This window comes from Paraburkholderia sp. (assembly GCF_050742655.1).
Lineage (GTDB): Bacteria > Pseudomonadota > Gammaproteobacteria > Burkholderiales > Burkholderiaceae > Paraburkholderia.
Window position 1 is genome coordinate 170,988 of record NZ_JBOIGG010000003.1, and the last position, 57,671, is coordinate 228,658.

Consider the following 57,671-nt stretch of genomic DNA (forward strand, 5'->3'; position numbering starts at 1 on the left):
ATCTGCGCGCCGGGTGCGGCGATCCGGTAGTGCGCGCCGAGCGCGAGTTCGAGGCCACCGCCCATCGCGACGCTGTGAATCGCGGCGACGACCGGCTTCGCGCTGCCTTCGACTGCCTTGATGACGGTCGCGAGCGTCGGCTCCTGGGTGGCCTTCGGGGTGTTGAATTCGGTGATGTCGGCGCCGCCGGAGAACGCCTTGCCGGCGCCCGTCAGCACGATGGCCTTGATGGCCGGATCGGCCTGGGCTCGCGTCAATCCGTCGACGATGCCGGCCCGGGTAGACAGACCGAGGCCGTTGACCGGCGGATTGTTGAGCGTAATGACGGCGACGCCGTCATGAGTCGTGTAGTCCACTGCCATCTGTCTGCCTCCATGCCTCGATGCTGCGCTCCGGAGAGGACGCGGCGCTGCGCCGCACCCGTTCCGGCTCATTGTCCATCATCCTGTCCGTCATTCGCGGGCCAGCAAGCAGGATACACAGAAAAGCACGCTCGTTCAATTCGAGATTGAATCAATGAGTCTCTGACTTTTTCAACCGCGCCGCCTGCTCAACCCAGGAAAAGGTCCGGGAGAAACAAAAGACCGCTGTCCGTGAGGGCAGCGGTCTTTCTTACGACGGGTGGCGAATGAGGGACTCGAACGCCAGATTTGCAGATTTCGCGAGGTGTCGTCCTTGATTGCTGTTATTGGGCAGCCGGCGACGCTACGCTCGGGGTCGCCAGCGTGTTGTGACTCCCCGGAAGGTTGGTGAGGGACGTCGAGCTATTGCTCGTGCTATTCGGCAGGCCCGAGTTCGGCGACCCGGCGCCCGTGCCGCTGTCCGACTTGGTGGCGCCAGGCGTGCCATAGCCGCTCGTTGCGTTGGCGGCCGGCGACACTACGCTCGGAGTCGCCAGCGTGTTGTTCTGTGCATAAGCGCCGCCCGACAGCGTGAGTGCGGCGACTGCCGCGATTAATGTGCTGGTTGCCTTGTTCATGACCTGCGCCTCCTTGACCGGATTGGAATTTCGACGCAAACGATCCATTCGTATTTCTGCATAGATGTCGTTATACGTACGCGATACCCAGTTTAGGAAAGCGGTCGCTGATAATTAAGCGCCTTCTTCGCAACGGTGAATTTCGATTTTCGGAATTACCCCCAAATGGGTCCTGGTCCCCATCCGAGGCCGGCGTGATTCGGAATTGCGCCGTGCATAGCAGACGTCGAGAACAAGATCGACATTTCAACGCCGTACACTCCGGGGCAGGAGCAAGGCTCACCCCCTACTTCCATTTCGGTGGACGGATGATGACCTGGATATTTATAGCGTTGCTGGCCGCCGGCTTCATCGTCTGGGGCGCTACGCGGTATCGCCCTGTCTTCGCCGACAGACATTTCGTAGAGGTGGCTCGAAATGTCGCGCAAATAAAGGCTGCTGCGCTAGAGCAGCATGGCGACGACGGATATCGCCCGGCAGACGACCCCAGAGCACAGGTCACGACCGCGGGATTGGCATTGGTGTACACGATCGTCCAGCGGGACGATCGATTTATCCACCACTATTCGGTGAGCATCCCTGGCGGGGTGACTCCCCATGCCGTCGGCGAGCGGTTCATCCTCTTCGTCGCAAGGCTACTGGGCGTCCCCTTCGACACGCTTGCCCTCAGTAGTTCCGAGTCGTCCACTGTCCATCATGCGCAGTTTCAGTTATCGCAATCCGGGCAGGAAGTGTTCGCGACTCGTCCGGTTCCCGAGGTGACGAAAATCGAGATCGCGGCATTTCGCACGGAGTTCAACGAAGCCCGCAAAGACCTTCGCTGGACCAGGGTGGCGTGATTTCAGGCGCCCTCGCCTGGGCCTTTCGCAGCAGCGGTTTCGTCCAGCGGACAATTGTCGTCGGCGAGCGCCGATGGCAGCGCGTAATCGCGAAACGCCTCGCGCAGCTTCAGCTTCTGCAGCTTGCCGGTCGCGGTGTGCGGCAGTTCGTCGACGAACGCGACGTCGTCGGGGATCCACCACTTCGCGACCTTACCTTCGTAAAACGCGATCAGTTCGTCGCGCGTCACGTCGGAATCGGGCCGCCGCACGATGACCAGCAACGGCCGTTCGGTCCACTTCGGATGCGAGCACGCGATGCACGCGGCCTCCGCGACGCCCGGATGCGCGATCGCGATGTTCTCGAGATCGATCGAACTGATCCATTCGCCGCCTGACTTGATCACGTCCTTGCTGCGATCGGTGATGTGCAGGAAGCTGTCCGGATCGATCGTCGCGACGTCGCCGGTCGGAAACCAGCCGTCGACGAGCGGCGAATCGTCCTTGCGGAAATACTGATCGATGACCCAGGGCCCGCGCACGTGCAGATCCCCGAACGCGACGCCGTCCCACGGCAGCTCGCGACCGTCCTCGCCGACGATCTTCATGTCGACGCCGAATACCACGTGGCCCTGCTTCTCGCGCAGCGCGCGCTGCGCGTCGGGCGGCCGCTGCGACTGCTCCCACGTGAGCTGCGCGAGCGTGCCGAGCGGCGACATCTCGGTCATCCCCCACGCGTGAACCACGCGGACACCATACACGTCCTCGAACGTGCGCAGCATCGCGGGCGGACACGCGGAGCCACCGATCAAGGTCCGCTCCAGCGTCGAGAAGCGCACGCCCGCCTCCTTCAAGTAATTGAGCAACCCGAGCCAGACCGTCGGCACGCCGGCCGAATACGTGACGCGCTCGGCCTCCATCAGTTCGTGCAGCGACTTGCCGTCGAGATCCTTGCCCGGAAACACCAGCTTCGCGCCGGCGAGCGCGGCCGCGTGCGGAATGCCCCACGCGTTGACGTGAAACATCGGCACGACGGGCAGCACGGCATCGCGCGCGGACAGTCCCATCGCGTCGGGCAACGCCGCGCCGAACGCGTGCAGCACGGTCGAACGGTGCGAGTACAGCGCGCCCTTCGGATTGCCGGTCGTGCCCGACGTGTAGCAGAGATAGGACGCGGTGCGCTCGTCGAACGACGGCCAGTCGAACGCGCCGTCCTGCGCGGCGAGCAGCGTCTCGTAGCTGATCGCGGGCGTCTGCATCGACGGCAGATGCGCTTCGTCGCACATCGCGATCCAGCCGCGCACCTTCGGACAATGCGGCGCGAGCCCATCGACGAGCGGCGCGAACGTGGTATCGAACAGCACATAGCTGTCGTCGGCATGATTGACGATGAACGCGATCTGCTCGGGGAAGAGCCGCGGATTGATCGTGTGGCACACGGCGCCAAAGCCGGTCGTGCCGTAGTACGCCTCGAGATGGCGGTAGCCGTTCCATGCGAGCGTCGCGACGCGCTCACCGGGCTCGACGCCGAGCGCGATGAGCGCCTGCGCGAGCTGTTTGGCGCGCCGCTCGCAGTCGCGCCACGTGTAGCGGTGAATGTCGCCTTCGATGCGCCGCGACACGATCTCCGTCTTGCCGAAATGCCGCGCGGCGTGCGCGATCAGCGACGACACGTTGAGCGGCACATCCATCATCTGTCCCAGCAGCGGCGGCGTCATATCAGGGTGTTTCCTTGCGATGCTTTTTGTTGGAAGGCCGGATGGGTCCCGGCCGGGACGGTGCGCCCGCATGGGCCTTGCATGTGTTGCCCGCATGCGCCGTATGCGCGGCGGATCGGTGTCCAGCGGGGCGGCGAGCGCCGTCTTACAATATCGGCTAACCCAGAGGCGCTCAACATGTCGTTTTCCCCAAGCAGTTCCGGGCTGTCCGCATCGATACCGGCGCTGGCCCATGCGCTCGGCGATCCGCGCGAAGGCGCGTTCGCGCAGCTCGGAACAACGTTCCTGACCCGCCTGCCCGCCGCGCCGCTGCCCGCACCCTACGTCGTCGGCTTCTCCGAGGACACCGCGGCGCTGCTCGGCCTCGACCCGTCGATTGCCCGCGATCCGGGCTTCGCCGAATTCTTCTCCGGCAACACCACGCGCGACTGGCCCGCCGACGCGATGCCATACGCATCGGTGTACTCGGGCCACCAGTTCGGCGTGTGGGCCGGCCAGCTCGGCGACGGCCGCGCGCTCGGACTCGGCGAGATCGAACATGCGGGCACGCGCTACGAACTGCAGCTGAAAGGCGGCGGACGCACGCCCTATTCGCGGATGGGCGACGGCCGCGCGGTGCTGCGCTCGTCGATCCGCGAGTATCTGTGTTCCGAGGCGATGCATCATCTCGGTATTCCGACGACGCGCGCGCTCTGCGTGACAGGTTCCGACCAGCCGGTGCGGCGCGAAGAGATCGAAACGGCCGCGGTCGTCACGCGGGTCGCGCCGAGCTTCGTGCGCTTCGGCCATTTCGAGCACTTCTATTCGAACGACCGTGTCGATGCGCTGCGCACGCTCGCCGATCATGTGATCGACCGCTTCTATCCACACTGCAGGTCAGCCGACGATCCCTACGTCGCGCTGCTCGGCGAAGCCGTACACTCGACCGCCGATCTGCTCGCGCAATGGCAGGCTGTCGGCTTCTGCCACGGCGTGATGAACACCGACAACATGTCGATCCTCGGACTGACGATCGACTACGGCCCATTCGGTTTCCTCGACGCATTCGACGCGAACTTCATCTGCAATCATTCTGATACGCAGGGCCGCTACGCTTACCGGATGCAACCGCAGATCGCGTACTGGAACCTGTTCTGCCTCGCGCAGGGACTGCTGCCGCTGCTCGGCGGCCAGTACGACGAGAGCACGCGCAACGCGCGCGCGATTGAAGACGCACAGCGCGTGCTCGAAGGCTTCAAGACCCGCTTCGCGCCCGCGCTCGAGAGCCGGATGCTTGCGAAGCTCGGCCTCGAACACGAGCGCCCCGGCGACGACGCGCTCGTGAACCGGCTGTTCGACGTGATGCAGGCGAACCGCGCCGACTTCACGCTGACGTTCCGCCATCTCGCGCAGGTGTCGAAGCACGATGCGAGCGGCGATGCGCCGGTGCGCGACCTGTTCATCGATCGCGCGGCGTTCGACGCGTGGGTGAACGACTATCGCGCGCGGCTGTCCGAAGAAGCACGCGACGATGCGTCGCGTGCGGTCGCGATGAACCGCGTGAATCCGCGCTTCGTGTTGCGTAACCATCTTGCTGAAATCGCAATCCGGCACGCGAAGGAAAAGGACTTCTCGGAAGTCGAGCGGCTCGCCGCGGTGCTGCGCCGCCCGTTCGACGAGCAGCCCGAACACGCCGCATACGCCGCGTTGCCGCCCGACTGGGCGGGCTCGCTCGAAGTCAGTTGCTCATCGTGATGCATTCGTGATGTACCTCACCCGATCCTGGCGCGACGCCACCCGCCGACAACCGGCACGGCGCTCGCTCCCCCACACCGACGTCCCCAGAGACAGGACCCGACCATGAACTCCGACGATCAGAAAACCGCTTCACATCCCGCTTCACATCCCGATGCCCACACCGATGCGCCCGATACGTATCCCGTGCAGAACGACGATGCCGAATGGCGCGAGCAGCTATCCGACATCGAATACGAAGTGACCCGCCACGCGGCGACCGAGCGACCGTTCACCGGCCGCTACTGGGACACCTGGGACCGCGGCATCTACGACTGCGTGGCCTGCGGCACGCCGCTATTCGAATCCGACACGAAGTTCGACGCGGGCTGCGGCTGGCCGAGCTATTTCAAGCCGATCAACGGCGAAGTGATTGAAGAGAAGACCGACCGCGCGCACGGCATGCTGCGCATCGAGGTGCGCTGCAAGAACTGCGGCTCGCATCTCGGTCACGTGTTCGAAGATGGCCCGGCGCCGACCGGGCTGCGTTACTGCATCAACTCGGCTGCGCTACAATTCGAGCCCAAGTGACGGGGCGGGTCCGCTTCGACGGCCGCCTGCCGGTGCAAGGCAAGGTTTGTGCAGCGTGTCTGGTTGTGCCGCCCGTGCGGGTCGTGCCTGTCGAAACGGCTCGGCAGCCGCAGCGCACGCAGACATGCTCCACCGCTTCCGACCCTCCAGCGGCCCTCACCGATGCGACGCACGGCGATGCCGCGTGCCGCGCCCGCATTCGACGCCCTTCATTCTTCGACTCCCGGCCCGATAATGAAATTTCTGTTCGATCTGTTCCCGATTATCCTGTTCTTCGTCGCATTCAAGATATGGGGCATTTTCACTGCGACGGCAGTTGCGATCGTCGCGACGCTCGTGCAGATCGCATGGGTCGCGCTCCGCCATCGCAAGGTGGACACGATGCTGTGGGTGAGCCTCGGAGTCGTCACGGTAACCGGCGGCGCGACGCTCGTGCTGCACAACGATACGTTCATCAAGTGGAAGCCGACCGTCCTGTACTGGGCGTTCTCCGTCGCGCTGGTCGTGTCGCAACTGGCGTTCGGCAAGAACCTGATCGAAGCGATGATGGGCAAGCAGATCACGCTGCCGCACCGCGTGTGGGGCCAGCTGAGCATCGTGTGGGCGGTGTTCTTCGTGCTGCTCGGCATCGTCAACCTGTTCGTCGCATACAACTTCTCCACCGACGCATGGGTCAACTTCAAGCTGTTCGGCGCGACCGGCTGCCTCGTGGTGTTCATCCTCTGCCAGAGCCTGTGGCTCGCGAAATACATGAAGGAAGAGTGACATGAGCGACGTGTTCCTGAACGCCGCGGCCGCGGAGCGCATTGCGCTGATCGATGGACGGTTGCGCGCGGCGCTCGCGCCGGTCGTTTCGCTCGACGTGCGCGACGACAGCGCGCAGCACGCGGGCCATGCCGGCGCGTCTGCCGGCGGCCATTACAGCGTAACGATCGTCGCTGCGGCATTTGCCGGCAAGCCACGCGTGGCGCGCCATCGCATGGTGTATGATGCGCTGGCCGACGCCATGCAGCGCGGCATTCACGCTCTCGCCATCACGGCCTATACGCCAGAAGAATTCAATTTGCTGTCCCGTTAGGAAACCTCCGATGATCTCGAACAAAACCCGCCTCTGGGTCTTGCTGGCTGCGTTCGCGGCCGCGCCTGCCTTTGCACAGAACATCGCCGTCGTGAACGGCACACCGATTCCGAAGTCGCGCGTCGACGCGCTTGTCACGCAGCTCGTGAAGCAGGGGCAGCAGGACACGCCGCAGTTGCAGGCCGCGGTGCGCGAAGAACTGATCAACCGTGAAATCCTGATGCAGGAAGCGGCCCGCCGCGGCCTGCCGACGCGTGCCGACGTCAAGGCACAGATTGCGGTCGCACAGCAGACGGTTGTGTTGCGCGCGCTGATCGAAGACGTGATGAAGGTCAACCAGCCCACCGACGCCGAAGTGACCGCGCGTTATAACTCGCTGGTGAAGAGTGCGGGCGGACAGGAGTATCACCTGCATCACATCCTCGTCGACAACGAGCAGCAGGCGAAGGATCTGATCGCGAAGATCAAGGCCGGCGCGAGCTTCGAGGATCTGGCGAAGCAATATTCGAAGGACCCGGGATCGGGCAAGAACGGCGGCGACCTGGACTGGTCGGACCCGAAGGCTTACGTGCCGGAGTTCGCGGCCGCGGCGACGAAGCTGCATAAAGGCCAGATGACGGACACGCCGGTGCATACGCAATATGGTTGGCACATTATCCGGCTGGATGACACGCGGCCGATTACGCCACCGCCGCTGGAGCAGGTGCGGCCGCAGATCGTGCAGCAGTTGCAGCAGGAAAAGCTGCAGGCGTTTGAAGAAGGATTGAAGAAGAACGCCAAGATCCAGTAACTAAGTGGCCGCTCGCAGAGCGGCTTTTTTTGGGTTTGAATTTGGGTTTGGTTTTTTTCCGCTGTGCGGTGCTGATTTGGCGCCTCGCGGCGCAGACGTTGCCCCTGTGCGGGGCGGCACCTACTTTTCTTTGCAGCGGCAAAGAAAAGTAGGCAAAAGAAAGCCGCCGAAACGAAGCTTCTCCTTTCCGGGGGCTCGCCCAGGTGGCACTCGCCTAAGTGTCGTCCTCGCTCACCTTGGACAGTGGTCCGAGACGAGACCGTCCCCCATATAACAAACCGAAGTGACAAAGGGCCCGCCCACCCCGCGGCGCACTGGTGTGCGCGCGGACGGGTTTGCGTGGGAAACCGTCGGGGAATGAGAGGGGCGGGGCAGAACAGCGATCGCTTTACGTGGCCGCATCAGTGACCACACTGAGCGAGTGCATTGAGAAGAGGCATTGACCGAGGTTGTTATGCCCGTCGGCGGCGAAGCCCGCCGGAACGGATGACGGCCTTGTCACTAAAGTGGCTGGCGCGAGGGCTGGTCTCGTCTCGGACCACTACGCTGTGTGAACGAGGTGCCCACTTAGGCGAGTGCCACCGCGGCAAGCCTCCGGAAAAGAGAAGCTTCGTCTCAGCGGCTTTCTTTTGCCTACTTTTCTTTGCCGCTGCAAAGAAAAGTAGGTGCCGCCCCGCACAGGGGCAACGCCTGCGCCGCGAGGCGCGAAATCGTAGCCGCCTGCCAGGGCAAACAGCAAAAGGCAACGCCCGCCCCGCGAAGGCGCCAAATCATAGCCGCCCGCACGGGCAAGAAGAACCACAAAACCTGAACAGAGAAAACCTTAACTAATCCACTTCCTGGCATTCTGAAACACCCTCATCCAAGGGCTACCGTCGTCGCCAGAACGTTTCCACTCATCCGGCGCCCAACTCAACAGCACCGTCCGATGCACCCGCTCCGTATGCGGCATTAACACCGTGAACCGCCCATCCGCCGTCGTCACCGACGTGATCCCCTCCGGCGAACCATTCGGATTGAACGGATAACGTTCACTAGCCTCACCTCGATGGTCCACGAAACGCATCGAGACCGCCACACGGTTCGCGTCCCCCTGCTGCGAGAAGTCCGCATAGCCCTCGCCGTGCGCAACGGCCACCGGGATCCGCGAGCCTTCCATGCCGGCGAAGAAAATCGACGGCGACGATTGCACTTCGACCAGCGACGTCCGTGCCTCGAATTTCTCCGACTTGTTGCGCGTGAACTTCGGCCATGCGTCGGCGCCCGGAATCATCGATGCCAGGCTGCTCATCATCTGGCAACCATTGCAGATACCCAGCGCGAACGTATCGCTGCGCCCGAAGAACGCCGCGAACATGTCCGCGAGCTGCGCATTGAAGCGGATCGTCTTCGCCCAACCCTCGCCCGCACCCAGCACGTCGCCATACGAAAAACCACCGCAGGCAACCGCGCCCGCGAAATCGGCCAGCGTCGCGCGACCCGCAAGCAGGTCGCTCATGTGCACGTCGTACGCATCGAAGCCCGCGCGATCGAATGCATACGCGGTCTCGAGGTGCGAGTTCACACCCTGCTCACGCAGGATCGCGACACGCGGCCGTGCGCCCGTCGAAATGAACGGCGCGGCCACGTCATCAGCCGGATCGAACGACAGATGCGGCGTCATGCCCGGATCCGACGCGTCGAGCAACGTGTCGTATTCGGCGTCCGCGCAAGCGGGGTTGTCGCGCAACTGCGAGATGCGCCAGCTCACTTCGCTCCACGCACGCTGCAGTTCGGCGCGCGGTGCGTCGTAGATTTTCTTCGCGTCGCGGTAGATTTCGATCGTGTCGCGATCGTTCAGCTTGCCGATCACGTGCGAGCATGCGGACAACCCATGCTCGCGCAGCGCGGCCAGCACGGCGTCGCGGTCGGTGGCACGCACCTGGACCACGGCGCCCAGTTCTTCGGTGAACAGCGCGCGGATCGTGCGGTCTTCGCGGCGCCCGCTCGTCTGCTTCGTCCAGTCTTTCGCGTCGCCATAGTCGGACTCGTGATCCGGATCGAGCGTCAGCATGTCGACGTTCAGCGATACGCCGACGTGTCCCGCAAACGCCATTTCGCAAACCGTCGCCCACAGGCCGCCATCGGAACGGTCGTGATACGCGAGCAGCTTCCCGTCGCGATTCAGCGCCTGGATCGCGGCGAAGAAGCGCTTCAGGTCTTCCGGATCGTCGACGTCAGGCACTGTGTCGCCGACCTGCTGCGTGACCTGCGCGAGAATACTGCCGCCCATCCGCAGCTTGCCGCGGCCGAGATCGATCGCGATCAGCACGCTGTCGCCCGCGTCATCGGTGCGGCGCAGTTGCGGCGTCAGATGCCCGCGCACGTCGTCGACCGGCGCGAACGCCGAGATGATCAGCGACACCGGCGCAACAACTTCCTTCGCGACGCCGCGGTCGTCCCACTTCGTGCGCATCGACAGCGAATCCTTGCCGACCGGAATGCTGATGCCGAGCGCCGGACACAGTTCCATGCCGATCGCCTTCACGGTGTCGTACAGCGCGGCGTCTTCGCCGGGGCTGCCGCACGCGGCCATCCAGTTCGCCGACAGCTTCAGCTTGCCAAGCGACTCGATCGGCGCCGCGGCGATGTTCGTCACGGCCTCGCCGACTGCCATCCGGCCCGACGCGGGCGCGTCGATCACCGCGAGCGGCGTGCGTTCGGCCATCGTCATCGCTTCGCCGCGGAAGCCGGCGTAATCCATCGTCGTGATCGCGCAGTCGGCGACCGGCACCTGCCACGGACCGACCATCTGGTCGCGTGCGGTCGTGCCGCCCACCGAGCGATCGCCGATCGTGATCAGAAACGACTTGCTCGCCACCGTCGGATGGCGCAGCACGCTGACCGCGACTTCCGACAGCGTGATGCCGGTGACGTCGACCGGCAGCAGCGTCGCCGCAACGCGCGTGACGTCGCGATGCATGCGCGGCGCCTTGCCGAGCAGCACTTCCATCGGCATGTCGACGGGCTCGTGCGCGGCGCCGTCGTTCTTGTTCTGGTTCTTCAGGTCGGTGTCGATCAGCTTCAGCTGACGCTCCGCCGTCGCGACGCCGATCACCGCGAACGGGCAACGCTCGCGCTCGCACATCACTTCGAATGCGGGGAGATCGGCCGGCGCGATCGCGAGGACATAACGCTCCTGCGCTTCGTTCGACCAGATCTCGCGCGGCGACAGTCCGCTTTCTTCAAGCTGGATCTTGCGCAGCTCGAAGCGCGCACCCTTGTCCGCTCCGTCGACGAGTTCGGGGAACGCGTTCGACAGACCGCCCGCGCCGACGTCGTGAATGCTGAGGATCGGATTGTGTTCGCCGAGTTGCCAGCACGCGTTGATCACTTCCTGTGCGCGCCGCTCGATTTCCGGGTTGCCGCGCTGCACGGAATCGAAGTCGAGTTCGGCGGTGTTGGTGCCGGTCGCCATCGAGCTCGCGGCGCCACCGCCCATGCCGATCCGCATGCCGGGACCACCGATCTGGATCAGCAGCGTGCCCTCCGGCAGATCGTGCTTGTGCGTGTGCTGATCGGAGATGTTGCCGATGCCACCCGCGATCATGATCGGCTTGTGATAGCCGCGCACGAGACCCGCGACATTCTGCTCGTAAGCGCGGAAATAGCCGCCCAGGTTCGGCCGGCCAAATTCGTTGTTGAAAGCGGCTCCGCCGAGCGGCCCGTCGATCATGATCTGCAGCGGCGACGCGATGCGATCGGGCCGGCCGTACGCGTCTCCCAATGCATCGGGCTTGCGGTGCGCAAGCGGCTCGGCCGCGTCGCGGGCGTTTTCCCATGCTTCGCGCGCGTCGGGCAGTTCGAGATTCGACACGGTGAAGCCCGCGAGGCCGGCCTTCGGGCGCGCACCGCGGCCGGTCGCGCCTTCGTCGCGGATTTCGCCGCCCGCGCCGGTCGCGGCGCCCGGGAACGGCGAGATCGCGGTCGGATGGTTGTGCGTCTCGACCTTCATCAGCGTGTGCGTCAGCTCGACGTGGCGGCCGTAGTGCTCGGCCAGCGCGTTCGAACCATCAACGCCGGGCTTGCGCGGGAACCAGCGCTCGGCGGTGCCGCCCGCCATGATCGCCGAGTTGTCCGAGTACGCGACGATCGTCCCTTCCGGATGCAGCTTCTCGGTGTTGCGGATCATGTTGAACAACGAGATGTCCTGCGGCTCGCCGTCGATCGTCCACTGCGCGTTGAAAATCTTGTGGCGGCAGTGCTCGCTGTTCGCCTGCGCGAACATCATCAGTTCGACGTCGGTCGGGTTGCGGCCGAGCGTCGTGAATGCGTCGATCAGGTAGTCGATTTCGTCGTCGGCGAGCGCGAGGCCCAGTTCCGCGTTCGCCGTTTCGAGCGCGGTGCGGCCACGCGCGAGGATGTCGACGGTTTGCAGCGGCCGCGCGGGCAGTTCGTCGAACAGATGCATCGCGTGATCGCGCGACGGCGCGACACTCTCTGTCATCCGGTCGTGTAGCGCGGCCACGACGGCGTCGCGCGCTTCATCGGACAGTGCTTTCTTGCCGCCGAGCAGCCCCGACTTCAGCGTCACCGTGTACTCGATGCCGCGCTCGATGCGCCGCACCTGCGTGAGGCCGCAGTGATGCGCGATGTCGGTGGCCTTGCTCGCCCATGGCGACACCGTGCCGAAGCGCGGCACCACGAGGAAGGTTTCGACCGCGCCCCGTTCCTTCGCCGGCTCGAACGGATCGCCGTAATGCATCAGCGCATCGATCTTCGCGCTGTCCTCAGCCGTAAGCGGCGTCTGCGCATTGACGAAATGCAGATACTGTCCACGGACACCGACGATGTTCGCGTCGATGCGGGTCAGGGTGTCGAGCAGGCGGGTTTGACGGAAATCGGAAAGGGCCGAAGCACCGGGGAAACACGAGAAGTGGGCCATGGACTTGACGTTGCGTCGTTCAGTTGCGTCGCGGGGTCGCGCGGGAGTCGCGCGCGAGGCGACGTGAGGCGGAAAGGAAGTCCGGGATTATACCCCGGGACGGGCCGCCCAAAGCCGCCGCAGACGCATCGTGACGTGGCGCAACGCCCTCTCTCCATCGCGCCATGCAGCCTGCGTTCGAGCCGCCGGGCACCGCGTTTGGCTGCTATCATTCGGCCTTTCACCGTCCGGTGTATCGGCAGACAGCGCCGCACGCAGCGTAGCGGCCTGCCGTATGCCCGGCAAGCCACGCAATACGGGGAGCGCCGGACGTCTCGCGTCGTGCCGGTCACTTGCACAATCTCATGGATGTCATCGTCATTGGCGGCGGGATCGTCGGCGTCGCCACCGCCTATCAGCTGCGCGCAGCCGGTCACCGGGTGTGCGTGGTCGAACGTCATGCAACGGTCGCGCAAGGCGCGACCTACGGGCACAGCGGCAACATGCTGCCGACGCCGCTCGACGTCTGGTTCGGCCCGACCTTCCTCGCGCATCGTCAGGACTCGAAGAACGGCGTGATCCGCAAAACCGGCTTCAACGGCGCCGCACGCGATTTCCTCAAGCGCCTCGCCGCGCTGCACGACCCCGAAGCGTTCGGCCGTCAGTACACGCTGCTGCGTCCGCTGATCGACGTGGCCCGCGAAAGCCTCGCCGACATCGAGGCGCGCTTCGGTCTCGAATTCGAACAGACGACTGGCCAGCTCTATCTCGTCCGCGGCGCCGACGAATGGGAAAGCACGCAGCCCGCGCTCGACCTGCTGCGCCGGTTCGAAGTGCCGCACCACGTGCTGTCGCCCGCCGAATGCGCAACCCTCGAACATTCGGTGCCGCTCGAACCGGCGTTCGCCGGCGGCGTGCTGTTCGACACGGAGCGCACGGCGAACTGCCCGCTGTTCGCGAAGCTGATCAAGCAGACGCTCGATACGCAAGGCGGCGTCCAGTTCCAGACCGGCCGCGAGGTCACGGCGATCCGTCTCGACGGCGAACGCGCGGCGGTCGAACTCGCGCCGCGCGCGGGCGAGCCGCGGCGCGCCCGCGAAGTCGACGTGATCAGCGCAGACGCGGTCGTCGTGGCCGCGGGCGCCGGCAGTCTGCCGCTGCTCGAGCGGCTCGGGCTGCGTTTGCCGCTGCATCCGCTGCGTCTGCATACGCTCGTCGCGCCGATCGCGCATGAGGAATGCGCGCCGCACATCACGATGGTCGATGCGGTGAAACGCATCACGATCACGCGGACCCACCACCGGCTGCGGATCGCGGGCGGCGCGGTACTCCAGAGCGCCGCGCAGATCGACAAGCCGCTCGGCGAACCGCTGACCGAGGAAGCACTCGCGCTGCTCGGCCAGGCGACGCACGACTGGATTCCCGGGGCCGCGAAGATCTCGGCCGCGCTACCGTGGGAAGGCGTGAAGCTGCTGTCGCCCGATGGACTGCCGGCGGTCGGCAATGCGCTGCATCCGCGGCTCTTCGTCAATGCGGGTCACGGTCCGAGCGGCTGGGGGCTGGCATGCGGATCGGCGCGGTTGATCGCCGATCTCGTGTCCGGCAACGCATCCGGACTGCCCGCCGATACCGTCGCCGCGTTGCGGCCGGAGCGGTTCGGGCGCTGAACGCGGTTCTCGCTGGTTCGTCCGCAACGCGACAGCGGGCCGTGGTTCGCACTACCATGAGCACGATCCGCTCTCTCCGGTTTCCGTGCACGCCATGACCGATGCCTTCGCTGTCTCCGCTGTCTCCCCCTCCCTGCTCGATCCCGACGGCCAGCCGCTACCGCTCTTCGACGTCGCCGCGCTGCGCACGCTCGAAGTGTCGGCGGCCGCAGCGTTGCCGCCGCATACGCTGATGGCGCGAGCAGGTGACGCCGCCGCGCGCTTCCTGCTCGAGCAGATCGGCCATGGCACGCGTGCCGGCACACCGCATCGGGTGTGGATCGCGGCCGGCCCTGGCAACAACGGCGGCGATGCGCTCGTCGTCGCAACGGCCCTGCATCGCGCGGGCATCCCGGTGCAGGTGTGCATGCCGGTCGACGTCAAACCCGACGACGCGCGCTGGGCGCTCGACGACGCGCGCGCGGCAGGCGTACCGATCGAAACGACCGTGCCGTCGTCGCTCGAACCGTATGGGTGGCTCGTCGACGGGCTGTTTGGTATCGGGCTCGCGCGGCCGCTCGACGGTGTATTCGCGACACTCGCGGAACTGTTGTCGGAACGCACGCTCAACGGTGGCCGCGTGCTCGCGCTCGACGTACCGAGCGGACTCGACAGCGATACCGGCAATGTCGTTGGCGAGGGCAACGTCGCCGGCACCGCGGTGCGCGCGACACACACGGTCACCTTCATCGGCGCAAAGCCCGGACTCTTCATGGGCCTCGGGCGCGATCTCGCGGGTAGCCTGCTCGTCGCGCCACTGGGCCTGACCGCTGCGACTGCCTCAGCCAATGAACATCGCACCGCGCCCTGCCTCAACGCACCCGCGCTGTTCGCGTCACATCTGCCCGCACGCGATTTCGCGACTCACAAGGGGACCTTCGGCAGTCTCGCGGTCGTCGGCGGCGATACCGGCATGTGCGGCGCGCCGATCCTCGCGGCGCGCGCGGCGCTGTATGCGGGTGCGGGCAAGGTGCACGTCGCGTTCCTCGGCGCGGGGGCGCCGGCTTACGATCCGCCGCATCCCGAGTTGATGCTGCACGCGCTCGACGATCTGCCACGCGGCGACATGGATGCGTTGTCGATCGGCTGCGGGATGGGTTCACGCGAACGTGCCACGCGTGTGCTGCTCGACGCACTGCCGCTCGACGTACCGAAGCTGCTCGATGCCGATGCGCTGAATCTGCTTGCACAGAACGCCACGCTCGCCGACGCGGTGCGCGCACGCGGCGCGCAAGGCGACCCCTGTGTGCTCACGCCACATCCGCTCGAAGCGGCCCGCCTGCTCGGCACCGACGCACGCGACGTGCAGCGCGACCGGCTCGCCGCGGCGCACACGCTCGCGGCCCGCTTCGCGAGCGTCATCGTGCTGAAAGGGACCGGCACGGTGATTGCGGCACCCGACGGCCGCGTGGCTATCAACCCGACCGGCAACGCCGCGCTCGCGACCGGCGGCACCGGCGACGTGCTCGGCGGATTGATCGGCGCTTTGCTCGCCCAGCATCTGCCTCGCTACGAAGCGGCGCTCGCCGGCGTCTATCTGCATGGGCTCGCCGCCGACACGCTGACCGCCCACGGCGACGGCCCTGCGGGCCTCACTGCCGGCGAACTCGCGCCGATGGTACGCACGCTGCTGAACCGTTTGTTCTACCCGATGCGCGCTTGAACCTGTGCGTGAACCTGACGTGACACGCCTGCCCGCTGTCATTCAACGCCGCTATACTGGAACACTGCGCCGCCAGATCGCCCCTGTCGCCCGAACGCACACGCTATCGGGCAGGCACGCATCGGCGCCGCACCTCGGGCGGTCCGTTCGCCACACCGCCCTTCACTTGCCTCTTCGTTAGACGGACAGTTTATGACGCTGAACTCGCTCCCCGCCTGGTCCTCGCTGCAAGCGCATTACGAACAGATCCGCGATGCGCGCCTGCGCGACTGGTTTGCCCCCGAGAACGACCCCGCGCCGACCCGCGCCGAACGTTTCACGTTCGCAGGCGGCGGTCTCGCGGCCGATTTTTCGAAGAACCGCATTACCGAAGAAACCCTGAAGCTGCTCGTGCAGCTCGCGCGCGAAGCTGGCGTCGAGAAGCGCCGAGACGCGATGTTCGCCGGCGAAGTCGTCAATCCGACCGAAGGCCGCGCGGCATTGCATACCGCGTTGCGCGCAACCGATCCCAACGCGCCCTTTCACGCCGAGATCGTCGCCGAGCGCGCGAAGATGGCCGCGTTCGCGGACCAGGTGCGCAGCGGCGCGTGGACCGGCTATACCGGCAAGCGCATCCGGCACATCGTGAACATCGGCATCGGCGGCTCCGACCTCGGGCCGAAGATGGTCGTGCATGCGCTCGACCATCTGTCGACGCCGGATATCACGGCGCACTTCGTGTCGAACGTCGACGGCGCTGATCTCTATCGCGTGATCGAGCACATCGATCCCGAAGAGACGCTCGCGATCGTCGTATCGAAGACCTTCACGACGCTCGAAACGATGACCAACGCGCTTTCGATGCGCGACTGGTTCACGCGGAACGGCTGTCCGCAAGATGCGCTCGCGAAGCATTTCGTGGGCGTATCGGCGAATCCGACCGAGGTCGTGAAGTTCGGCATCGCGAAAGAAAATGTGTTCGAAATGTGGGACTGGGTCGGCGGCCGCTATTCGTTGTGGTCGGCGGTCGGCCTGTCGATCATGATCTCGATCGGACCGAAGCAGTTCGACGAACTGCTCGCGGGCGCGAACGACATGGACCGCCATTTCCGCGAGACGCCGCTCGAACGCAACCTGCCGGTGCTGCTCGGCATGATCGGCATCTGGTATCGCAACTTCTTTGGCTCGCAGAGCTATCTGGTCGCGCCGTATTCGGAGGCGCTGCATTTCCTGCCGGCGTATCTGCAGCAGCTCGAGATGGAAAGCAACGGCAAGTCGGCGCGCCTCGATGGCGCATTCGTCGACTACCCGACCTCAGCAGTCACCTGGGGCGAGCCCGGCACGAACGGTCAGCACGCGTTCTTCCAGATGCTGCACCAGGGACCGACGATCGTACCGATCGATTTCGTCGCCGTGCTCACGCCGGAACATCCGCTCCCGAATCATCATGCGAAGCTGCTCGCGAACTGCTTCGCGCAAAGCGAAGCGCTGATGCTCGGCCGCACCGTCGAAGAAGCGAAGAAGATCGCGGGGCCGGACAAGCCTGAACTCGTGCCGCACATCGTGTTCCCGGGCAACCGGCCGACCACGACGCTGCTCGTCGACGCGCTCACCGCCCGCTCGCTCGGTGCGCTGATCGCGCTGTACGAACACAAGGTGCTGGTGCAGGCGTCGGTGTGGAACATCAATCCGTTCGATCAGTGGGGCGTCGAGCTCGGCAAGCTTCTCGGCAAGGTCGTCGAAGCGGATCTGACGGCCGCGACCACCGACAAGGCGAAGCACGATTCGTCGACGTCGGCGTTGATCGCGCGTGCGCGGGCGGCGTTGAAGAAGTAGGCGTCGTTGCGTTTGATGTCTCGTATGGCCCGCCTTCGCGCGGGCCATTCTGTTTTACGCGACTACGCGGGTTACGCGAATCAGGCGAGGCGGCCTGCCTCGATCGTCACGGTGGTGTCGCAGCGGCGTGCGAGTTCGATGTCGTGCGTAACGAGCACCAGGGTCGCGCCGTTCGCGCGATTCATCTCGAACATCAGATCGATCACCGCGTGACCCGTGGCCGCGTCGAGGCTGCCGGTCGGCTCGTCGGCGAAGAGGATCGCCGGATGCGTGACGAACGCGCGCGCCAGCGCGACGCGCTGCTGCTCGCCGCCTGATAGAAGCTTCGGATAGTGGCCCGTGCGTTTGCCCAAGCCGACCTGTTCGAGCAGTGCCCTCGCGCGTGCGCTCGTATCGCGCGAAGTGAGACCGCCTTGCAGTTCCAGCGGCAGCGTGACGTTTTCGAGCGCGGTGAGATGCGGCATCAACTGGAACGACTGGAACACGAAACCAACGGAGCCGTTACGCAGCGCCGCCCGTTCGTCCTCGCCGAGCCCAGTGAGCTCGCGCCCGAGCAGCCGAACCGATCCGGCGCTCGCGCTGTCCAAACCCGCGAGCAGGCCGAGCAGTGTCGACTTGCCCGAACCCGATGCACCGACGATTGCGACGCTGCTGCCGGGCGCGATCGAAAGATCGATATCATCGAGGATCGTCAGTTCGCCCGTCGCATCCTGGACCCTCTTGCACAAACCCCGTACTTCAATGACTGGATCAATTTTCTTTTGCATGCTGAAGCGTCGGTTGGAAGCGTGCGTTCCCGCACTGATCGCACTGGTCGCGGCTACGAGCGCCGCATCCGCATTTGCGGCTACCGCAGCTACGACGCCCGCAGTAGTCCCTGCCGCGGTTACCGCCGCGAAGCCGGTGATCGTCGTGCTCGGCGACAGCATCTCGGCCGAATACGGTTTGCCGCGCGATACCGGCTGGGTTGCATTGATGCGCCAGCGTCTCGCGGACGAGCGAATCGATTATAGCGTCGGCAACGCAAGCATCAGCGGCGACACCACCAGCGGCGGCCTCGCGCGTCTGCCAGCGGTGATGCAGCGGCTCAAGCCGTCGATCGTCATCGTCGAACTCGGTGCGAACGACGCGTTGCGCGGCGTGCCGCTCTCCACCACCGAGGACAACCTGCGCACGATCGTCTCGCTCGCGCAGCAAGGTCACGCGAAGGTCATGCTCGTTGGCATGTACGTGCCGCCCAACTACGGCCCCGACTACACACAAAAGTTCCACGCGATCTACACCACGCTCGCGAAGCAGATGCGCGTACCGCTGGTTCCATTTCTCCTCGCAGGCATCGAAGACAAGCCCGAGATGTTCCAGGCCGATCAGATGCATCCCAATGGGCAGGCACAGCACCTGCTACTCGACAACGTGTGGCCGACCCTCAAGCCGCTGCTCCGCACAGGCTCCGCGCGCTGAAACGTCTGCTAACACCTTGTTGCGAAATGGGAGGAACACGATGAGCGAGGCTCGATCAGACACTCTCGCGTGACCTTGAAAATCCGGCTCGATTCGAGCGATCCTGAAGGAGATAACGTGAAATACTTACCGCTTATCGCGCTGACCGTTGCAATCTCTGCATGCGCCGCGCAACCGCCGGCTGGCGTGCAATCCGTCGGACAAAGTCAGCAGCCCCCGGGGGCTGTCGCTCAGTGCATCGCGAAGAAGTGGGCTGATACGTCGCAACAACAGGTCGTGTCGCAAGACGCGCTGGCTAACGATCAGGCCGTCGATGTGTATGTGCCGGGCCAGCAGCCGCCGAACGGCTCCGCTGCGGTTGTGCGCCCGTCGCGCAGCGGTCCGGGTTCGTGGGTGGGCTTCCGCTCGGCAGGAGGTGGGGCCGACGGCAATGCAGCGGGCAGCATCAACGCCTGCCTGTAACGTCTGAGGGTACGACGTATCGGTGTATCGATGTAACGCAAGATGTATCGCAAAACAGGAAGCCCCGCATGTGCGGGGCTTCCTGTTTTGCTCAGACGCACTCGCGTCGATGCGAACCGTTACTGATCGCCGCCGTTCTGCGCGCCATTATCGAGTGAGCCATAGGTCTTCACCTTCGAGCGCTCACGCAGCGCATCGAGATAGCTCTCGACTTCCGATTGCGCTTCTACTTGCGCGATCTGCTGCTGTGCGCCTGCGAGACGCTGCGCATCGACCGTCGCACCCGGCAGCACTGCATTAATGCGATAGATCGCGTAACCGTCGTCGCCGAGATCCACGCCGATGTACGCCGGCAATTTTTGCGCGTCGACCTTGTAGATTGCACTCAGTGCGGAAGGCGGAACGCCCTGCGCGTCGCTACGCGATACCTTCAGCGCAGAAGAAAATCCCGCGGTCGATTTCGATTTCTCGAACTCGGCCAGTTTCGCCGCTCCGTCCTTGCGCGCCATCTCGGCCGACTGCACCGCGACCACCTTCTGACGCACCACGTCCTTGACCTTGTCGAGCGGCGGAACATCAGCCGGCTTGTAGTCGGTCACGTGCGCGGCGACCAGCGTGTTGTTGCCGACGTCGATGGCCTGCGTGTTGTTGCGATCCTTCGCGGCGTCGTTCGCGAACACGGCGGTGAGGAACTTCGCATTGTTCAACGGGCTATCGGGCGGCAGCGCCGCGTTCGGCTGCGGCGTGACCGTCGCGGTCTGGATCTGCAGCTTGTATTTGTCCGCAGCGGGCTGCAGGCTCTTCGCCTGTTCATAGACCGTCGACGTGAAGCCTTCCGCGTCGTCGGTGAATGCCTTCGTCGCCTGGGCCGCCTTCACTTCCCTCGTGATCGCGTCTTTCACTTCGTCGAACGGCGTCGTTCCCGCCGGCTTCACATCCGTCACCATGACGATGTGATAGCCGAAGTCCGTCTGCAGGATATCGCTGATCTCGCCCTTCTTCAGCTTGAACACGGCGTCGTCAAAGGCCGCGCCGCCCGCGATGCCGCCACGGGAAAAGTACCCGAGGTCGCCGCCCTTCGATGCCGAGGCCGGGTCCTGCGAATCCTGTTGCGCGATCCGCGCGAACTGATCGGGGTGCGCCTTTACCTGAGCGAGTACTGCCTCGGCCTTTTCCTTTGCCTTCGCTTTGTCCGCTGCGCTTGCATCCTTCGGCGCGGAGATCAGGATGTGGCTTGCGCGCACCTCGGCTTTGGTGGAGTAGTTCGCGATGTTGTCCTCGTAGTACTTCTTCACATCGGCGTCGGTCGGCTGGACCGACGCGGCGAGCACCGTCGGCGACAGCACCAGGTACTGGATCGTCGCCGTCGCGGGCGTCGCGAAGTCGGTGCGATGCGCGTCGTAGTACGCCTGCAGTTGCGCGTCGGTCGGCTGGATTTTCGCGGCGTAGTCACGCGGATGGAACGCGAGCCCCTGCACTTCGCGCTGCTGGTCGGCGAGTTCGGTGAGGTGCTGCGCCAGTGTCTTCGACGTGAACGCGCTCGACAGAATGCTCGTCGGCAGCTGTTGCGTCGCGAGGCTGTAGCGCACGCGCTCCTGGTACTGGTCCGGCGTCATGCCCTGCATCGCGAGCAGCTGCGTGTAGCGCTCGACGTCGATCGAGCCGTCAGGTTTCTTCATCGACGAGATGATCGGGTCGCTCAACAGTACGCGGCGCACTGCGTCGTCGGATGCGGTCAGATTCAGGCGCTGCGTCTCGTCGGCGAGCACGCGCTCCTGGATCAGGCCGTCGAGCACGTCCTTGCGACGATCCGGCGTGTCGAACGCTTTCGCGTCGAACTGCGCGCCAAGTACCTGACGTGCGCGATCGAGCTGCTGGCGCATCGCGTTGTCGTAGTCGGCCCGCGCGATCTTGTGGCCATTGACGCTTGCCACGTTCGCGCTTTCGTCGAAGAAACCGCGGAAGCCCTGAATGCCCACGAAACCCAGCCCCGGCAGAATGACCAGGATGAGCATGAACATCATCAGGCGTTGGTGATTGCGGAAGAAATCGAGCATGCGTGAGGGTGCCAAAAACAGAACGCCCGATATTACAACAGCGGGCAATAAAAAAGACGGTTGGGCGAAGCCCTAAAAGAAAAACCCGCTGAACATCGGCGGGTTTCGCTTTATCTGGCGGAGTGGACGGGACTCGAACCCGCGACCCCCGGCGTGACAGGCCGGTATTCTAACCGACTGAACTACCACTCCTTCAAGCCTGCTTTTCGCTGCCCGCCGAGGCAGTAGCGACGCGAAACTGGTGGGTGCTGAGAGGCTCGAACTCCCGACCTACGCCTTGTAAGGGCGCCGCTCTACCAACTGAGCTAAGCACCCGTTTCGCGGTATCTTCGCTACCTGATCGAGAACTGGACCAAGGCAACGGAGCCCGCTAGTTTAGCTCATCCTTCAATGCTTTTCCAGGCCTAAATTTAGGCACTTTCGCTGCCTTGATCTTGATCGCCGCGCCCGTGCGCGGATTGCGTCCAGTGCGTGCGGTGCGCTTGCCGACCGCGAACGTGCCAAAGCCGACCAGCGTGACCGAACCGCCCTTCTTCAACGTGCCTTTAACGCCACCGATCACTGCATCGAGTGCGCGTCCTGCCGCAGCCTTCGAAATATCAGCTTGCTGTGCAATATGGTCGATCAATTCCGTTTTGTTCATTCCAGCCCCCGAGAATGTTTTGGGCAATCGTGACGGCGCATGCATGCGCCAAAGAGGTATGAAGTGGCCCGGCCCGAACGCCGGGCCAGCTAATTAGAATGGGCCGAAACCCTTGTGTCAAGCGGGGTTGAGCCTGATACGGCCCGGCTCACGCCCGCATTTTCGTCACCGGATATTGCACGTGCCCGATGCACGCGCAACGGATCTGGGTACCACGTCGAAGCGTTGCGAGAAAGCGGCGGACATAAAAAAACCCGCGGACCAGGCCGCGGGTTTCTGGACTGCAACGTCCGGAGGTCAGTGCTTCACGACCTCGGTGGAGGCAGTGTCCTTTGCCGGCTCTGCGACAGGCGCCGCGGCTTTCGGCTCTTCTTCCGGCAGCGGCTGCGGCACACGTTCGAGCGCAAGTTCGAGCACCTTGTCGATCCAGCGGACCGGCACGATTTCGATTGCGTTCTTCACGTTGTCCGGAATCTCCGTCAGATCCTTGACGTTCTCTTCCGGAATCAGCACCAGCTTGATCCCGCCGCGATGCGCCGCGAGCAGCTTTTCCTTCAGCCCGCCGATCGGCAGAACTTCGCCGCGCAGCGTGATCTCACCCGTCATCGCGACGTCCGCGCGAACCGGAATACCCGTCAGCACCGACACCAGCGCCGTCGTCATCGCGACACCGGCAGACGGACCGTCCTTCGGCGTCGCGCCTTCCGGCACGTGGATGTGGATATCCTGTTTCTCGAACGCTTCGTCCTTGATACCGAGACGACGCGAACGCGAACGAACCACCGAACGCGCCGCTTCGACAGACTCCTTCATCACGTCGCCGAGCGAACCCGTGCGGATCACGACACCCTTACCGGGCATCACCGCCGCTTCGATCGTCAGCAGATCGCCACCGACTTCCGTCCACGCGAGGCCGGTCACCTGACCCGTCTGGTTTTCCTTCGCGGCCAGACCGAAGTCGTACTTGCGCACGCCGAGGAAGGTATCGAGATTGCTGCCGTCGACCTTCACCGCGCCTTCCACCTTCTTCAGCAGAAGCATCTTCACGACCTTGCGGCAGATCTTCGATATTTCACGCTCGAGCGAACGCACGCCCGCTTCACGCGTGTAGTAACGAATGATGTCGCGGATAGCCTGCTCCATGACATCGATCTCGTCGGTCTTCAGGCCGTTGTTCTTCTTCTGCTTCGGCAACAGATAGCGTTGCGCGATGCTGACCTTCTCGTCTTCCGTGTAACCCGACAGACGGATCACTTCCATCCGGTCGAGCAGCGGCGGCGGGATGTTCAGCGAGTTCGACGTCGCGACGAACATCACGTCGGACAGGTCGAAGTCGACTTCGACGTAGTGATCGGCGAACGTATGGTTCTGTTCGGGATCGAGCACTTCGAGCAGCGCCGACGACGGATCGCCGCGGAAATCCATGCCCATCTTGTCGACTTCGTCGAGCAGGAAGAGCGGATTGCGCACTGCGGCCTTCGTGAGGCTCTGCAGGATCTTGCCCGGCATCGAACCGATGTACGTCCGGCGGTGACCGCGGATTTCCGCTTCGTCACGCACCCCGCCGAGCGCCATGCGAACGAACTTGCGGTTCGTCGCGCGTGCGATCGACTGGCCCAGCGACGTCTTGCCGACGCCCGGGGGCCCAACGAGGCACAGGATCGGCGCCTTGACCTTTTCCACACGTTGCTGGACCGCGAGGTACTCAAGAATGCGTTCTTTCACTTTCTCGAGACCGAAGTGGTCTTCGTCGAGCACGCGCTCCGCATTCGAGAGGTCGTTGTTGACCTTGCTCTTCTTGCGCCACGGCAGGCCGATCAGCGTATCGATGTAGTTGCGCACGACGGTCGCTTCCGCCGACATCGGCGACATCAGCTTGAGCTTCTTCAGCTCGGCGTCGGCCTTCTTCTTCGCTTCCTTCGGCATCCGGGCCGCGGTGATGCGCTTCTCGAGTTCCTCGAGATCGGCACCCTCTTCGCCTTCGCCCAGTTCCTTCTGGATCGCCTTGACCTGTTCGTTCAGGTAGTACTCGCGCTGGCTCTTTTCCATCTGACGCTTCACGCGCCCACGGATACGCTTCTCCACCTGAAGAATGTCGATCTCGGCTTCGAGTTGCGCGAGCAGATGCTCGAGGCGCTCGATGACCGGGAACATTTCGAGAATGTGCTGCTTCTGGTCGAGCTTCAGCGGCAGATGAGCCGCGATCGTGTCCGCGAGACGGCCCGCTTCGTCGATACCCGACAGCGAGGTAAGAATTTCCGGCGGAATCTTCTTGTTCAGTTTCACGTACTGGTCGAACTGCGACACGATCGCGCGGCGCAGCGCTTCAGTTTCGGCGCTGTCGGCGTGGTCGGGTTCGAGCGGCATGACTTCGCACGAAAACTGGGTTTCCTGCTCTTCGATGGAGAGCGTCTTCGCGCGCTGCAAGCCTTCGACCAGCACCTTCACGGTACCGTCGGGCAGCTTCAGCATCTGCAGGATGTTGGCAATACACCCTACTTCGTACATGTCTTTTTCGGTCGGCTCGTCTTTGGCCGCCGTTTTCTGGGCGACCAGCATGATGTGCTTGCCGCCTTCCATCGCGACTTCGAGCGCCTTGATCGATTTTGGTCGACCCACGAAAAGCGGGATCACCATGTGCGGGAACACGACGACGTCACGCAGCGGGAGCAGCGGGAGCGTGATGCGTTCCGGCGGAAGGAGTTGGGTTCCTGACATTTTCATTTCCCCATGAGTGGAATCAGTTCGTTCGGTAGTTGAGGCCAGCAAAAAAGATTGCAAGCCTCCGCGGGTGGGAAAAGTTCAGTGACCACAAAATTTACTGCACGACCACAAGATAAACGAAAAAGCCGTTCATCACTCGTATGAACGGCTTTTTTCCGGAACTCTTTAAGCCGATCAATTAATTCGATCCCGCGACCTTGGGCGCGTCTTCGTAGATCAGCAGCGGCTTTCCGTCCCCATCGATGACATTGTCATCGATGATGACCTTGCTGACGCCTTTCATCGCCGGCAAGTCGTACATCACGTCGAGCAACGCCTGTTCGAGAATCGAACGCAGCCCGCGAGCGCCCGTCTTGCGGCGGATCGCCTTGCGCGCGACGGCCTGCAGCGCGGCCGGACGGATTTCCAGTTCGACCCGCTCCATCGCGAACAGCTTGTGATACTGCTTCACCAGCGCGTTCTTCGGTTCGACGAGGATCTTCATCAGCGCGACTTCGTCCAGCTTGCCGAGCGTCGCCACGACGGGCAACCGGCCGATCAGTTCGGGAATCAGACCGAACTTGATCAGATCTTCCGGCTCGACCTCGCGCAGCACTTCGCCCGCATCGCGCTCCTGCTTGCTCTTCACGCTTGCGCCGAAACCGATGCCGGTCTTCTCGGTACGATCGACGATGACCTTCTCGAGGCCGTCGAACGCACCGCCGCAGATGAACAGGATGTTCGTCGTATCGACCTGGATGAAGTCCTGGTTCGGGTGCTTGCGGCCGCCCTGCGGCGGCACCGATGCCATCGTGCCTTCGACCAGCTTCAGCAGTGCCTGCTGCACGCCTTCGCCGGATACGTCACGGGTGATCGACGGGTTGTCGGACTTGCGGCTGATCTTGTCGATTTCGTCGATGTAGACGATCCCGCGCTGCGCCTTGTCGACTTCGTAATTGCAGTTCTGCAGCAGCTTCTGGATGATGTTCTCGACGTCCTCACCGACGTAGCCGGCTTCCGTCAGCGTGGTCGCGTCCGCGATCACGAACGGTACGTTCAGAAGGCGCGCGAGCGTCTGCGCGAGCAGCGTCTTGCCGGACCCGGTCGGGCCGATCAGCAGGATGTTGCTCTTCGAGAGCTCGATCTCGTCCTTCTTGTCGAGGTGCTTCAGCCGCTTGTAGTGGTTGTACACCGCCACCGCGAGAATTTTCTTCGCGCGTTCCTGGCCGATCACGTATTGATCGAGGATTTCGCGGATTTCCTGCGGGCTCGGCAGATCGGATCGGGACAAACCCGCCTCGACGCCTGCACCTGCCGCTTCGTCGCGAATGATCTCGTTGCACAGGTCGATACATTCATCGCAGATGAATACCGACGGGCCCGCAATCAGTTTCTTGACCTCATGCTGGCTCTTGCCGCAGAACGAGCAATACAGCAGCTTCTCGCTGTTGGAACCTTTTTTGTCCGCCATAGATGTATGAGCCTCCGGACACTCGAATGACATGATACGCCGTTTGCCCTACCCCCGCGATCGTCGCAGGGGCACTGGGCAGCAGCGAGGGCGGCGTGAACCGCAGGCGCTCGGGGCGGGCTTCTCGTTTCAGATTTTCACCGGCGGTCGCCCCAAAACGGGGCAACGGGTGCCAGATCCGATCTATTCAATCGCTCAGGGACGCTTGTGCAGCACCTGATCAACGAGGCCGTATGCCTGCGCGTCCTCGCCGGACATGAAGTTGTCGCGATCGGTATCGCGCCCGATGCGCTCGACCGGCTGGCCGGTATGATGCGCGAGCAACTGGTTGAGCCGTTCCTTCAGGTACAGGATTTCGCGTGCCTGAATTTCGATGTCCGACGCCTGACCGCGCGCGCCGCCGAGCGGCTGATGGATCATCACGCGCGAATTCGGCAGCGTGAACCGCTTGCCCTTCGCGCCCGCCGCCAGCAGGAACGCGCCCATGCTGGCCGCGAGCCCCATGCAGAGCGTCGAGACGTCCGGCTTGATGAACTGCATCGTATCGTAGATCGCCATGCCGGCCGATACGGAACCACCCGGGCTGTTGATGTAGAAGCTGATGTCCTTGTCGGGATTTTCGCTTTCAAGGAACAGCAACTGCGCGATGACGAGATTCGCCGTCTGGTCGTTCACTTCGCCGACGAGAAACACGAGGCGCTCTTTCAGCAGCCGCGAATAGATGTCGTACGAACGCTCGCCACGGCCGCTCGTCTCGACGACGATGGGCACGAGCCCGAGCGCCTGCGCTTCGAGATCCCTCGACGACTGGGAGGTCAGCGTGTCCAGCATTTGAGCGCGGAAGGTCATGCAATGGATCCTTGTCTGGGATGATCGGTACGAGACTGGACAGGTGAGTGCGACAACGCCGTATTCAAGTGGGCGAACTGCCTGCCTCGATGCTTGCCTGCACGGAGACGAACGGTTAAAAACGCAATCTCTCGCAACACATGAAAAAACGGCGTGCGGACTGTCGCTTCGACAGCCGGCACGCCGTTTCAGCGCCGCTTATGCCTGCGCGGTCGCGCTTGCCAGTTCTTCGAAGCTCACTTCCTTGTCCGTCACCTTGGCCTTGCCCAGCACGAAGTCGACGACGTTGGCTTCCACGACGTACGCTTCCATCTCGGCGAGGCGCTGCTGGTTCGAATAATACCAGCGGACGACTTCCTTCGGGTCTTCGTAGCTCTTCGCGAATTCGTCCACTTCCGCGCGGATCTGCTCGGGCTTCGCCTGCAGCTCGTTGGTCTTCACGAGTTCGGCCAGCACGAGGCCGAGCTTCACGCGGCGTTCGGCCTGTTCCTTGAACATTTCTGCTGGAATCGGCGCGGTTTCGGCGTTCGGCACGCCGCGTTGCGTGAGGTCCTGACGCGCCATTTCGACGAGGCGTTGCTGGTCCTGTTCGATCAGTGCGTTCGGCACTTCGAGTTCGGAGATTTTCAGCAGCGCGTCCATCACCTGGTTCTTCACGATCGACTGCGTGCGACGTTTCGCTTCGCGCTCGAGGTTGTCCTTGATCTCGGCACGCATCTTCGTCAGATCGCCGTCGGCAATGCCGAGCGACTTCGCGAATTCGCCGTCGATTTCCGGCAGGTGTGCCCACTCGATCTTCTTCATCGTGATCGTGAACTGCGCGGTCTTGCCGGCGACATCCTTGCCGTGATAATCGGCCGGGAACGTCAGGTCGAATTCGCGCGCTTCGCCGATCTTCAGGCCCGCTGCCGCCTTTTCGAATTCCGGCAGCATGCGGCCTTCGCCGAGCACGAACGCGAAGTCTTCCGCAGTACCGCCCTGGAACACTTCACCGTCGAGCTTGCCGACGAAGTCGACCGTCACGCGGTCGCTGTCCTTCGCCGCGGTGTCCGCACCGCCGTCGCCGTGTTCGCCGGCTTCGCCACGCGCGTGGTAGTGCACGCGCTGCTTGCGCAGGATGTCGAGCGTGCGGTCGATTTCAGCTTCGGTGATGCTGGTCGTCGTGCGCTCGATCTCAGCGGTGGCGACGTCGCCCAACTTCACTTCCGGATAGACCTCGAACGTTGCGTCGAACGCGTAGTCGCTTTCGGCGGCATCGATCTTCGGGCTGAAGCTCGGCTGACCGGCGACGCGCAGGTTTTCCGCGCGGCTGATGTCGAAGAATTCCTTGCCGACCTTGTCGCTCAGCACCTCGGCTTCCACCTGACCCGAATACTGCTGGGTGACCATCTTGAGGGGAACCTTGCCCGGCCGGAAACCCGGCATCCGCACGTTCTTCGCGAGCTGGCGGATACGGGAATCGATTTCCTTCTGCACGACGTCCTTCGGCAGGGAAATCGTCACGCGGCGTTCGAGCTTGCCGAGGTTTTCAACAGCGTTAGCCATGGCTTCAATCGTCCTAAAATTTATTCGAGCGAATCAGTTATCTTTGCCGTGCCGTCTGTCGATGTCCGCGTCGGTCCGAATGGCTTCGCGTCGATCGTATGCCTGTCGCCGCGGGCTCTCAGGCCGCCTGCAGCACGGTTTGGGTCAAAAGAGCCGAATATTTTAGCAAACTATTTGCGCGGCTAGCCGGGAATCGGTGGCTGCGAAGCCGTTTCACCCGTTTTGATGCAGTTTTTCGGCGCTTTCAGTCGCTTCGCGGCGTGGTCCATACGCGCAATCCATCCGGTTTCCAGGCCGTTTTCCACCTGCCGCTTTTCCCTGTTCCGCCGCTGCACGTTACGCTGTCCGCATCGTCTGCCGCCGGATGGCCGCCATGCCGTCCCACATATTCAGCCGCGCGCGGCATGCTGATAAGCTAGCGGACGCACGGCATCCGCCGGCCGCTGCCCGAGCCACGACTCCAACCACCAGAGACACCATGCCCACTCCGCAGTCCTTGCAGCCCACACCCATCATCGTCATCGCTCCCGATTCGTTCAAAGGCTCGCTCAGCGCTGCGCAGGTCGCCGAGGCGATCGCGACGGGCATCGCCCGCGCGCGCCCCGATGTGACGACGCGCCTGTGCCCAATGGCGGACGGCGGCGAAGGCACGCTGGACGCGCTGCTCGCGCACGGTGGCGAGCGTCGTTTGCTGGCGGTGCGCGGCGCGGCCGGCCCGCTACGCGACGCGGCAGTCGGCCTGCTCGCGGACGGCAGCGCGATTGTCGAAACGGCCGAGGTCGTCGGCATCACCGATCCGGTCGGCATGGGCGTACCGGTCGAATCGCGCAACACGCAGGGCATGGGCGAAGCGATCGTTGCGTTGCTCGACGCGGGCGTGCGGCGCTTCTTCGTCGCGCTCGGCGGCAGCAGCACGAATGACGGCGGCGCGGGTCTCCTCGTCGGCCTCGGTCTGAAGCTGTACGACGCACAGGACAAGCTGCTCGAGCCGACACCGGCCCAACTGCCGCGGCTCGCGCGCATCGACGCATCGCAACTCGATCCGCGGCTAGTCGAAGCGAGCTTCACCGGCATGTCCGACGTCGACAATCCGCTCACCGGCGAGCACGGCGCAACGGCCGTGTTCGGTCCGCAAAAGGGCGTGCAGCCCGACCAGATTGAATCGATCGACGCCGCCCTCGCCCATTTCGCCGATCTGCTCGAACCAGCACTCGCCCGTACCGCGCGTGACGCGCCCGGCGCCGGCGCGGCGGGCGGCCTCGGCTTTGCGCTGCACATGCTGGGCGCGCAGTTCGAACCGGGCGCCGAAGTGGTCGCGCGCCAGGTCGGCCTCGATGCTGCGCTTGCGGGTGCCGACTGGCTGATCACCGGCGAAGGCCGCTCCGACGTGCAGACGCTGCACGGCAAGGCACCGTTCATCGCGTGCCGGCATGCGCGCGCGGCGGGCGTGCCGGCGTCGCTGCTGTCCGGCGCGGTCGATCCGGCCGCGCTGCCGCGGCTTGCCGAACATTTCAGCGGCTGCTTCTCGCCGGCGCCTGGTCCGATCACGCTCGACGTCGCGATTCGCGATGCGGCGATCCTGCTCGCGAACGAAGCCGAACAGCTGACGCGCCTCCGGTACGGCACGCGTTGAGCGGCGCATCGAGCGATGCCGCACACAGTGCGTTGACCGGCCACGCGGATGCGGCAACAATCACACCGCGCCAGCCGCCTCCACTCACTCCCGGGAAGACCATGAAGGCATCCGCCAAAGCCGGACTCGACCAGTTTCTGACGTATCGACTGCACGTGCTGAACAAACTCTCCGAACGGGGCATCGGCGTGCGGTACCAGGAGAAGCTCGGTGTGACGGTGCCTGAAGCGCGCGTGATCGCGTCGGTGGGATCGTTCGGGCCGTTCTCGATCATGGATCTCGCGCGTCACGCGAACCTCGACAAAAGTCAGGCGAGCCGTGCCGCGGAAGCGCTGATCCGGCAAGGTCTCGTGCAGCGCGAATCGAGTGACACGGACGGCCGCGTCGTCCTCGTGTCGCTGACGCCCGAAGGACGCGCGCTGTACCGGAAGGTGATGCCGATCGCGCGCAAGTGGAATGAAGACTTCTTCGCTGGTCTCGACGAGAAAGAAAAGACCGTGCTCAGCCGCGCACTCGACAAGGTAATCGCGAACGCGCAAGGCCGCGGCGACTAGCGATACGCGTGCCGTATCGCGTACTGCGGCGAACGAATCTGTCCGACTACGCTCGAGTCCCGCGCGCGAGACGCCATGCGATCGCCGCGAGCGACCCTACCGCCAGTACCAGCGCAGCCCACAGCACGTAGCGGCGCATTGCGTCGTGGTCGTCGACGGGTGCCGGGACGGCTTGCGGCAGTGGTGCAAGTGCCGCACCGATGCGCGCCGTCGCAATATCCGATGTCTGGCCGATCACGATGTCCTGGCGCTTCGCGGCAGCCGACAGCAGCGCCGCGTTACCGACCGACAGCGTGAACGGTCCCGCGCCGCGTGCAACGAACGTCAGCGACGCGGGACGCCAGCCGATCGCCACCGTCAACGCGCCGCTGCCTAGCCCGCCGTTGCGCATATCGACTGACACACGCCACTCGCGATCCGCATCCGGTGCGAAATCGAGCGGCGCATTGCTCTGCTCGCCCGTTTTGCCCTGCAGCCGGTAGAGCGTCGTGTCGGACACTTCGCGCCATGACGTCTGCGGGTCTGGTCGCGAATAGACGGTCGCACGCGCGACGGTATTCGGCTGCGGCAACCCGAAGCGCAACCGGTCGACCGGATAGGTGCCGCCGGTATCGAACCGGAACTCGCCGATTGCCGTGCCGGCCTGCGCGACGATGCCTTCGTGCCATTCTCGAGACACGGCCGCGTCGGCCGCTTTGTCCTTCGCCGCGGCATCGCCCGCCAGCACTTCGACGTCGATCGATCCGATATCGGGCGCATCGTCGAGCCAGCGCAGCCGCAGATAGCGCAGCCGCAGCCCGTCGAGTGCGATGCGCTCCTGCGCGATCGTGTCGCCGGAGCGACTCGCTTTCAGCAGTTGTCCGTCGGGCAGCGGCTGCCAGTTCTGCAGATCGTCGCTCGCGTCGACGCCGACGCGCCCCTGATACGTGTCGTTGCGCAGGTGGACCTGCAACGCGACCGCGGGGCTGGCACCCGATCCAAGATCGACGAGATCGACCTGCCGCCCTGCGGCGTCCGTTCCCGCCGGCGATGCGCGCAACGATCCGTCCGCGCCGATCGTCACGCCGAGCGGCACCGACGGTGTCTGGGCGGCCGACGCAGGCAACGCGAACCACTTCACGGAGCGGAGCGTCGTCGGCACGGGTGCACCGGCCTGCGACACATCGAGCGGCATGTCGAGCGCGTATGGCACCGGCTCGCCCGCGCCGTTGAACACGCGCACGTCGCCGAGGTCACCGCGCTGGCTCGCCGCGTAGACTGCGTCCGGCACAGTCAGCGTGTAGTACGCGGCGTGGCCGTCGAGCTCAAGTGCGAACCGGTGTGCGAAGGCGTTGGCCGCACTGGCCGCTTGATCCGCGGCACTCGCGGTCGACGATGCGGCTGCGAGTACGAGTGCAACTCCGGATGCGAATCCACCAAGAAAACGCTTCATCGATCCCCTTCCCCCGTGGAGGTTGCAGCCTCGCCGCGCTCTACGCGCTTCGGCGGCAGCGGCGAAAAGTAACCGATCAGCAGCAGCATCACACCGATCCCAATGAACGACACGATGCGCGCGAGACCCGTCACGTGCGACAGATCGAACAGGAACAGCTTGACCACCGTCAGCGCCAGCAGCGCCGCGCCGACGAACCAGAACGCACGTTGCCTGCTACGGGTCGCCCAGATCGTCGTCGCGAGCGCGCAGACGGTCCAGAACACCGACACCGATGCCTGCACGAGCGTCGACTGCGCCATGTCGTCGAACACGTACGGTACGCCGGTCCAGTGGTGCAGCGTACGCAGCAGCATCGTATTGAGCCACAGGAACGCCGTTGCGCCGACCAGCACCTGCAGCGGCAGCCGGAACTCGTGCAACGGGTCTCTGCCTGGCGCACCGAGACGTCGCACGCGCACGAACCACAGCGCCGCGACCGCATAGACGACGACCTGGACGAGATCGAGCGGATTGAAGAGCGGCACGCGCGCCCAGCTGCCGCCGTCCTGCGTCAGGTTTGCATAGAAGGTCCACAGCCACATCGCGGCGACGAGTGGCGTCGACGCGATCGCGCAGAGTCGCACGAGACTGTCGCGTCGCGCGAGCCACATGCCGGCGAAGGCGAACGCGCTCCAGCCGACCAGAAACACCTGCTGGAAGCCGAACGAATCGAACACCGCGTCGATGTCGTAAGCGGCGCCGAACCGGTGATGCAGTGTGCGCAGCAGCAGTGCGTTGAACCACAGAAAGACGGTCGCGAGTGCGGCGTAGTCGAACGCGCGCAAATGCCAGCGCACACCGAGAGCAGCAAGCCGGCGCAGCCACACGGCGATTGCGGTCAGCACCAGCAGCTGCGCGACGTCGAGCGGATTGAAGATCGGCAGCCAGAACAGCGGCGACGCGTCGCCATCGCTGATCGTGCTCGCGATACTCCAGCCCCACAGCAGCGCGGCGAGCGGTAGCGCGCCCCACAACTGATAGGCGCGCGCGAAATGCGCCACCGGCCAGCGCAACCGCGAACCGATACCCGCGACGAGCAGAAGCAGCAGTCCGAAGCCGTACGCCCATGCGCTCCAGGCCCACGCGCCCTCCGGCACATACGTACGCAGTTGCCAATAGCCTTCGAGTGCAAGCAGTCCGCAGAGCGTCCAGAACATCAACGTATGCAGCGGCGCGAGCAGCGGTTCGCCGACGTCGCGTTGCTGACGCCACAGCAGCAGATAGCCACAGACCAGCGCGAGCGGCCACACGATCCAGCCGACCGCGGCAAACGGCGCACCGTAGGTCACGAACTCGCTGCCGGCGAGCAGCGCGAACACCGGGACGAGCGCGAGCGCCGGCCATTCGGCCAGCGGCCACGCGAACTTCCGGCGGACCGTATGCGCGAGCCACGCGGTCAGCAACGCGAACAGCGTGAAGGCGTTAGTCGTCGCATGCTCGGGGTCGACGGGTGCATGCTGCAACATGTGGACGACGATCTCGTTCGCCCCGCCGCCGATCCACCACGCGAGCCCCCATACTGCAGCGGCGACCCCGATGTCGGGCAGCCATCCATGCCACGCACGTGCGTCGCTCCGGCCGTGCAGCAGCCATCCCGTGAAGAGCCCGCCCAGCGCGATCAGCAGTGTGGCGATATACGCGCTGTTCAGTATCGGCAGCCCCATAGCCGACCGATCGAACGCGATGCCGACCACGAATGCACCCGCCGCCGCGACCTGCATCGCGAGCCCGAAACCGAGCGGCGCATGACGCCGCTGGCGTACGCCGAGCCACACGACTGCCGAGCCTTCGATCGCCCACGCGGCGCTCGTCGTCGGGCCGGAAAACGCGAGCGGAATCGCGAGCGTCGCGAAGATCACGGCGACCGCGAGCATCGATTCGAACAGCAGTCCGAGGCGCGCGCGTCGGGGCATGAGCCACGCGGCGATCGCCAGATAGAACGCCGCGAGCGCGACCGCGCTCCACGCGAGTCCAAACTCGACGTCCTTCAGCAACGCCGCCTGCAGACCGATCGCGACGACCGGCGTGCCGAACACGAGCGTGCCGTCGACGTAGTGCAGCAACGCGATCTCGCGACGCACCGCATAGAGCAGCGCGATGCCGACGTACATCAGGAAGAACAGGATCAGGAACGGCTCGGTGCTCGCGAACAGTGCCGGACGATACGCGGTCACGCCCCACGCGGTGCCGATCGCGAACGTGAAGACGAAGCCGAGCAGATTGAGCGGACGCCACGCCTTGAACCATGCGATCGCGAAGATGCCCGCGTTCAGCAACGCGTAGTAGCCGAACAGCATCACGTGACTGCCGCCGCCGGTCGCAAGCAGCACCGGCGCGAGGAAACCGCCCGCGCTGCCCATGAATGCGAGCGACCGCGCGTCCTGGCGTACCGCGAGAAACGCGCTCAGCGCGCAGATCGCGACCATCAGCGGGAATGCAGCGCCGCCGGGCAGCAGATGGTAAAGGCGGGTCGCAGCGAACACCGTGAGATACAGCACACCGACACCGCCGCCCTGCAGCACGAGCCCATAGGCGCCGCGACGATCGCCGATGCGCCAGCCAATGCCAAGCAGCACAGCCGCCGCGAGCGCGACCCCGGCGAGCCGGAATTCGATCGGCAGCATGTTGTTGTCGGCTGCGTATTTGAGCAGGAACGCGACGCCGAAGAACAGCACGACGATCCCGACGCGTACCACCGTGTTGCCGCCGAACAGCCAGTCGCGGGCGGCCTTGAACCCCCGTTCGAAGAGATTGGGGCCGGCGGGGATCTGCGGCGGGCGCGGCAGGGATACCGGTGTGGCGGCAGGTGCGTCGTCGGATGCCGGCGAGGCGCTCGCGGTGAGTGCGGGTGATGCTTCGGCGGTGGGTGCGGGCGCGGGTGTGGCGGCCGTGGCGCGTGCTGATGACGGTGTGACAGCGAGCGGTACGGTTGTCGTCGTGTCCGCATCGGCTGTGGCTGCTTTTGTTTCGATGGGCTCGTCCGCTGGAAGCGTGGGTTCCCCGGCTTGCACGGCCGAATGTGCTTCCGCCGCTCCCGGCTGCTCGCGCAGTTGCCCGAGTTCGCGCTTGAGCGTCGACACTTCCCATTCGAGCCGTTCGACGCGCGCGGCGAGCGAACCGGACGTGGTCCAGTCATTGAGAGCCGCTGACCTCGACGCTGACGGCGCCGTCGGTGCCCCCGTCGTCGGTGCCCCCGTCGAACTCGCATCGCCCGGTGGGCGATCGGCCGCTCCACGGTCCCGCAGCAGACGGCCGAGCAGCGCGCCTGCGATCGCTCCAACCGCAGCGGTGCCGCCGATCGACCAGTCGTTCACGAACGCCGCGATCGAACCGATCACGAGACCGGCAATCCCCAGAATCCATATCATCGTTGTTCTCTCCCCCCTCGCGATGTCGACGGGAATATCCGTCGACCGACACACTCCGAACGGCCATTCACGACGATATTTTCAACTGGCATCGCGATAGCACTCGAAACTCCGGCGAAACGGATTGAGTACGTCGCGTGGCGGCCGGTGGCATTCGCGCTCATTTGCGCTGTCCGACCGGAAATCGGCGTGAAGAATGGCGCGGTGTCGTGCTTATCTCGATTAGCGATGATTTAACTGGTCCGATTCTAGACATTGACGTTAGTTGGTTTTCTTTCGGTCTATTGTTTCGAACTGTGCCTGAGTCGGTTGCCTTGCCGCCCAGACAAAGGCGTCCGGGCAAGATCGATATATTTTCCCCACACATTCTCCAACGCATCGAAATATGACCGATTTATTCGTGAGCGTCCAGTTCTGGCAATGGTGCATATCTCGTATGCCGCCTGGCTATTTTCTGGATAACCAACGGAGCGTGTGATATTGCCCGCGATGGAATCGACCGACGGCGCGCTTTTCGCACAGATAAAAAAGCCCGCTTGCGCGGGCTTATCGATTCGAGCGGATCGGCTTCCAGAATCAGAGTCCGCTATTCGCCGCTCGTTGCTGCAACAACCCGAGCACCGCATCGCAATACGGTGTGGGCACATTCAGCCGACGACCCAGCTCTGGAAACACACCGAGGATCGGGCCGATCTCGAGCGCGCGGCCCGCCTCGAAGTCCTGCAACATCGAGGTCCTGAACGCGCCGAGCTTGCGCGTCATCGCGACGCGCTCCGGCGCGCTCATGCCGGTCGACAGCCCGAGTCGTTCGCCGATCTGCTCCGCCTCCTCCATCATGCGCAGCACGAGAGCATGCGTGAACGGATCGTCGAGCAACTGGCTCGCGGTAGACCCAGTCAGCGCGCTCAGCGGATTCATGTTCATGTTGCCCCACAGCTTCGCCCAGATCTCCGTGCGGATATCGCCGGTTACCGTGACGTCGAAGCCGCCCTCCTGCAACGACGTAGCCAATGCGCGAGCCGTCGCGGACAGATCGTCGCGCACCGCGCCAACGATCAACTGATTGCCGCGACCGCGACGGATCACACCGGGCGCATCGGTCGACGACGACAGATGCACGACGCAACCGATCGACTGCGCGCACGGCAGCGCCGCCGACACGACGCCGGCGGGATCGACCGCTTCGATGGGCCCGCCGGCGAGCGGGTCGCCGACGCCGTCGAGAAACCACCACGGCAGACCGTTCATCGCAGAGACGATCACGGTGTGCGGACCGACGAGCGGGCGCAGGCTCGCCGCGATGGATGGCAGCGCCTGCGCCTTCAACGCGACCACCACGAAATCCTGAACGCCCAATACGGCGGGATCGTCGTCGGCTGCAACGTCGACCTTCGATTCGCGATCGCCGTCGAGCACACGGATGCCATCCGCACGAATTGCATCGAGTGTTTTGCCGCGCGCGAGCACGCCGACGGTATGACCGGCGCGCGCGAGCGTCGCCGCGATCAGACCGCCGATCGCTCCGGCGCCGACTACGACGGTACGGGGAGAAGAAACGCTCATGTCTGCCTCAGTCGCGGTAGGACGGATCGAGCCGGTCGACCTGACGCAGCAGTGCATCGAGCACGTCGCGGCCGGCGCCGTGACGCGGGTCGAACTGCAGCGAATCGCGCGTGCAGCGCGCGGCGATGTCGTCCGCAATCACGCGCGCGGGACCGAGCGCGGCGGTCGCCAGCTGGATCTCGCAGGCGCGGTTGAGCGTCCATAGTCGCGAGAAGGCCAGGGCGATCGTCGTCCCGACGGCCAGCAGACCGTGGTTACGCAGGATCAGCAGCGACTTGTCGCCGAAATGCTCGATGAGACGCGGACCTTCGTCGGCACGTATCGTGATGCCCTCGAAGTCGTGATACGCGACCATCCCGTCGAGCTGCGCGGAATAGAAGTTCGAGTTCTCGAGGCCCGCCTGCGAGCACGCGACCGCGAGACCGGCTGTGGTATGCGTGTGCATCACGCAATGCGCATCGGGACGCGCACGATGAATCGCCGCATGAACGACGAAGCCGGCCGGATTAACCGGATAGTCCGCGTTGCCGATCACGCGTCCCTCCAGATCGATTTTGACCAGATTCGACGCGGTGACCTCGGTGTAATGAAGGCCAAACGGATTGATCAGGAAATGCGTCTCCGGGCCCGGGACACGCACGGTGATGTGGTTGTAGATCAACTCGGTCCAGCCGAGCATCGCGAACAGACGATACGTGCCGGCCAGCTGGATGCGCAACGCACGCTCGCCGTCGGCTGGATCGGAGTTTTTGATGGCATTTGCGGATGGGGAATCGACTGCTTGCATGACGACCTCCTGACTCTCGACGATCTGGGTGGGGATATCGAACAGCGTTTCCCTCATTCTACAGAATGATCTCATATGGTTGCACGTGCAACGAGATTCGACGTAGCTACACCGAGAGACATCGACGATGAAGCACGCAGGCGCCCCGCTCCTGCGCGCGCCATCCTGCGTGCCGCGGATCATGGCGAAAATGCTCCCGCGTCATGGTCGGCGTTGAAATGCTGCGTGCAACTGATCGCGGCGCATCAAAAAGAAAAGCCCGCAGAGCGGGCTTGATTGGGCGGCGAGGCGCGTTTTCGCATTCTCTCGACCGTTTTTTGGTTTTACAACCGGGCTGGATGGCTGTGCGCTTCTTCTCCTGTATGCCCATGCCCTCGGAAGGCATACCGAGATTGCACGGCAAGCAATTTCACAGCAACGGGTACAAATACCGATTACGCATTTTGTTGCAACGAAGCAACGGCAAGAATTGCTCGAACAGCCATCGCAACGGCTTGGCGTCGCCCGACCCGGAGTAAAACTAACTTCGCGTGCTGCTTTACGCCGGCTCACTCTCAGGTCCAATCTTGCACGCCATGATCGAATCGACTGAAGAATCACCAACTTGCCGCGCCGGCTTGAAATTCGCGCCAAGCGGAGGGAACAACGGACAACGCGTTACTGCCCCGACTGCGACGAACCGTTCGTCGATGCCCCAACGCCGCTGTCGTGCGCCGCGTTTTGCGCAGCAATGCGCGCTTCGGCAGCCTGAATGTTCTGCGGATAATGAAGCCGATCGGTCGGATCGAAACCCGCTTGCTCCACGCGAACGAGATCGGCGCGAACCTCCGCACGGGTCAGCGGCTGGTTGGTCGACTGGGCAAACGCCGCGAGCGGCGCGGTAATCAATGCAGCAATGGCGATAGCTTCAAACAGCGATTTCATGCTCTTAACCTCCGGGATTCTTTATTGAGACGGGAGCCGTCAGAAAACGCCCCTCGCCGATACCAGAACTCTAAAGAACAATTGATATAGGGTAAACCCTTATTCATGAAAATCACTGTTGCTTAAAATCGAGTGAATCCCGGCCCGCGTCGCTCGGTCACCCGTTACTGACCGTTTATCTGGCGCCCCAAAAGCAAAAACCCGCCGGTCTTTCGACCGGCGGGTTTTCGTGAGAAGTATGGTGCGAGGAAGGGGACTCGAACCCCTACACCATTGCTGGCGTCAGGACCTAAACCTGGTGCGTCTACCAATTTCGCCATCCTCGCAGCCGGACGACGCATGCAGCACGTGCGTCCGATGTCTGGCTTGCCCGCAGGTGCATGCTGGAAGCGGCACCTGAAAGCGTAAGGCCGAAATTCTAACTGATCGTCCCCGGCTTGTCTGCATGTCCGAGCCAGGTCCGATGCTACAATTTCCGGCTTTCGTCGAAGGCCGCGCCGGGCAGCAAACAACGTCTGCGCGCAGGCCTGTGTCCGCGTCCCCCACGTCCCGCCCAAGTGAATTTCGACGACTACTGCCAGCAAAAAGCAGCACCGCCCGGATCGAGCAGCTACTACGCGCTGCGCCGCGCGCCGTTCGCACGCCAGCCGCTGTTGACCGCCCTCTTCGCGCTGCGTCGCGAGTTCGAGGAGACGGTGAAGGAAACCAGCGACCCGACCATCGGACGCACCCGTCTCGCGTGGTGGCAAAAGGAAATGGCTGCGCTCGAGGCGGGCTCGCCGTCGCATCCGGTGTCGAAAGCGCTGGCCGCTCATCTCGACGACGTGGCGACCGAATCGCCCGCGCTGCAGTCCCTGCTCTCCGGTTTCGAAATGGATCTGGATCAGGCGCGCTATCTCGACTACCCGAATCTGCGGCGCTATATCGACAGCGTCGGCAGCACGTTCGCGTCGATCGTCGCACGCGCGACCGCGCGTGCGCCCGAGCAGGCGTCGCAGTGGGCCGCGCCGCTCGGCCATGCGTTGATGCTCGCGCAGATCATCGCCGATGTCGGTGACGACGCGCGCCACGGTCGCATCTATCTCCCGATCGACGAGCTGCAGCGCTTCAACGTGACCGCAGCGGATCTGATCAATCGCCGCTACAGCGATGCGTTCACCGCGTTAATGCGCTTCCAGACGGAGCGTGCCCGCGATGCGTTGCGCACTGCGCTCGCCGCGCTGCCCAGAGAAGAGCGCCGCACGCAACGCACGTTGCGCGCGCTAGCCGCGCATGCCCTCGCGCTGCTCGACGAAATCGAGCGCGACGGCTATCAGGTACTGCACCAGCGCATCGCGCTCACGCCGATCCGCAAGCTGTGGCTCGCGTGGCGCGCGGCCTGACCTGCCCGCTCGACCGTATTCACGCGCGCAGCAGCGGTAACGGTTCGAATCGCTGCTGCAGGATCGACGGCGCGTCGAGTCCCCACCACGGGCCGAGCACGGTCGCATACAGTTGCCGGAAATCGACGCCCACCGGCAGATTGCCGTTGCCGTCGAGCTGCGCCAACATCGGCGCCACGCCGTAAAGACCGCCGCGCACCCGGCCACCCGTCACGAAGTGCGGCGCGACCGTCCCGTGATCGGTACCGTTGCTTTGATTCTCGCGCGGACGCCGGCCGAATTCGGCATACGTCATCACCAGCGTGCTGTTCCATCGGCCGAGTTCGATGAGCGCATCGCGCATCGACGCGAGTCCGTCGGCCAGTTGCTTCAGCAGCGCAGCCTGCTGACCCGGCTGGTTCTGGTGCGTGTCGAAACCATTCAGCGTGAGACGGATCACCGCCACGCCCTGCCCGGCGAGCGGCATACCTTGCGGTGTGCCGCTCGCGGCAAGCACCTGCATCGCGGTCTTCACCGACGTACCGAACGCGCCTGCGGGGAAGGTCGTTTTCAACGCATATTGACCGGCGCGCGGTCTCAAGCGGTCTGCGGCTTTCACGATGTCGTTCTCGACGTCGAGGATGTGCGCCAGTTCGGGATTGCGTTCGTGCAACGATACGGGCGTCACGAGTCGCGATGCCCGGGCGAACTGCGCGGGATTCACGAGCGCGATCGCGCGCGCGCCGTTCGCGAGCGGCCCCATCTCCGCACTGCCGATCACCACGCCATCGCCGACGAAACCGGTCGGCACGGTCCGCTCCGCAAATGCGCGCGTGAGCCATCCTTCGCGCAGATATTGATCGGAGCGCGACGCAGTGTCCCATATCTCGATGGACCGGAAATGCGACAGGTTCGGCTGCGCATAGCTGACGCCCTGCACGATCGCGAGCTGCCTGCTTTGCCACAGCGGCATCAACGATTTCAGCGACGGATGCAGCGCAGTGCGTTCGTCGAGCTGGATCAACTGTTCGCGTTTGATGCCGATGTTTTTGCGTAGCGCGTAGTACGTCGGGTCCGCGTAAGGCACGACGGTGTTCAAGCCGTCGTTTCCGCCCTTCAGCTCGACGAGGATCAGCAGATTGCCGTAGCCCTGCGCAGTCGCCCCGCCGCCGGCGTGTGCGGCCTGCTGCGCGGCAAACGCGCCCGGCAACCAGAGCGACGTGCCCACCGCTGCTGTCATCGAAAGAAAATTGCGTCGCTTCATGCTGTCGCCTCATCCGTGATCGTCGTCATCGCTGCGGTAACCATGACCGTCATTTCAGTTGGTATGCAGGGTCCATCAGCAATGCCTCGAGATACGTACTGCCGGTCGAATTCGTTTCGATCGCATCGACGGGCGCGACGGGCAGCACCGCATGCTGCAACTGTAGTTCGGTCGACAGCCCCGCTTTGGCTCCGGGCGTGGTGTTGTAGTGCGCGAGCCAGTTGTCGATATCGAAGCGTACTCCGCCACGGTCCGTGCGAGCAGCAACGTGCGGCGCGGGCTGCATCGTCTGCATGCCAGTGGCCACCGCTTTCGGGCGTGGCATCCGCGCGGCTTCGGTTGCACGGAACAACTGCTCGACGAACTGTTTGCGCGCCAGCAAGGTCGAGCTGTTGATCCACGTCTCGCCGCCGGGCCAGCCCTTCACGTTCGGCGGATAGAACAGGTTCTCGCCGAGATTGCGGATCGTCGCGGCGAAAGGCGCGGTCGTGTCGTACCCGATATCGAATGCACGCAACGCACCGACGACGAATTCCGTCGGCGACTTGACCAGCACGCCGCGATTGTCGTCGCTCCAGAACGCGTCGCTCAGAAACAGCGCGCGCAGGGCCGTCTTGATGTCATAACGGCTCGCACGGAAACGCTCGGCGACGATAGCCACGCGCGCCGGATCGGGGGTGTCGGAGACGAACTCGCGCCACAGCTTCGTCGCGATGAACGTCGACGTTTCGGGGCGCGCGAGCAGGATATCGAGTGTTTCATCGCCGTCGAACGCACCGCTCTGTCCGAGCACGGTCTTGATGCCGTCGTCGTGCATGGCCGCGCGCCACACGTAGGCCTGCGTGTCGGGATCGAGCGTCCAGCCGGTGTAGGCACGCGCGGCCTCGGACACGTCGCGTTGCGAATAGTGTCCCTCGCCGAGCGTGAACAGCTCCATCACCTCGCGGGCAAAATTTTCGTTGGGCTTGCCCTTGCGGCTGCCGGCGCCGTCGAGATACAGCAGCATCGCGGGATCTTTCGCGACGTCGTGCAACATCGCACCGAAGTTGCCGAGCGCGTCGCGCCGCAACAGGGCGTTCTGATTCGCCATCAGTTGCGGATAGCCAACCTTGTCCTGCCCCGATGTGAAGTGGTTGTGCCAGAAGAGCGTCATGCGCTCAGTGAGCGGCGACGGCGTCGCGATCATTTCGCGGACCCACCACGCGCGTAATTCGTCGTAACGCTGGCCGCGTGTTCGCTGTTCGTCGCGGCGCTCGTCGGGCGTCCATGCGCTGCGTTCGGCGCGCGTCGGAATCGGTTCGCTGGTCCATGCGGGCAGCGGCGTGATCGCGTCGGTCCGCGTCGCGGCCAGCACGCGATCGACCGCCTGTTCGCGCGTCAGCCCGACATAGTTCGCCACTTCGGCGGCGTCCGGTGCAAAGCCGGTGCGGGTCAGGAAGAAACGTGCGTCGTCCGCATCCAGCAGCGTTTGATCTTCGACGGAAGCGGCGCTCGCAGGCGCAGTCGCGACCCGATGCGACGACCTGTGCGGCGCGGCGAAGACACTGGCCGCGGTTACCGCGACGACCACGAGCACAGCGGTCAGTACCGATCGGGCGAGCCGCTGAAAGAGGTTCATCGTTCGTGTGTTCCGTTCACGCCGTCGTACCGCACGGCTCGGGCCCGTGCGAGGGGCGATGCGTTCGTCTGCCGGATTCAACGGAGTCGTGCGGACTTCCGTTGACGATGCAATCGCTTCGAAAGGAACAGGACGTTCGTCGGCAACTCATTCCGCGGCACACGACGCGCGCGGCATCTATCGCTTGTACAGCTCGCGGACGGCGTCTTCGATATGCTGGCGTAACAGACGCCGCTCTTCGGGCGTCATGTGACCGTCACGGCGACGTTGATCGAGATCGGGAGGAACCACTGGGCGCATCATCGAATCCGAAGCAGAGGCGGAACGATCCGGATTGCGTGACTGACGATTGAGCTTGAAGTGCGGGTGGACGTGAGGACTCGCGGCGTGATCGGGGGACTGGGCATGGGCGGATTGCGGGCCAAGGGTGCCTGCGAGCGTGCCGGCTACAGCCAGCGCAGTGATGCTCAGCCGCACGTTCGGCCAGCCCCCTCCCTTCATCTTGTTCCCTTCGTCGCGCGGCAACCGGCTACCTCAAATGCGTGTACAGACCCCGCTGCAAAGCCGGGTGCGAGAGTTTTAGTCGTGTGAAGTATCCACCGAACAGCCGCAATCAGTAAAGGAGTCTACGCGTCGACGCTTTACGCCGTGCCACGATGCGGGTAAATTTTGTAACTGACTGTAACCCGCGAATTGCTGCGACCGCGCACCCCTTTCTAATCGCGCTAAGATGCCGACCATGGAAACCAAAAACCCTTCGAAAATCCTCGTCGTCGATGACGACCCGCGTCTTCGCGACTTGCTGCGCCGCTATCTCGGCGAACAGGGCTTCAACGTCTACGTCGCCGAAAACGCTCCGTCAATGAACAAGCTGTGGGTTCGCGAGCGTTTCGATCTGCTCGTGCTGGACCTGATGCTGCCAGGCGAAGACGGGCTTTCCATCTGCCGGCGTCTGCGCGGCAGCAACGATCGCACGCCGATCATCATGCTCACGGCAAAGGGCGAGGACGTCGACCGTATCGTCGGGCTCGAGATGGGCGCCGACGACTATCTGCCGAAGCCGTTCAATCCGCGCGAACTCGTCGCGCGCATTCATGCGGTGCTGCGTCGGCAGTCGCCGTCGGAATTGCCGGGTGCGCCGTCCGAAACCACCGAGGTGTTCGAGTTCGGCGAGTTCGCACTCAACCTCGCCACGCGCACGCTCACCAAGGCCGGTCAGGAGATTCCGCTCACCACGGGCGAGTTCTCCGTGCTGAAGGTGTTTGCGCGTCATCCGCGTCAACCGCTGTCGCGCGAAAAACTGATGGAGCTCGCGCGCGGCCGTGAATACGAAGTGTTCGACCGCAGCCTCGACGTGCAGATTTCACGGCTACGCAAACTGATCGAGCCCGATCCCGGCAGCCCTCGTTTCATCCAGACCGTGTGGGGTCTCGGATACGTGTTCATCCCCGACGGCGCAGCCTGAGTCTGTTTGCTTTCTCTCGACATGAAGGGCCCATGCGGATTGACCGGCGCCTCCTGACGCTCGCGTTCGGCGGCCTTTTCTGGCGGACTTTTTTACTGATCGCGTTGCTGATCGCAGTCAGTCTCGCCGCCTGGTTCCAGAGCTTCCGCGTCATCGAACGCGAACCGCGCGCGCAGCGGGTCGCGTTGCAGCTCGTCGCGATCGTGAAGCTCACGCGTACCGCACTCCTCTATTCCGATCCTGATCTGCGGCGCGCACTGCTGCAGGATCTGGAGAGCAACGAGGGCGTGCGCGTCTATCCGCGCGAGACCACCGACAAGTACCGCCTCCAGCCGGACGAAGCGCTGAACCGGCTGATCGAACACGACATCCGCGGCCGGCTCGGCGACGACACAGTGATCGCGCAATCGGTCAACGACATCCCGGGCGTGTGGATCAGCTTCAAGATCGACGACGACGACTACTGGGTCGCGCTCGACCGCGATCAGCTCGATAACGCGACCGGTCTGCAGTGGGCCGGCTGGGGCGTCTTCGCGCTCGCGCTGTCGTTGTTCGGCGCGGCGTTCATCACGAGTCTCGTGAACCGTCCGTTCGCGCGGCTCGCGATGGCCGCGCGCAAGGTGGGTTCGGGACAGTCGCCCGAGCCATTGCCCGAACGCGGCATGGGCGTCGCCGCCGAAACCAATCGCAGCTTCAACCAGATGGTGCAGGACCTCGATCAGCTCGAGGCGGATCGCGCGCTGATGCTCGCGGGCATTTCGCACGATCTGCGCACGCCGCTCGCGCGGCTGCGGCTCGAAACCGAAATGAGTCCATCGGATCAGACGACGAAAGACGCGATGGTCGACGACATCGAGCAGATGGATATGATCATCGGCCGCTTCCTCGATTACGCGCGACCGGTGCAACGTATGCTCGAGCCGGTCGACCTGTCGGTGATCGCCGGCGAACTGGCGGCCCGGATGTCGAACGAGGATGGCATGCGGCTGATCACGCGCCTCGCGCCGTCAGCGGTGATCGAGGCCGACGAGACCGACATGCGGCGCGTCGTCGGCAACCTGGTCGAGAATGCGCGCAAGTATGGGTTGAGCGAAGCCGACGGCATTCCGCACGTGATCCTCGAAACGCGCGTCTCGCATTCGCGCGTCGAGCTATCGGTGGTCGACGAGGGACCCGGCATTCCAGAGGACCAGCTTGCGCTCGTCACGCGACCGTTCTATCGCGTCAATTCCGCGCGAACCCAGGCAAACGGCACCGGGCTCGGCATGGCGATCGTGCAGCGGCTCGTCGGCCGCTATCGCGGCACGCTCCGGCTGCGCAACCGGTCACCGGGGCCGGGCCTCGAGGTGACGATCGAGTTTCCGCTCGCCAAGGGCACCTGAGGGCACCCAACGGCAACCGAGCCGTTTTTTCTCAAGTTGAACCAATCACGCAATGCGCCGGAGTTCCCTATCGGCGCATTGAATAAAAACTATCCAGTTTATTAGTCAAAACCTATTGATGCCATTAATCAATAGAGTTATAGTCCAAGTATGTAACGCCTTCGTTACACCGCGCAGGTAGCTTGAACATCTGTTTGACTCACCCATTTGAAACCTCTCTACAGGAGCATCTGCATGAAAACCGTCGGCGATAAACTCGAAGCATTCACCGTCACTGCAGCGAAGCCGGGCTTCAATCATCATGAAGAAAACGGCGTGTCGGCGTTCGAAGAAATCACCGAACAGTCGTTCCCGGGCAAGTGGAAGATCATCTATTTCTACCCGAAGGACTTCACCTTCGTGTGCCCGACCGAAATCGTCGAATTCGGCAAGCTCACGAAGCACTTCGAAGAGCGTGACGCCGTGCTGCTCGGCGGCAGCGTCGACAACGAATTCGTGAAGCTCGCATGGCGCCGTGAACACAAGGACCTCGACAAGCTGAACCACTACGCGTTCGGCGACGTCAAGGGCGAACTGATCGACCAGCTCGGCGTGCGCGACAAGGAAGCCGGCGTCGCACTGCGCGCGACGTTCATCGTCGATCCGGACAACACGATCCAGCACGTGTCGGTGAACAACCTGAACGTCGGCCGTAACCCGGACGAAGTTCTGCGCATTCTCGACGGTCTGCAAACGGACGAACTGTGCCCGTGCAACCGTACAGTCGGTGGCGCAACGCTGTAAGCGTGGCCAACCGGAGCCCGCTACGCTTGAAAGAGCCGGCGGGCTTTTTTTGCGACAGATTGATAGGAGAAGTTAATGGAATTCTTGGGCGCGATTAAGGAACTCATCCCCGACTACGCAAAGGACATCCGCCTGAACCTCGACGGCACGATTGGCCGCTCGTCGCTCGAAGGCAACGACGCCGTCGGTGTTGCGCTGGCCGCCGCGTTTGCCGCGAAGAGCAAGACGCTGATCGACGCGATCCGCAACGCAGGCGTGCTGTCACCGGAAGAAACGAACGCCGCGCTGACCGCCTCCGCGCTGATGGGCATGAACAACGTGTGGTACCCGTACGTCGAGATGACGGGCAACGCCGACCTCAAGTCGCAACCGGCCGGTCTGCGGATGAACGCTTACGCGTCGCACGGCGGCATCGACAAGCGCCGCTTCGAAATGTATGCGCTGGCCGCGTCGATTATCGGTAAATGCCATTTCTGCGTGAAGTCGCACTTCGAGACGCTGCTCGCCGAAGGCATGAGCTCGACGCAGGTGCGCGACGTCGGCCGCATCGCGGCGGTCGTCAATGCCGCTGCGCTGGTGCTCGAAGCAGAAGGGAAATAAGCGGCTGCGCCGGCAACCGGCGCATCGTATAAACGGCCGCGCGGAGTGTGTCTTTCGCACGAGCCCGCGCGGGCCGTGCCGCATGTCTTAATCGCGATTCAACAGCACCGCGGCCTGTGCCTCGACGCCCTCGCTCCGACCCAGATAGCCAAGCTTCTCGTTGGTCTTCGCCTTCACGTTGACGCGCTCGAGCGGCAGCCCGAGATCGTCGGCGATGTTCGCGCGCATCGCATCGATGTGCGGCGCGAGCTTCGGCGCCTGCGCGATCACGGTGCTGTCCACATTGACGATCGAAAACCCCGCCTTCGCGACCCGTGCCGCGCATTCGCGCAGCAGCACACGGCTGTTCGCGCCGAAGAACTGCTTATCAGTATCGGGAAAGTGACGGCCGATGTCGCCCAGCGCGGCCGCGCCGAACAACGCATCGGTGATCGCGTGCAGCAGCACGTCGGCGTCGGAATGGCCGAGCAGGCCGCGGTCGTACGGCACCGTCACGCCACCGATGATCAGCGGCCGCCCCGGCACCAGCGCATGCACGTCGTACCCTTGTCCGATCCTGAAATCCATATGCGTGAGTCCGTTCGTTGAAAATGAAGTAAGGCCTAAGGCGCCGGCGGCCGGCTGAGCATCGCCTCGGCGAGGCCGAAGTCTTCCGGGTAAGTGACCTTGAAATTGCGCAAGCTGCCCTGCACGAGACGCGGTGCATGGCCGAGCCATTCGATCGCGCTCGCTTCGTCGGTCAGGTCGTGGCCTTCGCGCTGCGCGGCGAGAATCGCGTCGCGCAGCATGCCGATGCGGAACATCTGCGGCGTCTGCGCCTGCCAGAGTCCGTCACGCGCTTCCGTGCGGGCAATCCGTCCGTCGCCGTCCGGCGCGATGCGCTTAAGCGTGTCGGCGACCGGCAGCGCCATGATGCCGCCCACCGGGTCGTCCTTCACAGCCGCGACCAGCGTGCGGATCAGCGCCGGCGTGATACCTGGGCGCGCGGCATCATGCACGAGTACCCAGTCGTCGTCGTGTGCGCCGAACTCCGCGAGCGCACGCAGTCCGTTCAGCACCGTTGCCTGGCGCGACGCGCCTCCGCAGCGGCGCACCGCGAAGCGCAGCCCCGCGAACCGGCGGGCGTCGAAGTGCGGATCGTCGGCGGCGATCGCGACGAGCGTCTGCGCGAATTCGCTGCAGGCGTCGAACGCGGCGAGCGAATAATGCAGCAGGTCGCGCCCGGCGACGATGCGATATTGCTTGGGCACCGTGGAGCCGGAACGGCTGCCGGTGCCCGCGCACGGAATCAGGGCAAAGAGACGTGAAGTCACGAAAGGCAAACGCCGTGAGTGAAAGTGAAGGACGGATTTTATAATAGGTCTTTCGAGTCCACGCCCGAAGATGGGCAATCCGTGGGCAACACGCGTAGACTTCCCGCTCATTCGTCGCCCCCGGCCGCTTTTTTCTTTATGCCCGACACTGCCGCTTCCCTGCACTCCCTGCCTCCCGTCGCCCTCGTCAAGGCCGGCCAGCGTTTCGCATTCGACGGCACGCACGGCTCGTCCGACGCCCTGCTGATCGCGCGCTATCACCTCGCGTACCGGCAGGAAGTGCCGCTCCTCGCGGTGGTGTGCGCGAACGCGGTCGACGCGCAGCGGCTCACGCAGGAGATCGCCTTTTTCGCGCCGCAGGCACGCATCCGGCTGCTGCCCGACTGGGAAACGCTGCCTTACGATTCGTTCTCGCCGCACCAGGATCTCGTCTCCGAGCGGCTCGCCACGCTGCACGATCTCGGCGAGGGCCGTTGCGACATCCTGCTCGTGCCGGCCACCACCGCGCTGTACCGGATGCCGCCCGCGTCGTTTCTCGCGGCGTACACGTTCTCGTTCACGCAGGGCGAGCGGCTCGACGAAACGAAGCTGAAGGCGCAGCTCACGCTGGCCGGCTACGAACACGTAAGCCAGGTCGTGCGGCCCGGCGAATACTGCGTGCGCGGCTCGCTGATCGATCTGTTCCCGATGGGCTCGCCGCTGCCTTACCGGCTCGATCTGTTCGACGATCAGGTCGATTCGATCCGCGCGTTCGACCCCGATACGCAGCGCAGCCTCTACCCGGTGCGCGACGTGCGGTTGCTGCCCGGCCGCGAATTCCCGTTCGATGAAGCCGCGCGCACCGCGTTTCGCAGCCGCTGGCGCGAAGTCTTCGAAGGCGACCCGAGCCGCGCGTCGATCTACAAGGACATCGGCAACGGCGTGCCGTCGGCGGGCATCGAATACTATCTGCCGCTGTTTTTCCAAGAGACCGCGACGCTCTTCCACTATCTGCCCGAGCACGCGCAACTCGCATTCGTCGGCGATCTGGAGGCGGCGATCCGCCGCTTCACCGCCGACACGAAGCAGCGCTTCAACTTCCTGTCGCACGACCGCGAGCGGCCGATCCTCGAGCCCGCGCGCCTGTTCCTGTCGGACGAAGACTTCTTTGCGTTCTCGAAGCCGTTCGCGCGCCTCGCGCTGCCGGCGGCCGCGGGCGGCTGGGCCACATCGCTGCCGAACCTCGCGATCGATCGTCACGCGGACGACCCCGTCTCGGCGCTGCGCGCATACCTCGACACGACGCCGAACCGCGTGCTGTTCGCCGCCGAATCCGCGGGACGCCGCGAGACCATCGCGCAACTGCTCATCGACAACCATTTGCGGCCTGGCTCGAGCGACAGCTACGAAGACTGGCTGACGTCCGATGCGCGCTTCGCGCTCGGCGTCGCGCCGCTCGCGAACGGCTTCTCGGTACCGTCCGAAGGCTTCGCGGTCGTCACCGAAACCGAGTTGTACGGCCCGCTCGCGCGCCGCGCGGGACGCCGTCGCCAGGAGCAGGCAAGCAACGTCGATTCGATGGTGCGCGATCTGTCCGAGCTGAAGATCGGCGATCCGGTCGTCCACGCGCAGCACGGCATCGGCCGCTACATGGGGCTGGTATCGATGGATCTCGGCGAAGGCGAGACCGAGTTCCTGCACCTCGAATACGCGAGCGACGCCAAACTCTACGTGCCCGTCGCGCAGTTGCACGTGATCTCGCGCTACAGCGGCGCCGATCCCGACAGCGCGCCGCTGCATTCGCTCGGCTCGGGTCAATGGGAAAAGGCGAAGCGCAAGGCCGCGCAGCAGATCCGCGACACCGCGGCCGAACTACTGAACCTGTACGCGCGCCGCGCGCTGCGCGAGGGGCACGCATTCAGCCTCGAGCCGCGCGACTACGTGAAATTCGCCGAGAGCTTCGGCTTTGAGGAAACACCCGACCAGGCCGCGGCGATCGCCGCCGTAATCGGCGACATGACGAGCGGCAAACCGATGGACCGACTCGTGTGCGGCGACGTCGGTTTCGGCAAGACCGAAGTGGCGCTGCGCGCCGCGTTCATCGCGGTGATGGGCGGCAAGCAGGTCGCGCTGCTGTCGCCGACCACGCTGCTCGCCGAACAGCACACGCAGACCTTCACCGACCGCTTCTCCGACTGGCCCGTGCGCATCGCGGAGCTGTCGCGCTTCAAGTCCACGAAGGAAGTCAACGCGTCGATCCAGCAGATCAACGAAGGCAGCGTCGATATCGTGATCGGTACGCACAAGCTGCTGTCGTCGGATGTGCAGTTCAAGCGGCTCGGGCTAGTCATCATCGACGAGGAACACCGCTTCGGCGTGCGCCAGAAGGAAGCGCTGAAGGCGCTGCGCGCGGAAGTCGACGTGCTGACGCTCACGGCGACGCCGATTCCGCGCACGCTCGGCATGGCGCTCGAAGGGCTGCGCGATTTCTCGGTGATCGCCACCGCGCCGCAGAAGCGGCTCGCGATCAAGACGTTCGTGCGCCGCGAGGAAGACGGCGTGATCCGCGAAGCGATGCTGCGCGAACTGAAGCGCGGCGGCCAGGTGTACTTCCTGCACAACGAGGTCGAGACGATCGAGAACCGCCGCGCGATGCTCGAAGAGCTCGTGCCCGAAGCGCGCATCGCCGTCGCGCACGGCCAGATGCACGAGCGTGAACTCGAACGCGTGATGCGCGATTTCGTCGCGCAGCGCGCAAACGTGCTGCTGTGCACGACGATCATCGAAACCGGCATCGACGTGCCGACCGCCAACACGATCCTGATCCATCGTTCGGACAAGTTCGGTCTCGCGCAGCTGCACCAGTTGCGTGGCCGCGTCGGCCGGTCGCATCACCAGGCGTATTCGTATCTGCTCGTGCACGATCCGCAGGGGCTCACGAAGCAGGCACAGCGCCGGCTCGAAGCGATCCAGCAGATGGAGGAACTGGGCGCGGGTTTCTATCTCGCGATGCACGACCTCGAGATTCGCGGCACCGGCGAAGTGCTCGGCGACAAACAGTCGGGCGAGATCCACGAGATCGGCTTCCAGCTGTACACCGACATGCTCAACGACGCCGTGAAGGCACTGAAGGAAGGCCGCGAGCCCGACCTCACTGCGCCGCTTGCCGCGACGACCGAGATCAACCTGCACGCGCCCGCGATCCTGCCTGCGGATTATTGCGGCGACGTGCAGGAACGCCTGTCGCTGTACAAGCGGCTCGCGAACTGCGAGCACGACGATTCGATCGACGGCATCCAGGAAGAGCTGATCGACCGCTTCGGCAAACTGCCGCCGCAGGCGCATGCGCTCGTCGAAACGCACCGGCTGCGACTCGCCGCGAAGCCGCTCGGCATCTCGAAGATCGATGCGGGCGAGGCCGTGATCGGGCTGCAGTTCATCCCGAATCCGCCGATCGACGCGATGCGGATCATCGAGATGGTGCAGAAGCACAAACACATCAGGCTCGCGGGCCAGGACAAGCTGCGCATCGAAACGCGCAGCCCGGACCTGTCCGTGCGTGTCGCAACCGTCAAGGAAACGCTGCGCGCGCTCGGTGCGCCTGCTCGCGCGACCGCGCCGGCCCGCTCGCCGGGCAGATAACCGTGCGCGGAATGTAAGGCCAGAAGCCGTTTCAAACGAATGCTGCGGCGCGCCACCCAGGCGCGCCGCATGCGTGCTACATAGCTGGCTCCGTGCTTTTTGGGTATGATCGAAAGACCCTTCCGCCGGAGTTTCGTCATGTCCCAGGTCGCTGAATCGACACAGACCACCGCTTCTTCTGCCTCGTCTTCCGCCGCATCCTCCCCTGCTTCGCTCCCCTGGGTTACCCGCCTCGTGTCGATGGATACGGTCAGCCGCAATCCGAATCTTGGGCTGATCGAGACGGTGCGCGACGCGCTGCGCGAGCGCGGTATCGAAGCGACGCTGACGCACGACGCAAGCGGCAAATGGGCGAACCTGTTCGCGACGATCCCCGCGGACGACGGCGAGACCAACGGTGGCATCGTGCTGTCGGGTCACACGGACGTCGTGCCGGTCGACGGCCAGCAGTGGGACAGCGACCCGTTCAAACCGGAAGTACGCGGCGACAGGCTCTACGGCCGCGGTACCTGCGACATGAAGGGATTTATCGGCGCGGCGCTGACGCTCGTGCCCGAGATGCAGCAGACGAAGCTCGCGAAACCGATCCACTTCGCGCTGTCGTTCGACGAGGAAGTCGGCTGCGTCGGCGCACCTCTGCTGATCGCCGATCTGCTGAAACGCGGCATCAAGCCGGACGGCTGCATAGTGGGCGAGCCGACCAGCATGCGCCCGATCGTCGCGCACAAAGGCATCAACGCGTACCAGTGCTGCGTGCGCGGTCAAGCCTCTCATTCGTCGCTGACGCCGAAGGGTCTCAACGCGATCGAATACGCGGCGCGGCTTATCTGCTACATCCGCGACATGGCCGACCAGTTCCGCGCCGAAGGCCCGTTCGACGAGCTCTACGACGTCCCCTTCACCACGGCGCAGACAAGCACGATCAAAGGCGGCAACGCGATCAACACGGTACCGGCCGAATGCCACTTCGAGTTCGAATTCCGCAACCTGCCGACGCTCGACCCGGACCCGATCTTCGCGCGCATCGACCAGTACGCGCGCGACACGCTGCTGCCGAAAATGCTCGCCGAACATCCGTCGGCCGCGATCGAGTTCCGCAAGATCGCCGCAGCGCCCGGCCTCGATTCAACCGAACAGGCCGCGATCACGCAACTCGTGCGCGCGCTCACCGCGGACCAGGACAGGCGCAAGGTCGCTTACGGCACCGAAGCCGGCCTGTTCTCGCTCGCGGGCATTCCGAGCATTGTCTGCGGCCCCGGTGACATCCAGCAGGCGCACAGGGCGAACGAATTCGTCGCGCTCGACCAGCTCGTGGCCTGCGAGCGCTTCCTGCACAAGTTCGTGCACAGCATGTCCGTCGACGCGCACCCGCACTGACGACGCAGCCTGCCACGCGGCCGGGGCATACCGGCCGCCGTTCCCGCCGCGCGCTGACTTCAAGCTGACCTCAAGCGGATAGCGAGCGGAGCGAAAGACGATTCATCCCACACACGCCCTCGCACTCGAACCCACCATGTCCACCGCCACACCGCAACCCACCGACCACACCATCGACGGCGAACCAATCCCCACGCTCGACGACATCGCCACCCAGCATTTCGCGCTCACGCCATGGGTCGTGCGCACACCGGTATTCGACCGGCTCGATTTCCCGTCGCTGGAAGGCACGGTGGTGAACTTCAAGTTTGAGTTGCTGCAGTCGGCGGGCAGCTTCAAGGCGCGCGGCGCGTTCACGAACCTGCTCGCGCTCGACGAATCGCAGCGCTACGCGGGCGTGACCTGCGTGTCGGGCGGCAATCACGCGGTCGCGGTCTCGTATGCGGCGATGCGCCTTGGCATCAGCGCGAAGGTCGTGCTGTTCCGCTCGGCGAACCCCGCACGCGTCGCGCTGTGCAAGGCGTACAAGGCCGACATCGTAATCGCCGACAACCCAGCCGAAGCGTTCGAGATCGTGCGTCGCATCGAGGCCGAGGAAGGCCGTTACTTCGTGCACCCGTTCAACGGCTATCGCACGGTGCTCGGCACCGCGACGCTCGGCTACGAATGGGCCACGCAAACGCCCGACCTCGACGCGGTGATCGTGCCGATCGGTGGCGGCGGTCTCGCGGCCGGTGTCTCGACCGCGCTGCGTCTCGCGAATCCGCGCGTGCACGTGTACGGCGTCGAGCCCGAGGGCTCGGATGCGATGAGCCGCAGCTTCGCGGCCAATCACACGATCAAGATGGGTCAGATGCACGGCATCGCCGATTCGCTGATGGCACCGCACACGGAGCAATACAGCTACGAGCTGTGTCGTCGACATATCGACCGGATCGTCACCGTCAGCGACGACGCGCTGTGCTCGGCGATGCTCACGCTGTTCGCACAACTGAAGCTCGCGGTCGAACCCGCGTGCGCCGCGGCCACCGCCGCGCTGCTCGGACCGCTGCGCGAGACGCTGCAGGGCAAGCGGGTCGGCGTGTTGCTATGCGGGACGAATACCGATCCACAGACCTTCGCGGCTCACATCGAACGCGCTCGCACGGCGCATTGAGTGCTCACTGAGCGGGCTGCACAGCGTGCACGGTGTGTGCCCGGGCGCACATGGGGACGGCGGGGCTGAAGCAAAACACTACCCGTCGCGTGGAGGGTTGGCTATCATGACGCCATCCACTTCAGGGAGGAACCCCATATGAGCATGATCAAGGAATTCAAGGAATTTGCCCTCAAGGGCAACGTGATGGACCTCGCGGTCGGTGTGATCATCGGCGGCGCGTTCTCCACCATTGTTACTTCGCTGGTGAAAGACCTGATCATGCCGATCATCGGGGTCGTCACTGGTGGCCTCGATTTCTCGAACAAGTTCATCCTGCTCGGCCGCATCCCCGACAACTTCAAGGGCAGCCCGGAATCGTTCAAGGACCTGCAGACTGCGGGCGTCGCCGTGTTCGGCTACGGCTCGTTCATCACGGTGTTGATCAACTTCATCATCCTCGCGTTCATCATCTTTCTGATGGTCAAGTTCATCAACAACCTGCGCAAGCCCAAGGCGGACGAACCGCCGCCGGCACCGCCCGAAGACGTCGTGCTGCTGCGTGAAATCCGCGATGCGCTGAAGGCACCGCGCTAACGCACACCGCTGCTTCCTGCATCTCAAAAAAGCCTGCTGCGTTCAACGCGAGCAGGCTTTTTTCATTCCACGCTGTCCCCACTCTCCAGCGCCTTCGCGTTCGCCGCGCCTTCGATCAGCTGTTCGAGCTGGGTGAAGTTGACCGGCTTCGTCAAATGCGAACTGAAACCGGCCGCGAGACAGCGGCGCACGTCCTCGTCGGTGCCGAAGCCGGTCAACGCGATCGCGGGCACGTTCGAATGCTCGCGATACGCCTTGATGAAATCGAGCCCCGTCCCGTCGGGTAGCCCGACGTCGCTGACGACGAGATCGAAGGTCCTGGTCTGCGTCGCGGCGAGCGCGTCCGCAACGCAGCCCGTGACCGTCACGTCGTGACCGAGCCCGCGGATCAGCTGCGCCATCACCTCGGCGGTATCGACGTGGTCTTCTATCAACAGGATGGTCAGCAGGCCCGCCGGATGTGGCGCGCTCGGTGGCGCGACCACTGGCTCCTCGATCGGCGCAGCCGCGGTCGGCATCGTGATCGAGAAGGTCGCGCCGCAATGCGGGCCCGGGCTACGAGCCGTGACGGATCCGCCGTGCGCGTCGGTCAGCGCCTTCGTGATCGCGAGCCCGAGACCCAGGCCACCGAACTGCCGCGTCATCTGCTGGCTGCCCTGCTCGAACGCATTGAAGAGCTTGCCGATCTGCTCCGGCTCGATGCCGATGCCGGTGTCCTCGATCGAGATATGGATCTGCATCCGCTCGTCGACGGTACGCACGTAGATGTGGCCGCCGTCCGGTGTGAATTTCGCCGCATTGCGGATCAGGTTCCACAGCATCTGCTGCAGCCGCGCGCGGTCGGCGAGCACGTAGTGATTCGCCGCGTGCTTCTCGATGTGCACGTCCTGCTGCTTCACCTGGATCTCGCTGCGGAACAGTTCGAGCACGCTGTCGATCACCTCGTGCACGTCGACCGTTTCCAGCGACAGCCGCAGCTTGCCGTTCGCCACCCGCGTGAGGTCGAGCAAATCGTCGATCAGCCGCGCTTCGAGTTCGATGTTGCGGCGGATCATCCGCACGCTCGACCGCGCGCTGTCGGGCAGCTCGGAAATCAGCTCGAGCACGCGCGTGCCCGCGAGCACCGGCGTGAGTGGCGTGCGCAGTTCGTGCGACAGCATCGCGAGGAAGCGGTCCTTCGCACGGTTCGCGTCTTCGGCGTTTTGCCGCGCGGCCTGTTCGGACTCGAGCAGCCGTTCGCGTTCTTCGGTCGCTTCGCGTTGCTGATGAATGTCCGTGCAACTGCCGAACCACTTCGTCACGGTACCGTTTGCATCGCGCATCGCGACGATGCGCGCATCGAACCATCGGTAAGGTCCGTCGTGGCGGCGAATCCGCAGTTCGTGCTGGTAGTCGGTCGTCCCGCTACGCACGGTTTTCAGCCACGTGCGGCGAATTTCGTCGCGATCTTCCGGATGCACAGCGTCTAGCCACGCGAGGCCGTGCGACATGCTTTCGCTCAGACCCGTGTACTCGCGCCACTGCTTCGACACGAAATCGCAGCTGCCTTCGGCGTCGCAGGTCAGCACCAGGTGAGGCAACGCTTCGGACAGCGTCCGGTAGTGCGCCTCGCGGTCGCGCAGCATCTGCGCGTCCGCCGATGCCTTCTGCAAACGCACTTGCAACAGCACGCGCTCGACCGCTTCAGGCAGGTAGTCGAGATAGTCGCCGGACTTCGGCACGACGTCCGACACACCCGCGCGCAACGCTTCGATCACGCGCGATTCGTCGGTGAAACCGGTGACGAGGATCGCCGGAATCCGCACGCCCTCGCCCCGCAGACGACGGAAGAAATCGAGGCCCGATTCGGGACCGTCGAGCTGGTAGTCGAGCACGAGCAGATCCGGC

At 64.2% G+C, this 57,671-nt stretch carries 45 protein-coding genes and 3 tRNA genes (2 of these 48 cut by a window edge); 23 read left to right on the top strand and 25 right to left on the bottom strand.

Annotated elements, in window-relative coordinates:
- Together ACREXZ_RS05935 and ACREXZ_RS05940 are read right to left on the bottom strand one after the other, a co-directional pair.
- Positions 1–362 carry the beginning of a 3-hydroxyacyl-CoA dehydrogenase NAD-binding domain-containing protein gene (locus ACREXZ_RS05935; protein WP_431763115.1) on the bottom strand. Its footprint begins 1,723 nt before the window's first position, so 362 of the gene's 2,085 nt are visible here — the first part of the coding sequence; its start codon is at positions 360–362; its stop codon lies beyond the left edge, outside the window.
- Between the two features lie 323 nt (positions 363–685).
- Positions 686–979 (bottom strand): hypothetical protein, encoded by a 294-nt coding sequence (locus ACREXZ_RS05940; protein WP_431763116.1) that lies wholly within the window; start codon positions 977–979, stop codon positions 686–688.
- Positions 980–1,287: 308 nt separating this feature from the next.
- On the opposite strand from ACREXZ_RS05940, the gene ACREXZ_RS05945 reads away from it, so the two are divergent.
- Positions 1,288–1,818 carry a hypothetical protein gene (locus ACREXZ_RS05945; protein ID WP_431763117.1) on the top strand — a complete coding sequence of 177 codons (531 nt, stop codon included), beginning with the start codon at positions 1,288–1,290 and terminating at the stop codon, positions 1,816–1,818.
- Positions 1,819–1,820: 2 nt separating this feature from the next.
- Here the strand turns inward: ACREXZ_RS05945 and ACREXZ_RS05950 are convergent, their stop codons facing one another.
- Positions 1,821–3,515 carry a 3-(methylthio)propionyl-CoA ligase gene (locus tag ACREXZ_RS05950; RefSeq protein ID WP_431763118.1) on the bottom strand — a complete coding sequence of 565 codons (1,695 nt, stop codon included), beginning with the start codon at positions 3,513–3,515 and terminating at the stop codon, positions 1,821–1,823.
- Between the two features lie 177 nt (positions 3,516–3,692).
- On the opposite strand from ACREXZ_RS05950, the gene ACREXZ_RS05955 reads away from it, so the two are divergent.
- From ACREXZ_RS05955 to ACREXZ_RS05975, 5 genes are all read left to right on the top strand, one after another.
- On the top strand, positions 3,693–5,249 hold the full coding sequence (locus tag ACREXZ_RS05955; RefSeq protein ID WP_431763119.1) for a protein adenylyltransferase SelO: 1,557 nt from the start codon (positions 3,693–3,695) through the stop codon (positions 5,247–5,249).
- Positions 5,250–5,354: 105 nt separating this feature from the next.
- Positions 5,355–5,819 carry a peptide-methionine (R)-S-oxide reductase MsrB gene (gene msrB / locus ACREXZ_RS05960; RefSeq protein ID WP_431763120.1) on the top strand — a complete coding sequence of 155 codons (465 nt, stop codon included), beginning with the start codon at positions 5,355–5,357 and terminating at the stop codon, positions 5,817–5,819.
- Between the two features lie 234 nt (positions 5,820–6,053).
- Positions 6,054–6,584: a septation protein A gene (locus ACREXZ_RS05965; RefSeq protein WP_431763121.1), complete on the top strand. Its 531-nt coding sequence runs from the start codon at positions 6,054–6,056 to the stop codon at positions 6,582–6,584.
- A 1-nt stretch (position 6,585) separates the two neighbouring features.
- Positions 6,586–6,897, top strand: a complete 312-nt coding sequence (locus tag ACREXZ_RS05970) for a BolA family protein (protein WP_431763122.1) — start codon at positions 6,586–6,588, stop codon at positions 6,895–6,897.
- A 10-nt stretch (positions 6,898–6,907) separates the two neighbouring features.
- A complete protein-coding gene (locus ACREXZ_RS05975) occupies positions 6,908–7,687 on the top strand; it encodes a peptidylprolyl isomerase (RefSeq protein WP_431763123.1) in 780 nt (259 codons plus the stop codon).
- An 823-nt stretch (positions 7,688–8,510) separates the two neighbouring features.
- Here ACREXZ_RS05975 and purL read toward each other — a convergent pair.
- The gene (gene purL / locus ACREXZ_RS05980; RefSeq protein WP_431763124.1) at positions 8,511–12,611 is read right to left on the bottom strand and encodes a phosphoribosylformylglycinamidine synthase; all 4,101 of its coding nucleotides are present in this window, start codon (positions 12,609–12,611) and stop codon (positions 8,511–8,513) included.
- A gap of 344 nt (positions 12,612–12,955) precedes the next feature.
- Here purL and ACREXZ_RS05985 point away from each other — a divergent pair, with 344 nt between their 5' ends.
- The 3 genes from ACREXZ_RS05985 to pgi all read left to right on the top strand — a co-directional run bounded on the left by ACREXZ_RS05985 (position 12,956) and on the right by pgi (position 17,774).
- On the top strand, positions 12,956–14,257 hold the full coding sequence (locus ACREXZ_RS05985; RefSeq protein WP_431763125.1) for an FAD-dependent oxidoreductase: 1,302 nt from the start codon (positions 12,956–12,958) through the stop codon (positions 14,255–14,257).
- A 94-nt stretch (positions 14,258–14,351) separates the two neighbouring features.
- Positions 14,352–15,959 (top strand): NAD(P)H-hydrate dehydratase, encoded by a 1,608-nt coding sequence (locus tag ACREXZ_RS05990; protein WP_431763126.1) that lies wholly within the window; start codon positions 14,352–14,354, stop codon positions 15,957–15,959.
- A gap of 192 nt (positions 15,960–16,151) precedes the next feature.
- Positions 16,152–17,774, top strand: a complete 1,623-nt coding sequence (gene pgi, locus ACREXZ_RS05995) for a glucose-6-phosphate isomerase (protein WP_431763127.1) — start codon at positions 16,152–16,154, stop codon at positions 17,772–17,774.
- Between the two features lie 80 nt (positions 17,775–17,854).
- On the opposite strand, the gene ACREXZ_RS06000 is transcribed toward pgi, so the two are convergent.
- Positions 17,855–18,541 (bottom strand): ABC transporter ATP-binding protein, encoded by a 687-nt coding sequence (locus ACREXZ_RS06000; RefSeq protein ID WP_431763128.1) that lies wholly within the window; start codon positions 18,539–18,541, stop codon positions 17,855–17,857.
- Here ACREXZ_RS06000 and ACREXZ_RS06005 point away from each other — a divergent pair.
- Positions 18,540–19,235 carry an arylesterase gene (locus ACREXZ_RS06005; protein ID WP_431763129.1) on the top strand — a complete coding sequence of 232 codons (696 nt, stop codon included), beginning with the start codon at positions 18,540–18,542 and terminating at the stop codon, positions 19,233–19,235. The two genes, ACREXZ_RS06000 and ACREXZ_RS06005, sit on opposite strands and share 2 nt — an antisense overlap.
- Positions 19,236–19,352: 117 nt before the next feature.
- Positions 19,353–19,697 (top strand): hypothetical protein, encoded by a 345-nt coding sequence (locus ACREXZ_RS06010; protein ID WP_431763130.1) that lies wholly within the window; start codon positions 19,353–19,355, stop codon positions 19,695–19,697.
- Between the two features lie 119 nt (positions 19,698–19,816).
- On the opposite strand, the gene ACREXZ_RS06015 is transcribed toward ACREXZ_RS06010, so the two are convergent.
- From ACREXZ_RS06015 to tig, 8 genes are all read right to left on the bottom strand, one after another.
- A complete protein-coding gene (locus ACREXZ_RS06015) occupies positions 19,817–21,754 on the bottom strand; it encodes a SurA N-terminal domain-containing protein (RefSeq protein WP_431763131.1) in 1,938 nt (645 codons plus the stop codon).
- 115 nt (positions 21,755–21,869) lie between these two features.
- A tRNA-Asp gene (locus ACREXZ_RS06020) sits at positions 21,870–21,946 on the bottom strand.
- Positions 21,947–21,993: 47 nt separating this feature from the next.
- Positions 21,994–22,069 (bottom strand) — tRNA-Val (locus tag ACREXZ_RS06025).
- Between the two features lie 55 nt (positions 22,070–22,124).
- A complete protein-coding gene (locus ACREXZ_RS06030; protein ID WP_431763132.1) occupies positions 22,125–22,442 on the bottom strand; it encodes an HU family DNA-binding protein in 318 nt (105 codons plus the stop codon).
- A gap of 252 nt (positions 22,443–22,694) precedes the next feature.
- Positions 22,695–25,115, bottom strand: a complete 2,421-nt coding sequence (gene lon / locus ACREXZ_RS06035) for an endopeptidase La (RefSeq protein WP_431763133.1) — start codon at positions 25,113–25,115, stop codon at positions 22,695–22,697.
- Between the two features lie 184 nt (positions 25,116–25,299).
- Positions 25,300–26,571 carry an ATP-dependent Clp protease ATP-binding subunit ClpX gene (gene clpX, locus ACREXZ_RS06040; RefSeq protein WP_431763134.1) on the bottom strand — a complete coding sequence of 424 codons (1,272 nt, stop codon included), beginning with the start codon at positions 26,569–26,571 and terminating at the stop codon, positions 25,300–25,302.
- Between the two features lie 195 nt (positions 26,572–26,766).
- A complete protein-coding gene (gene clpP, locus ACREXZ_RS06045; RefSeq protein ID WP_431763135.1) occupies positions 26,767–27,420 on the bottom strand; it encodes an ATP-dependent Clp endopeptidase proteolytic subunit ClpP in 654 nt (217 codons plus the stop codon).
- A gap of 198 nt (positions 27,421–27,618) precedes the next feature.
- On the bottom strand, positions 27,619–28,965 hold the full coding sequence (tig, locus tag ACREXZ_RS06050) for a trigger factor (RefSeq protein WP_431763136.1): 1,347 nt from the start codon (positions 28,963–28,965) through the stop codon (positions 27,619–27,621).
- Positions 28,966–29,443: 478 nt separating this feature from the next.
- On the opposite strand from tig, the gene ACREXZ_RS06055 reads away from it, so the two are divergent.
- Together ACREXZ_RS06055 and ACREXZ_RS06060 are read left to right on the top strand one after the other, a co-directional pair.
- Positions 29,444–30,598: a glycerate kinase gene (locus ACREXZ_RS06055; protein WP_431763137.1), complete on the top strand. Its 1,155-nt coding sequence runs from the start codon at positions 29,444–29,446 to the stop codon at positions 30,596–30,598.
- A gap of 101 nt (positions 30,599–30,699) precedes the next feature.
- Positions 30,700–31,152, top strand: coding sequence for a MarR family winged helix-turn-helix transcriptional regulator (locus ACREXZ_RS06060; protein ID WP_431763138.1), 453 nt, complete (start codon positions 30,700–30,702; stop codon positions 31,150–31,152).
- Between the two features lie 46 nt (positions 31,153–31,198).
- Here the strand turns inward: ACREXZ_RS06060 and ACREXZ_RS06065 are convergent, their stop codons facing one another.
- The 4 genes from ACREXZ_RS06065 to ACREXZ_RS06080 form a co-directional block, all read right to left on the bottom strand.
- The gene (locus tag ACREXZ_RS06065) at positions 31,199–32,584 is read right to left on the bottom strand and encodes a DUF3999 domain-containing protein (RefSeq protein WP_431763139.1); all 1,386 of its coding nucleotides are present in this window, start codon (positions 32,582–32,584) and stop codon (positions 31,199–31,201) included.
- Positions 32,581–35,994: a DUF2339 domain-containing protein gene (locus tag ACREXZ_RS06070; protein ID WP_431763140.1), complete on the bottom strand. Its 3,414-nt coding sequence runs from the start codon at positions 35,992–35,994 to the stop codon at positions 32,581–32,583. Before ACREXZ_RS06070 ends, ACREXZ_RS06065 begins: the two co-directional genes overlap by 4 nt.
- A 576-nt stretch (positions 35,995–36,570) precedes the next feature.
- Positions 36,571–37,557, bottom strand: a complete 987-nt coding sequence (locus tag ACREXZ_RS06075; RefSeq protein WP_431763141.1) for a 2-dehydropantoate 2-reductase — start codon at positions 37,555–37,557, stop codon at positions 36,571–36,573.
- 7 nt (positions 37,558–37,564) lie between these two features.
- The gene (locus tag ACREXZ_RS06080; RefSeq protein WP_431763142.1) at positions 37,565–38,344 is read right to left on the bottom strand and encodes a class II aldolase/adducin family protein; all 780 of its coding nucleotides are present in this window, start codon (positions 38,342–38,344) and stop codon (positions 37,565–37,567) included.
- Positions 38,345–38,547: 203 nt separating this feature from the next.
- Between ACREXZ_RS06080 and ACREXZ_RS06085 the strand changes: the two genes are divergently transcribed.
- A complete protein-coding gene (locus ACREXZ_RS06085) occupies positions 38,548–38,862 on the top strand; it encodes a hypothetical protein (RefSeq protein ID WP_431763143.1) in 315 nt (104 codons plus the stop codon).
- A gap of 139 nt (positions 38,863–39,001) precedes the next feature.
- On the opposite strand, the gene ACREXZ_RS06090 is transcribed toward ACREXZ_RS06085, so the two are convergent.
- Positions 39,002–39,268: a DUF4148 domain-containing protein gene (locus ACREXZ_RS06090; RefSeq protein ID WP_431763144.1), complete on the bottom strand. Its 267-nt coding sequence runs from the start codon at positions 39,266–39,268 to the stop codon at positions 39,002–39,004.
- A gap of 239 nt (positions 39,269–39,507) precedes the next feature.
- A tRNA-Leu gene (locus tag ACREXZ_RS06095) sits at positions 39,508–39,594 on the bottom strand.
- 231 nt (positions 39,595–39,825) lie between these two features.
- Here ACREXZ_RS06095 and hpnD point away from each other — a divergent pair.
- Positions 39,826–40,650, top strand: a complete 825-nt coding sequence (gene hpnD, locus ACREXZ_RS06100) for a presqualene diphosphate synthase HpnD (protein ID WP_431763145.1) — start codon at positions 39,826–39,828, stop codon at positions 40,648–40,650.
- A 19-nt stretch (positions 40,651–40,669) separates the two neighbouring features.
- On the opposite strand, the gene ACREXZ_RS06105 is transcribed toward hpnD, so the two are convergent.
- From ACREXZ_RS06105 to ACREXZ_RS06115, 3 genes are all read right to left on the bottom strand, one after another.
- A complete protein-coding gene (locus ACREXZ_RS06105) occupies positions 40,670–41,893 on the bottom strand; it encodes a DUF1501 domain-containing protein (RefSeq protein WP_431763146.1) in 1,224 nt (407 codons plus the stop codon).
- A 49-nt stretch (positions 41,894–41,942) separates the two neighbouring features.
- Positions 41,943–43,511, bottom strand: coding sequence for a DUF1800 domain-containing protein (locus ACREXZ_RS06110; RefSeq protein ID WP_431763147.1), 1,569 nt, complete (start codon positions 43,509–43,511; stop codon positions 41,943–41,945).
- A 177-nt stretch (positions 43,512–43,688) separates the two neighbouring features.
- Complete coding sequence (locus ACREXZ_RS06115; protein ID WP_431763355.1) at positions 43,689–44,012, bottom strand: hypothetical protein; 324 nt, start codon at positions 44,010–44,012, stop codon at positions 43,689–43,691.
- 229 nt (positions 44,013–44,241) lie between these two features.
- Here ACREXZ_RS06115 and ompR point away from each other — a divergent pair, with 229 nt between their 5' ends.
- The 4 genes from ompR to ACREXZ_RS06135 all read left to right on the top strand — a co-directional run bounded on the left by ompR (position 44,242) and on the right by ACREXZ_RS06135 (position 47,741).
- Positions 44,242–44,976, top strand: a complete 735-nt coding sequence (ompR, locus tag ACREXZ_RS06120; protein ID WP_006048917.1) for an osmolarity response regulator transcription factor OmpR — start codon at positions 44,242–44,244, stop codon at positions 44,974–44,976.
- Positions 44,977–45,008: 32 nt separating this feature from the next.
- Entirely contained in the window at positions 45,009–46,358 is a 1,350-nt protein-coding gene (locus ACREXZ_RS06125; RefSeq protein WP_431763148.1) for an ATP-binding protein, read from the top strand.
- 234 nt (positions 46,359–46,592) lie between these two features.
- Positions 46,593–47,141, top strand: coding sequence for a peroxiredoxin (locus ACREXZ_RS06130; RefSeq protein ID WP_431763149.1), 549 nt, complete (start codon positions 46,593–46,595; stop codon positions 47,139–47,141).
- 75 nt (positions 47,142–47,216) lie between these two features.
- Positions 47,217–47,741 (top strand): carboxymuconolactone decarboxylase family protein, encoded by a 525-nt coding sequence (locus ACREXZ_RS06135; RefSeq protein ID WP_431763150.1) that lies wholly within the window; start codon positions 47,217–47,219, stop codon positions 47,739–47,741.
- 87 nt (positions 47,742–47,828) lie between these two features.
- Here ACREXZ_RS06135 and ispF read toward each other — a convergent pair whose 3' ends face one another.
- Positions 47,829–48,308 carry a 2-C-methyl-D-erythritol 2,4-cyclodiphosphate synthase gene (ispF, locus tag ACREXZ_RS06140; protein WP_431763151.1) on the bottom strand — a complete coding sequence of 160 codons (480 nt, stop codon included), beginning with the start codon at positions 48,306–48,308 and terminating at the stop codon, positions 47,829–47,831.
- Between the two features lie 35 nt (positions 48,309–48,343).
- On the bottom strand, positions 48,344–49,054 hold the full coding sequence (ispD, locus tag ACREXZ_RS06145) for a 2-C-methyl-D-erythritol 4-phosphate cytidylyltransferase (RefSeq protein ID WP_431763152.1): 711 nt from the start codon (positions 49,052–49,054) through the stop codon (positions 48,344–48,346).
- Positions 49,055–49,192: 138 nt separating this feature from the next.
- Between ispD and mfd the strand changes: the two genes are divergently transcribed.
- The 4 genes from mfd to mscL all read left to right on the top strand — a co-directional run bounded on the left by mfd (position 49,193) and on the right by mscL (position 55,784).
- Positions 49,193–52,675, top strand: a complete 3,483-nt coding sequence (gene mfd, locus ACREXZ_RS06150; RefSeq protein WP_431763153.1) for a transcription-repair coupling factor — start codon at positions 49,193–49,195, stop codon at positions 52,673–52,675.
- 138 nt (positions 52,676–52,813) lie between these two features.
- A complete protein-coding gene (gene argE / locus ACREXZ_RS06155; RefSeq protein WP_431763154.1) occupies positions 52,814–54,052 on the top strand; it encodes an acetylornithine deacetylase in 1,239 nt (412 codons plus the stop codon).
- A gap of 136 nt (positions 54,053–54,188) precedes the next feature.
- Positions 54,189–55,208, top strand: coding sequence for a threonine/serine dehydratase (locus ACREXZ_RS06160; protein ID WP_431763155.1), 1,020 nt, complete (start codon positions 54,189–54,191; stop codon positions 55,206–55,208).
- Positions 55,209–55,346: 138 nt separating this feature from the next.
- Positions 55,347–55,784 (top strand): large conductance mechanosensitive channel protein MscL, encoded by a 438-nt coding sequence (gene mscL / locus ACREXZ_RS06165; protein WP_431763156.1) that lies wholly within the window; start codon positions 55,347–55,349, stop codon positions 55,782–55,784.
- A gap of 62 nt (positions 55,785–55,846) precedes the next feature.
- Here mscL and ACREXZ_RS06170 read toward each other — a convergent pair whose 3' ends face one another.
- Positions 55,847–57,671 carry the 3' portion of a response regulator gene (locus ACREXZ_RS06170; RefSeq protein ID WP_431763157.1) on the bottom strand. The gene runs 161 nt beyond the window's last position, so 1,825 of the gene's 1,986 nt are visible here — the last part of the coding sequence; its start codon lies beyond the right edge, outside the window; it ends in the stop codon at positions 55,847–55,849.

Coding starts and splice junctions, on each gene's coding strand:
- msrB (WP_431763120.1), top strand. CDS start 5,355: ATGAACTCCGACGATCAGAAAACCGCTTCACATCCCGCTTCACATCCC.
- purL (WP_431763124.1), bottom strand. CDS start 12,611: ATGGCCCACTTCTCGTGTTTCCCCGGTGCTTCGGCCCTTTCCGATTTC.
- ACREXZ_RS05975 (WP_431763123.1), top strand. CDS start 6,908: ATGATCTCGAACAAAACCCGCCTCTGGGTCTTGCTGGCTGCGTTCGCG.
- argE (WP_431763154.1), top strand. CDS start 52,814: ATGTCCCAGGTCGCTGAATCGACACAGACCACCGCTTCTTCTGCCTCG.
- ACREXZ_RS05970 (WP_431763122.1), top strand. CDS start 6,586: ATGAGCGACGTGTTCCTGAACGCCGCGGCCGCGGAGCGCATTGCGCTG.
- ACREXZ_RS06125 (WP_431763148.1), top strand. CDS start 45,009: ATGCGGATTGACCGGCGCCTCCTGACGCTCGCGTTCGGCGGCCTTTTC.
- ACREXZ_RS05945 (WP_431763117.1), top strand. CDS start 1,288: ATGATGACCTGGATATTTATAGCGTTGCTGGCCGCCGGCTTCATCGTC.
- ACREXZ_RS06080 (WP_431763142.1), bottom strand. CDS start 38,344: ATGCAAGCAGTCGATTCCCCATCCGCAAATGCCATCAAAAACTCCGAT.
- ACREXZ_RS05955 (WP_431763119.1), top strand. CDS start 3,693: ATGTCGTTTTCCCCAAGCAGTTCCGGGCTGTCCGCATCGATACCGGCG.
- mscL (WP_431763156.1), top strand. CDS start 55,347: ATGAGCATGATCAAGGAATTCAAGGAATTTGCCCTCAAGGGCAACGTG.
- ACREXZ_RS06015 (WP_431763131.1), bottom strand. CDS start 21,754: ATGCTCGATTTCTTCCGCAATCACCAACGCCTGATGATGTTCATGCTC.
- ACREXZ_RS06030 (WP_431763132.1), bottom strand. CDS start 22,442: ATGCATGCGCCGTCACGATTGCCCAAAACATTCTCGGGGGCTGGAATG.
- ACREXZ_RS05985 (WP_431763125.1), top strand. CDS start 12,956: ATGGATGTCATCGTCATTGGCGGCGGGATCGTCGGCGTCGCCACCGCC.
- ACREXZ_RS06115 (WP_431763355.1), bottom strand. CDS start 44,012: ATGAAGGGAGGGGGCTGGCCGAACGTGCGGCTGAGCATCACTGCGCTG.
- ACREXZ_RS06000 (WP_431763128.1), bottom strand. CDS start 18,541: ATGCAAAAGAAAATTGATCCAGTCATTGAAGTACGGGGTTTGTGCAAG.
- tig (WP_431763136.1), bottom strand. CDS start 28,965: ATGGCTAACGCTGTTGAAAACCTCGGCAAGCTCGAACGCCGCGTGACG.
- pgi (WP_431763127.1), top strand. CDS start 16,152: ATGACGCTGAACTCGCTCCCCGCCTGGTCCTCGCTGCAAGCGCATTAC.
- clpP (WP_431763135.1), bottom strand. CDS start 27,420: ATGACCTTCCGCGCTCAAATGCTGGACACGCTGACCTCCCAGTCGTCG.
- ACREXZ_RS05965 (WP_431763121.1), top strand. CDS start 6,054: ATGAAATTTCTGTTCGATCTGTTCCCGATTATCCTGTTCTTCGTCGCA.
- ACREXZ_RS05950 (WP_431763118.1), bottom strand. CDS start 3,515: ATGACGCCGCCGCTGCTGGGACAGATGATGGATGTGCCGCTCAACGTG.
- ACREXZ_RS05990 (WP_431763126.1), top strand. CDS start 14,352: ATGACCGATGCCTTCGCTGTCTCCGCTGTCTCCCCCTCCCTGCTCGAT.
- ACREXZ_RS06090 (WP_431763144.1), bottom strand. CDS start 39,268: ATGAAATCGCTGTTTGAAGCTATCGCCATTGCTGCATTGATTACCGCG.
- ACREXZ_RS06070 (WP_431763140.1), bottom strand. CDS start 35,994: ATGATATGGATTCTGGGGATTGCCGGTCTCGTGATCGGTTCGATCGCG.
- ompR (WP_006048917.1), top strand. CDS start 44,242: ATGCCGACCATGGAAACCAAAAACCCTTCGAAAATCCTCGTCGTCGAT.
- clpX (WP_431763134.1), bottom strand. CDS start 26,571: ATGGCGGACAAAAAAGGTTCCAACAGCGAGAAGCTGCTGTATTGCTCG.
- ACREXZ_RS06065 (WP_431763139.1), bottom strand. CDS start 32,584: ATGAAGCGTTTTCTTGGTGGATTCGCATCCGGAGTTGCACTCGTACTC.
- mfd (WP_431763153.1), top strand. CDS start 49,193: ATGCCCGACACTGCCGCTTCCCTGCACTCCCTGCCTCCCGTCGCCCTC.
- ACREXZ_RS06075 (WP_431763141.1), bottom strand. CDS start 37,557: ATGAGCGTTTCTTCTCCCCGTACCGTCGTAGTCGGCGCCGGAGCGATC.
- ACREXZ_RS06160 (WP_431763155.1), top strand. CDS start 54,189: ATGTCCACCGCCACACCGCAACCCACCGACCACACCATCGACGGCGAA.
- ACREXZ_RS06055 (WP_431763137.1), top strand. CDS start 29,444: ATGCCCACTCCGCAGTCCTTGCAGCCCACACCCATCATCGTCATCGCT.
- ACREXZ_RS05940 (WP_431763116.1), bottom strand. CDS start 979: ATGAACAAGGCAACCAGCACATTAATCGCGGCAGTCGCCGCACTCACG.
- ispF (WP_431763151.1), bottom strand. CDS start 48,308: ATGGATTTCAGGATCGGACAAGGGTACGACGTGCATGCGCTGGTGCCG.
- ACREXZ_RS06085 (WP_431763143.1), top strand. CDS start 38,548: ATGGTCGGCGTTGAAATGCTGCGTGCAACTGATCGCGGCGCATCAAAA.
- lon (WP_431763133.1), bottom strand. CDS start 25,115: ATGTCAGGAACCCAACTCCTTCCGCCGGAACGCATCACGCTCCCGCTG.
- ACREXZ_RS06105 (WP_431763146.1), bottom strand. CDS start 41,893: ATGAAGCGACGCAATTTTCTTTCGATGACAGCAGCGGTGGGCACGTCG.
- ACREXZ_RS06135 (WP_431763150.1), top strand. CDS start 47,217: ATGGAATTCTTGGGCGCGATTAAGGAACTCATCCCCGACTACGCAAAG.
- ACREXZ_RS06130 (WP_431763149.1), top strand. CDS start 46,593: ATGAAAACCGTCGGCGATAAACTCGAAGCATTCACCGTCACTGCAGCG.
- ACREXZ_RS06060 (WP_431763138.1), top strand. CDS start 30,700: ATGAAGGCATCCGCCAAAGCCGGACTCGACCAGTTTCTGACGTATCGA.
- ACREXZ_RS06005 (WP_431763129.1), top strand. CDS start 18,540: ATGCTGAAGCGTCGGTTGGAAGCGTGCGTTCCCGCACTGATCGCACTG.
- ACREXZ_RS06110 (WP_431763147.1), bottom strand. CDS start 43,511: ATGAACCTCTTTCAGCGGCTCGCCCGATCGGTACTGACCGCTGTGCTC.